The sequence below is a fragment of the Arthrobacter sp. 7Tela_A1 genome, from assembly GCF_049311065.1.
Lineage (GTDB): Bacteria > Actinomycetota > Actinomycetes > Actinomycetales > Micrococcaceae > Arthrobacter_B.
The window spans coordinates 111,630-157,227 of sequence record NZ_JAXIOO010000003.1; the positions used below are offsets into that span (position 1 = coordinate 111,630).

The window sequence follows — 45,598 nt, forward strand, 5'->3', positions numbered from 1 at the left end:
CAGATGCCTGCCGGATTATCGGAATCTTTGGCATGCTTGGGTCTATGTCTAACCGCGCCGGAACCCCTGCCCAACCATCCGACCTCGTTGACCTGACGGCACTGCTGGACGCCTATTTCGACGTCGCACCAGATCTGGGCGACCCGGGGCAGCGCGTCGCTTTCGGCACGTCCGGCCACCGCGGAAGTTCCCTGAAGGGTTCCTTCAACGAACCGCACATCGCTGCCATCACCCAGGCGATCGTGGAATACCGCACCGGACAGGGCATCACCGGCCCGCTCTTCATGGGCAAGGACACCCACGCCCTGTCCGAGCCGGCACAGAATACCGCCCTGGAAGTGTTGGCCGGCAACGGCGTCGAGGTGCTGATCGACGCGCGCACCGGTTACACGCCGACTCCGGCACTGAGCCACGCGATCCTCACACACAACGCCTCGCGCACGGACCAGGCGGACGGGATCGTGATTACCCCGTCGCACAACCCTCCAGCCGACGGCGGCTTCAAGTACAACCCGCCCTCCGGCGGTCCGGCAGACTCGGACACCACGTCGTGGATCGCCAACCGGGCCAACGAACTGCTCGAGGACGGGCTGCGCGGGGTCAAGCGGATTCCGCTGGGCCAGGCCCGGCTGGCGGACTCTGTGGGCTCCTATGACTTCCTGCAGCACTACGTTGCCGACCTCGGCTCCGTCCTGAACATGGACGTTATCGCCTCCTCCGGCCTGCACATCGGCGCGGATCCCATGGGCGGCGCATCCGTGGATTACTGGGGCGCCATCGGCGAGCAGTACGGCCTGAACCTCACCGTGGTCAACCCGAGTGTTGACCCGCAGTTCGGTTTCATGACCCTGGACTGGGACGAGAAGATCCGCATGGACTGCTCCTCCCCGAACGCGATGGCATCCCTGATCTCGCAGGCGGGCCAGTACGACATCGCGACGGGCAACGACGCCGATGCAGACCGCCATGGAATCGTCACCCCGGACGCCGGACTGATGAACCCCAACCACTACCTGGCCGCGGCCGTCGAGTACCTTTACGCGAACCGTTCCGGCTGGCGCAGCGATGCCATGGTCGGCAAGACCCTGGTCTCCTCCTCGATGATCGACCGGGTCACGGACAGCCTGGGCCGCCGGCTCATGGAGGTACCCGTGGGCTTCAAGTGGTTCGTTCCGGGCCTGCTTTCGGGCGAAGTGGCCTTCGGCGGGGAAGAGTCCGCAGGCGCTTCTTTCCTGCGCCTGGACGGCACCGCCTGGACCACGGACAAAGACGGCATCCTGCTGGCCCTGCTCGCCTCGGAAATCACCGCAGCCACGCAGAAGACGCCGTCCCAGCATTACCGCGAACTCACGAACCGGTTCGGGGACCCCGTGTACGCCCGCGTGGATGCCCCGGCCACCCGCGAGCAGAAGGCAGCGCTGTCCAAGCTGGCGCCGTCGGATGTCACCGCCACGACCCTGGCCGGCGAGGAGATCACCGCACGACTGACCGAGGCACCCGGAAACGGCGCGGCCGTGGGCGGCCTGAAGGTCACCACCGAAAATGCCTGGTTCGCGGCGCGCCCGTCGGGCACCGAGGACGTGTACAAAATCTACGCCGAGTCCTTCAAGGGCGAGGAGCACCTGCGGAAGGTCCAGTCGGAGGCCAAGGCCATAGTCGACGGCGTCATTTCCTAGCCCCATCGCACCGAGATAACAGAAACTGCCCGTATGAGCGTTCATACGGGCAGTTTCTGTTATCTCGTTTAGCTAGAGCAGGCGGCGCAAGATGCGGGACTTGAACCCGTTGTACGGCGGATATGCCACCCGCAGGGTGTCCAGCAGCGTGCCCTTGGAGAAGACCGGGCGCAGCTGGCTGAACGTGTCGAAGGAATGCTTGCCGTGATAGGCACCCATGCCGCTGGCACCCGCACCGCCAAACGGCAGCTCCGGAACGGCCAGCTGCACGATTGCCGCGTTGTGGTTCACGCTGCCGGCACGGACTCCTTCCTCAAACTTCCGCTGGTTGGCGGCCGAAGAAGTGAACAGGTACGACGCCAGCGGCGAGGGCCGGGAGTTGATGATGTCCATGGCAGCGTTCAGGTCCGGAACAGGAATGACCGGCAGGATCGGACCAAAGATTTCCTCCTGCATCACCGGGGATTCAAGCGCGACGCCGGTCAGCACCGTTGGCTCCAGGTACAGGGCTTCCCGGTCGCTTCGACCTCCTGAGGCCACGGTGCCGTCGGAAAGGTAGCCTGTGAGCCGGTCGAAGTGCCGTTCATTGATGATCCGTCCGAAGTCCGGGCTGCGGGACGGGTCCTTGCCCACGAATTCCCGGATGGCCTTGCCCAGGGCTGCCACCAGTTTGGGTGCTATGTCCTCAGTGGCCAGCACGTAGTCCGGCGCGACGCAGGTCTGCCCGGCGTTCATCAGCTTGCCGTAAACCAGGCGGCGGGCGACGGTGGCCAGGTTGCCGTCCAGGACGACGGCGGGCGACTTGCCGCCGAGTTCCAGCGTGACCGGTGTCAGGTGTTCCGCAGCGGCACGCATCACGGCTTTGCCGACCCGTTCCCCACCGGTGAAGAAGATGTGGTCGAAGCGTTCCTTCAGCAGCGCCTCGGATTCTTCCTGGGCGCCTTCAATGACCACTACGGCTTCGGGGTCCAGGTAGTGCGGAAGGATCCTGGCCAGGGCGGCGGATGTGGCCGGGGCCAGTTCGCTGGGTTTGAGCACCGCGGCGTTGCCGGCTGCCAGGGCGCCGATCAGCGGCGCCAGCAGGAGCTGGACGGGATAGTTCCACGGCGAAATGATGAGCACGACGCCGAGCGGCTGAGGTTCGGTACGCGCCGACGCCGGCTGCAGGCCGAGCGGGACGGGTACCTTGCGGCTCCGGGTCCAGTCCGCCAGGTGCTTCAGGGTGTACTCCACCTCGGAGCGCGTGATCGAGACTTCGGTGAGGTAGCTTTCGAGCTTGTTCTTGCCCAGGTCTGTGTGCAGTGCCGCAGCCAGTTCTTCTTCCCGCTCGGAAAGCAGGCGCAGCATGGCCTGCAGCTGCCCCCGGCGCCAGGCCAGCTCCCGGGTCCGGCCGGAATCGTAGGTCTTCCGGACCGCTGCGACCTGCTCAGGGATGGTACCCGGATTTGCCTGGCCGGAAGCCAGATCCGCGCTCACGCTTCGCCTCCCGTTCGGGTTCCCTGACCCGCAGGGGCAGGGTCCGCAGTGGCCGGGGCCGCCGGAGCCGGGTCCGCCGCCGGACGGCCGGTGAAATGGTCCATGGACTGGTAGACCTTGAAAACCCTGCCGGCCACGACGTCCCAGACCGGCTGCGGCAGCAGCCCGCGCAGGGCGCTTCCCAGCGGAACGGTCCAGGGCAGCTGGACGCGGGCCTTGCCGTCCAGCAGCGCCGTCCAGGCCTTGTCCACCACATATTCCGGCTCCATCAGGGGGGTCATCAGCGGGCCGCGGGCTCCTTCGAACATGCCGGTCTTGATGTAGCTCGGGATCAGCGTGGTCACCTGCACGTGCCCGTGACCGGCCTCTTCCAGTTCCAGCCGCAGCGAATCGCTCCACCCGATCACGGCCCACTTTGAGGCCGTGTAAACGCTCATCTTCGGAACGGAAAGCGTTCCGGACGCGGAAGCGACGTTCAGGATCCGTGCCGGGGTGCGGCGGTCGATCATGCCCGGCAGGAAGGCCCGGGTGATGTGCATGGGGGCCAGCGAGTTCACGTCCATCACCGCGTCGATGTCGGCGTCCGAGTGCTCCCAGAAATACTTGCCGCGGACTATTCCGGCGTTGTTGACCAGGATGTCCGGAGCCCCGGCCTCAACAAGGACGGCCTGGGCGGCTTCGGAGACCTCTGCCAGCGAGGAAACGTCAAGGCTCCAGGAACGCACGGTCGACGAGCCGAGGCCGCGCAGCCGTTCAGCGGCCGCCTCGAGCGCTTCCGCGTTGCGGTCCCAGAGCAGGACCTCCCGGGCGCCTTCGCGCACCGCCCGTTCGGCGTACAGGAGCCCCATGCCCATGGCGGCTCCGGTAATGAGTACCGTTCGTCCCGAAACTGTCATTCCCACGTGTATTCCGTCCGTCACAGGCCACCTTCGGCCTCATTGCTTTCCCGGTAAAATTGGTCGTGCGTGCAACATAGCGTGGCACAGAAGCCACGCCGGTAACATTCTCCACGAATCAATCCCCCAATGTCCCTTTGGAAGGCACACGCATGAGCAGGCTCGGCACAGACTGGAAACTCCACGGGAACGGCAGGACAGTTACTCCCGGCTCATTCGTCGCTCCGGATGAAAGGCTGAGCTGGCCGCGGACCATCGGCATCGGCGCCCAGCACGTTGTCGCCATGTTCGGCGCAACGTTCCTGGTGCCCCTGCTGACCGGATTTCCGCCGGCCACCACCCTGTTCTTCTCCGGCGTCGGGACGATCCTGTTCCTGATCATCACCGCGGGCAAGGTGCCCAGCTACCTGGGCTCCTCCTTCGCCTTTATTGCGCCGATCGCCGCTGCGGTAAACCAGCATGGACCCGGCGGCGCCCTGGGCGGCATCATCATGGCCGGCGCCACCCTGTTCCTGATCGGCCTCGCCGCCCAGCTGGCCGGCACCCGCTGGATCCAGGTCCTGATGCCGCCCACCGTCACCGGTGCGATCGTGGCACTGATCGGCCTGAACCTGGCGCCCACCACCCGGACCAACTACGAGGCCGGACCCATTACGGCAACCGTTACCGTCGTCGTAATCCTGCTGACAACAGTGCTGTTCAAGGGCCTGATCGGCCGCCTGTCCATCCTGGTCGGCGTCATGGCCGGGTATGCAGCGGCCGTGATCCAGGGCGAAGTCGACTTCTCCACGATCAACGACGCAGCCTGGTTTGGCCTGCCGGAGTTCATGGCACCGACCTTCCACTTCAACGTCATTGGACTGTTCGTACCTGTTGTCCTGGTGCTGGTTGCCGAAAACATCGGCCACGTGAAGTCGGTCGCCGCAATGACCGGCCGCGACCTGGACCCGTACACCGGCCGCGCCCTGATGGCCGACGGCGTTGCCACGGTTCTCGCCGGAGCCGGCGGCGGTTCGGGCACCACCACCTACGCGGAGAACATCGGCGTCATGGCCGCCTCCCGCGTGTACTCCACCGCGGCCTACTGGGTCGCCGGCATCACCGCCGTCCTGCTCAGCCTGTTCCCGAAGTTCGGGGCGCTCATCGCCACCATTCCCCCGGGCGTGCTCGGCGGTGCCGGCGTTGTGCTCTACGGCATGATCGGCATCCTCGGTGTCCGCATCTGGGTCGACAACCGGGTGAACTTCTCCAACCCGATCAACCTGTCCGTGGCCGGCGTCGCCCTGGTGGTCGGTATCGCCAACTACACGTGGAACGTCGCTGGCCTGACCTTTGAAGGCATCGCCCTGGGCACCGCAGCGACCCTGGTGATCTACCACGGCATGAGGGCGATTGCCCGCTGGCGCGGCACCATGCCGGACGAACCGCAGGAAGATGTCGGTTCCAAGCCGTCCAGCCTCGGCTAGGAACCGCTCGGGATCCTAGGCCCCCTCGAGAGCCGCCTGCGTGGCGCGGGCAACGTAGAATTCTGCCCGCGCCATCGCGTCCTCCGGGCCCTGCGCCAGGTCCAGCAGGCTTACCGCTGCCTCGACGCCGTACTCGGCCAGCACTTTCGGGCTCAGCGTGATCGCACCGGCCACCAGCACCACCGGGATGCCCCGGGCAGCCGCCAGGCGAGCGACCTCCAGCGGCGCCTTTCCGTAGCGGGACTGCTCATCGACGGAGCCTTCCCCGGAGAGCACCAGGTCTGCCTGGGCCAGTGCCGGTGCCAGCCCCACGAGGCCGGCAATGAGTTCAAAGCCGGGTTCAATCTGTGCCTTCGTGAAAGCCAGGAACCCGGAGGGGAAACCGCCGGCCGCACCGGCACCCGGAACGTCGACGTCGACGCCGGTTGCCTCCTTCAGCAGCCGGGCCCAGTTTCCCAGCGCCTCGTCCAGCAGCAGCCGGGCGGAGGAATCAGCGCCTTTTTGTGCCCCGAAGACGTGCGCGGCACCGTTGTGTCCGGTCAGCGGATTAGTGACGTCCGCAGCGATCCGGATCCGGGTGTCCTTCACCCGCGGGTCCAGTCCCGACGCGTCGACGGCGGCGGCCAATGCGAGTCCTGCGCCGCCCGGGGGAACCTGGTCGCCTGTGGCATCAAGGATCCGCAGGCCCAGGGCGGTCAGGGCGCCGGAGCCGCCGTCAGTCATCGCCGACCCGCCGATGCCCAGGATGATCTCCCGGGCGCCGGCGTCGAGCGCCGCCGTGATCAGCTGTCCACTGCCAAAGCTCGACGCCGCCAGGGACGTCTGCACTGACGGTTCCACGAGCATCAGGCCGGAGGAGCGCGCGGTTTCCAAGACCGCCGTCGTGCCGTCCATCGCCCAGACCGCGGTGACCTCGCGGCCAAGCGGACCTCGAACCCGCGCCGTGCGTTCCTCGGCTCCGGCGGCGAGAGCGGCTTCGAGGGTGCCTTCCCCGCCGTCGGCGACCGGAATGCGGGTGACGTCGGCGTCCGGATAGACGGACAGCACCCCCTGAGCCATGGCCGCGGCGGCCTCCTGGGCAGTGAGGCTGCCTTTGAACTTGTCCGGGGCTATCAGCACGCGCATGGATTACATCCTGCCAGCCTGCACGGGAAAACCTATAGACTCCCCTCAGCTCCGGCGGGCGCCGGAACTCATAGACTCTGGGGGAAAAATGACGGCTTTTTCAGGCGTGGGTGCGATCTTTGGAATCCTGTATGTGCTGGTGATCCTTGCGGTCACAGTGCTCGCCATTTGGGCACTGGTCCTGCTGATCATCTTCCTCAGGCTCCGCATCGCCGAACTGCGCTCGGCAGCCAACGCCGCTCCCGGAGACCCCCTGGGCTAGGCGCTGCCGGAACCCTGCGGCCAGGCGCCGCGGGCAGAAAGCACCTGGGAGAGCACATCCGCACGGTCTGAAACGAGGCCGTCCACTCCCAGGTCCATCAGGCCTTCCATCAGCGGGCGGGTGTTGACAGTCCAGACATGCACCTGGATGCCGGCGCGGTGGCAGCGCCGCAGGAAGGCAGGGCGGACCACCGGAATTCCACGGAAGTCCAGCGGGACCTGCACGCAGCCGAACCGGCCCAGCCGCGCCGCCAGTCCGCCCAGTCCCAGCGGCGAGAGCAGCAGCATTGCCGCGGTCCCGGCGGAACCGGCGGAGGAAGCCGCCGGACGGGACAGCCGGCGCAGGCAGTCCAGCCGCCTCCGGTCGGAGAAGGAGGTCACCAGCACGCGGTCATGCGCCTGGTGCTTTTCGATCAGGGCGGCCAGTGCCGCAGCTCCGGCGGCGTCCTTGATGTCCACGTTCAGGCGCACGTCCGGCCACCGGACCAGGACTTCCTCCAGCGTGGGGATCGGCTCGGTGCCGCCCACGCGGACCCCGCTCAGTTCACGCAGGCTGCGGGCACTGATCGGGCCTGATCCGTCCGTGACGCGGTCCAGGGTCTCATCATGGAAGGCCATGAGCACCCCGTCACTGGTGGTCCGGACATCCGTTTCCAGATACCCGAAGCCCAGGTCCACCGCGGCTTGGAAGGCTGCCAGGGTGTTTTCCAGTCCGGCCGGGCTGAACCCCCGGTGGGAAAGGCCCAGCGGGGCTGCGGCGCCTGAGTGCTGTGGCAGGAAAGGCGGGGTGAAGTACGGCAGGGGTGCGCTCACAGCTGTACTTTATCGCCTGCCGCCGGCCGACTTGCACTGCTGCCGGGTCCACGGAAGCACTGCCGGAATTAGACTTGCTGCACCCGGGGGACGGCACCTTCGCCTACCGCGCCGGTGAGCCATGGAGGTGGCGCATGCAGCACGATTCTGCCCGGGGGACGGCGGCACGCTACCTCCGCTGGCCGGCGGACGGTCTGCGGGGTGCCTTGGCGAAGTCGCCGGTGACCCTCGTCTTCCTCACACTGTTCTGGTTCCTGGGAATCCTGACCTCTTCACTCCTGCGGGGCCCGGAAGATCCCCTGCTTCCGTGGGTGAGTGTGTCTGGCCATACGCTGCCCGGCCACTGGCCTGCACTGGTGCTCTCGGCCCTGTGGGCCAACGGACTGGCCGGGTACATCGGCGGAACCGTGCTGGCCCTGCTGGTGGGGCTTCCGGCGGAACGGCTGTTGGGGAGCCTCCGGTTCCTTGCCGCAGCGGTGGGAACGCAGGTTATCGGCGCGTTGGCGGGTATTGGCTTTGCGGCCGCCCTGCGGGGAGTCTTCGAGAACTGGGGGCGTGAGCTCAGCACGGATTCCTTTGTGGGGCCCGTGGCGGTGTTCTGCGGAATCGCCGCCGCCGCCTCTGCCGGGGTGGGAACGCTCTGGCGCCGCAGGGTGCGGCTGCTCCTGTTCACCCTCCTAGTGGTTCTGGCCCTGTACTCCGGGGCGCTGCGGGACGTGATGGCCCTCGGCGCGGCAGTGGCCGGTGGGCTGTGGGGGCCGTATCTGTTGGGGCGGCGGCCGCGCTGGCCCCGCGGGCTGGTCTCCAGTCTCCGTGAGGCACGGGTCCTGGTGGCTCTGGCCGTGGTGGCTACCGCTGCAGGACCGGTCATCGCCGCCCTGAATGTTCGCGCCGTCGGACCGCTGGCTGTCCTCGCCTACCTGTTCACCAACGCCGAGACGCTGGATCCGGTGGCACTGGCCAACATTTGTGCCGATCCGGGAATGCGCGCGGAATGCCGGACTGCCGAGTTGGAGCAAAGTGCCGGGTTGGCGGGATTCTTTCTGGCTGTACTGCCCCAGGTACTGCTGGTCGTTTTTGCCGCCGGACTGCGCCGGGGGCGCCGGTTCGCGTGGATCGGCGCCCTGGTCCTGCAGGGGCTCATGACGCTGACCGCAGCGGTTCATACCGGCCTCTTCCTGGCCGGCCACACCGGCGGCGTGTACGGAGTGGGCGGACGCGTGCAGCCCCTGGCGCTGGTGCTCCCCATGCTGCTGCCGCTGCTCATCTTCGTGCTGCTGGCCGTCACCGGCCGGCGCCTGTTTGCCGTGTCAGCCCCGCCGGGCACCTACCGGCGGCTGTTCCTGGTCTGCGCCGCGGCAGGTGTACTGCTGGCCGCTCTCTGGGTGGCCGGCGGGCTGGTGCTGCGCACCGGCTTTACTCCGCAGGCCAGCCTGCCCACACTGCTGGCGGATCTGCCGCTGCGCTTCCTTCCGGTCTTCGAGATCATCTCCGCCCCGCCGCAGCTGCTGCCGGAGTCTGTTCCCGCCATCATTCTGTATGAAGGGGTGGGCGCGGCGTTCTGGGTATTGACCTGCGTGCTGCTGCTTCGGTCGTTCCTTGAACCGGCGTACAGCAGGTTCGCTGCGGATAAGGAACGGGCCAGGGACCTGCTGGCCTCCAGCGGGGGCAGCACCATGGCGTGGATGACGCTGTGGAGCGGGAATTCCTATTGGTTCTCCCCTACGGGCCACTCCTATGTGGCTTACCGCCTGAATTACGGTGTGGCCCTGACCGTGGGAGACCCCGTTGGACCGGCGGAGGAACTGCACCGCAGCGTGGAGGGCTTTGCCGCCTTCTGCGCCGACGCCGGGGTGACCGCCTGCTTCTACTCAGTGAATGAAGCAACCCGGGACGCGGCAGCCGGGCTGGGCCACACCGACCTGCAGGTCGCGGAGGAGACGCTGCTTCCGCTGGGGTCCCTCGAGTTCCGGGGCAAGCGTTTCCAGGACGTGCGGACAGCGTTCAACCATGCCAGGAAGGCCGGGATCCGGGCCGAGTGGAGCACTTACCGCACCGCACCGCTGTCCATCCTGGACCAGATCCACGCCATCTCCGAAGAGTGGGTGGCGGATAAGAAGATGCCGGAAATGGGTTTCACCCTTGGTGGGATCGAGGAACTTGACGACGACGGCGTGCGGCTTCTGCTGGCAGTCGACCAAGATCGTACGGTGCACGGGGTGACCTCCTGGCTACCCGTCTACCGGGAGGGGGAAATTATCGGCTGGACGCTGGATTTTATGCGCCGGCGCGCACACGGCTTTCCTCTGGCCATGGATTTCCTCGTCGCCTCGGCAGCGCTGTCCCTGCAGGATGAAGGGTGCCGCCTGTTAAGCCTCTCCGGTGCGCCACTGGCCCGGAACGAGGCCTCCTCCACGGCAGCATCCGGGTCCGGAACCGCTGCCGCGGCCGGTACAGACACTGCTGCGCGGCGGACAACCGCAACACCTCCTGCACTTGTGTGGCTGATGGACCGGCTGGGAGCCACCCTGGAACCGGTGTACGGTTTCCGTTCCCTGCTGGCTTACAAGGCCAAGTTCCAGCCGCAGTATGTTCCGCTCTATATGACCTATCTGGATTCGGCGTCGCTGCCGGCGATAGCGAACGCGCTGGCCCGGGCCTACCTGCCGCACGTGTCCGTGGGCCAGACGTTCTCGATGGCCCGCAGGATCATAGGTCCCCAGCGATGAACCTGGCGCTGACCACGGGCGCAGTCCCGCTCGGACTCTTCGCCTTGGGAGTGCTCGGCCTGTGCTGGCTGTGCGCCGGACCCCCGCGGTACCTCACCCGGGTGGTTCCGCTGGCACTGATGGGCGCCCTGGCGGGAACCGTGCTGTTGTTCGTGGCCGCTGAGCTGCTGCTGTCCTGGTGGAATGCTTCGTTTCCCCGGTATCTGTATTTATATTCCGCTGCAGGAATACTGGCCGTACTGCTCGTGGTTCCGCGCTGGCAGCACAGCCGGGGTTTCATTCGGCGGACCGCGACAGTGCTGTCCACCGCCGCCGTGCTGCTCGCTTCGGCCTCAGCCGCGAACGTTGCTTACGGGCAGTACCCCACGATCCAGTCCCTGGTGGAACGCCCCGGAGCATCGAGCGGTGAGGTGCCCCTGCGGAAACTGGTTCCGGGACAGGACACCACGCCAAGCACGGAAGCGAACTGGACGCCGCCGTCGAACATGCCCTCGGAGGGCGGCGTCTATAACGTGCGGATCCCCGAGTCCGGGTCCGGGTATGCTGCCGGATCCAGCCTGGTTTACCTGCCGCCCGCCTATCTGGTTACGCCCCACGCCCGGAACCTCCCGGTGCTGATTGCCCTGCACGGTCAGCCAGGGGGGCCTGCGGACTGGTTTGCCGGCGGCCAGCTCCAGCAGGTGATGGACGACTTCGCGGCGCGGCATCACGGACTGGCGCCCGTCGTCGTCATTCCCGATCTCTCCGGCGGATCCAACTCCAACTGGTCGCTTTGCCTTGATTCGAAACAGGGCCGCGGAGCCACCTACCTCGCCGAGGATGTACCCCGCTGGATCCGGGAGAACCTTTCGGCCGGACTCAGCGATCCGCGGCAGTGGGCCGCCGCAGGCTACTCCTACGGAGGAACCTGTGCCGTGCAGCTGGCTGTGAACTTTCCCGGGTCCTTCCCCACGTTCATCGACATTGCCGGAGAGAACGAACCCACGATTCCCGGCGGAATGCAGTCACTGCTGAATACCTATTTTGGAGGCGATCCCGCTGCCTTCGCGGCACAGAATGCCTTGGACGTGCTCAAACAGCAGTCCTTTCCGGATACCGCAGGAATAGTGGTCGTCGGAAAGGACGACGGCGTGTACAACGGGGAAGGCCGGCAGGTCTATGAGGCAGCCAAGGCCGCGGGCATGGACATCCAGCTGCAGGAACTGCCCGGCGGACACTCCTGGCAGGTGTGGAAGGAAGGGCTCGCCGGAAATCTGGACTGGCTGGGCCACCGGCTTGGCATACTGGGTCCATGACCGACGCCCCTGCTGCCCGGCTCCAGCGCCAGGTCTCCCGTGCTGCCCGGGCGCTGGGGAAGCACGGGGTCCTGCTCCTCACGCTGGCTGCCGGCCTGATACCGGCCCTGCTGCTGGCCCTGCTGGCGGGAGGCGTCTACGACGCCGTCGCGGAGGAGGAGGGTGTGGCGGCCCTGGACCAGCCGGTGCTCGCTGCCGCGCAGTCCATCCGTTCCCCGGCGCTGGACACCGCGGTGACCTGGCTGACCAACCTTGGCGGGACCATAGGGCTGCCGCTTCTGGCCATAGCCGCTGTGGCGGTGCTGTGCCGGTGGCAGCGCAGCTGGACTCCCCTGGTCCTTACCGCCTCCGCTGCTGCGGGATCCCTGCTGATGACCGTTGCCGGCAAGGCGCTGGTGGGACGGTCCCGGCCGGCGCTTTCCGATGCCGTTCCGCCGTATGAATATTCCGCGTCCTTTCCCAGCGGGCATTCACTGAACTCCCTGGTGGTCACCGGAACGGTTGCGTACCTGCTGTTCCTCCATCTGGACTCCCGGCGGGGCAGGATTATCACGGTGGTTCCGGCCGTGGCGTTTATTGCAGCTGTGGGGCTGAGCCGGGTCTATCTGGGCCATCACTGGCTGACAGACGTGCTGGTGGCCTGGTTCTTGGGACTCGCCTGGCTGGCCATCCTCATTACGGTGCATCAGCTGCTGCACGCACGCCGGCTGCGGAAGCTTCCGGCGCAGTAGCGCTACCGGCCGCTCAGCAGATCCTCCAGCACCTGGGCTACGCCGTCCTCCTCGAACGGCGGCGCTGTGCGGGGCGCGGCCGCGCGGACGGCAGGATGCCCGGAGGCCATGGCGTAACCCCGTCCTGCCCATCCCAGCATGCCCAAGTCGTTGGGCATGTCACCGAAAGCGACGACATCGGCTGCCTCAATGTGGAGGGAGGCAGCGTACTCCGCCAGCGTCACGGCTTTGTCCAGGCCGGGAGCGGACATTTCCAGCATCGGAACAGACGGGGCCGAATGGGTGGTGGAAACCAGATGCGCAACCTCGGGCTGGACCGTCCGGAGGAACTCATCCGGATGGACGTCCTGCACCCGGGCGAGGAACTTCACCACGCGGCTTCCCGGTCCCAGCGACTGGACCAGCGGCGCGGGAGCTACCTCCCCCAGCAGGTCAGCACCGCCGTCCTGCAAAAAACCGGGCTCCAGGTGGAAACCTTCCACGGTTTCGGCCGCGAACCGCACAGCGGGATAGAGGCGGCGGATGATCCCTGCGGCTTGGAACATACCGTCCAGCTCCAGGGCCCTGGACCACGTCACCCGCGCGGCCTCGAGGTCATAGAGAATTGCCCCGTTGGAACAGATAACGGTGCCGGTGTGGCCCAGCTGGTCGCGGATCGGGCCCAGCCAGCGTGGCGGCCTGCCGGTGACAAAGACAACCTTGATACCGGCGTCGACGCACTTGCGGAACGCATTGACGGTCCGGTCGCTGATCCGGTTGTCCCGCCCAACTATCGTTCCGTCCAGGTCACTTGCTACCAGCCGCATGCCCCGCCTTTCCGTCGGCTTCCAGATTAGCGGGAATGCGTGCCCCCACGGCCAACCGCAGTCCGCTGGTCCGGGTAACCCGGCGGCCTAGAGCAGTTCCTCCCGCCGGGGCGGGTCCGCACCCGGACGCGAGACGGTCACTGCTGCCGCCCGGGCGGCATAGGCAAGGACGGCTTCGAGGTCCCCCACCCCGATCTTCCGCAGTTCCGGGCGGCGGGCAGCGCCGTCGTAATTGCGGTCCATGAGCCCGGCAATCAGCGCCGCCATGAAGGAGTCTCCGGCTCCAACGGTGTCCGCGACGGCGACGGCGGGCGCCGGTACCTCGCAGCTCCCGGAGGCAGCCACACCCCAGGGTCCGCGGGAACCGCGCGTCACGACCACCACCGCCGGTCCCATGCCGAGCCATGCCCGGGCCGCGTCTTCGGCGGACTGGTCCGGGTAGAGCCAGGCGAGGTCCTCGTCGGAGGCCTTCACGACGTCGGCCAGACGGACAAACTTTTCCGCCTGCTCGCGTGCATATGACACATCGGTGATGATGGTCGGCCGGCAGTTCGGATCAAAAGTGATGGTGGCCTGGGGATGGGCGCGTTCGACGGCGGCAAGGACCTCGTGTGCCCCGGGGGAGAGCATGGTGGCAATAGAGCCCGTGTGAAGGAGCGTGGTTCCCCCGAGCAGCCGCGGCAGCTTCTCCGCCAGGCCGGGCAGCGACCACTCCAGGTCGAAGGTGTACCGGGCACCGCCGGCGGGATCGAGGGTGGCCGTGGCAACGCTGGTGGGCCGGTCATCCGCCGGCAGGGCGGTGAGGACCGAATTGTTCCTCAGGTGCTCAGCGATCAGCACGCCGTTGGCGTCGGCGCCGTACCGGCCAAGGAATTGCACCGGCCGGCCCAGCCTGGCCACTCCTACCGCGACGTTGAGCGGACTGCCGCCCGGATGGGACCGGCGGGGCGCGGTATCGCTGAGGACTTCGTCGATGAGGGCTTCGCCAATGACTGTGATCACGCCCTCAACCTACCGATTGCGGCACCGGCGGCGCTAGCGGGGACTCGCTTCGGCCGCGTCTTCGAGCGCACGCAGCACCTCATCCCAGCCCGCCGTTCCCGGGGTGATCATCTCAAAGTGATCCCCGGGAATGAGGCGCAGTTCCGCGGTTCCGCCTGCCGCGTGGGCGGCCTGGACGTAGGACTCGGCAAGTTCCAGAGGCACCGTTGCGTCCTCCTTGCCGTGCAGGACGAGCACCGGCACCGGCACCGGCACGGTCCGGATCGGGTCGGCAGCCTGCCAGCGCTCTGGGTCTTCTTCGGGTCCCGCACCGAGGAAATTCTCCACTGCGGCGCTGCTCAGTCCCAGCTCATGGGCACGGCGCAGGTCCAGCACCCCGGACTGGCTGACGACGGCGTCCAGCGCCACCCGGGGCGCCTGCCGTCCCGCCGCCCAGACCGCCAGCTGCCCGCCGGCCGAGTGTCCCAGCGCGATCACCGGTCCCGGCAGGCCGGTGCCGCCGGGTTCGGGAAGCGCCGCCAGCGCATCGATGCCGGCGCCGATGTCAGCGAAGGTCTGCGGCCAGCCGCCGCCGTTTCCGGCGCGGCGGTACTCCAGGTTCACGGCAGCCCATCCCCGCCCCGCCAGGTCAGAGGCGAGTGGCCGGCCCAGTTCCAGCGAGTACATCGAACGCCAGTATCCGCCGTGGATGACGACCACGGTTCCGCGCACCGGCTGCCCGCCCGGCGGAAGCGTCAGCTCACCGAACTGTTCAGGATGGCTGCCGTAAGTGAACCGCTGTGGCATGGGTCGTCCTTTGTCACGGAGAGGTGCCTGCAACTGCCTGCACCCGGCAGGCCGCCGTCGTCCTAATCTGGAGATGAGCCTAGCCGCCGGACCGTCCGCTGTCTGCGGCGTGCCCTAGGCTGGCAGAAACTGCGAAAGGACAGAAGTGAGCGCGTGGGACACCCTGGATGACCGGCTGCGCCCGGTGGTTCAGGCCAGCACGGACGAATATGCCCGGGTTCGCCCGGCACTGGAAGCCGTGACGGCGGAAATGGAAGCCAGCCTGCGGGCCGTGTTCGAGGACACCCCGGTGAAACCGCTGTTCATCGCTTCACGGACCAAATCGGTGGAGTCGTTCCGGGACAAGGCGTCGCGCACGCTCCCGTCGGAGAACCCGGACGAAGTGCCGACCTTGCTTTTCCCGGATCCGCTGCGGAACCTTACCGACCTGGTGGGTGTGCGCGTCATCATGACCCTGCCGCACGAAGTTGATGAGGCAGCGAACCTCATCAAGCGCCAGCGGGCTGAGTTCGACTGCCGGGGAGACCGGGAAAAGGACATCGGTTCAATCGAGTCCGGGACCTACGGCTACTCCAGCCGGCACCTGATCCTGCGCACCATCCAGAACGAGACAGTGCGCGAGTTCCACCGGCTGCTCGAACCTTCGCAGAAGCCGAACGGCAGCTACTTGTTTGAGGTGCAGATCCGCACGGTGCTCGCCCACGCCTGGTCCGAGATTGAGCACGACATCCGCTTCAAAGCCGGGGATCCGCGGGCGTGGAGCCCGTACTTCGACCGGCAGTTCATTGCCACGGCCGCCATGCTGGAAACTGTGGAGAACGAGTTCGCCGAACTGCATGAGCGCTACGAGACGGTGACCGGTTTCTGGGATGAGGAAGGTGAAGGGTCAGCGCCGCTGACACCGAACCGGATCCGGCATGTCTGGATGACCCTGCTGCCCCACGTGAACCGCAAGGCCGGAGACGACTGGGGCTGGGCCGCTGAACTGCTCGCTGCTCACGGCCTGAAAACCACGATGGACCTGGCCGGGCTGCTCCAGGCCGAGGCCATCACAGAGGTCCGTGCGGCCCTGGACCACCGCTACTCGCCGGGCCCGGACCGCCTGCTGGATGACCTCCTGCTCTGGCGGTTCGGCAAGAAGCACATCGACCTGACGGCCGAGCCGGAGGACGCTTCGTCCCAGCCGAGGCGTGAATCCCTGGGCCGGCGCTATCGGCAGATGCAGCTCTACCGGGCGCGGGAGAACTAAGTTCTCCCGCCGGCGAGGGCGGGCGGCGTCGCCTGTTTCCTCACGCCGAGGCGCGGAGGACAAGGGTGACCGGCGGCAGGTTCTGCTCCGGTGCCGCCGTGACGGTGCCGAAACTCCCGGGTTCCACCAGTGACTCCGTAGCCAGCTGGGCGAACAGCACGCCGATTCGGCGGGCATGGACACTGACCGTAGTCAGCGGAGGCACTGCGAGGCGGGCCAGCGGAATGTCTTCTGCCCCAATCACGGCAAGGTCCGACGGCGCGGACCGGTTGAGCATGGACAGTCCAGCCAAGAGGGCAAACGCGTATTCATCGTCAAAGGCACAGACTCCGGTCACTGGTGTATCCGCGAAAAGCCACCGGCCAACGGCTCCGGAAGCGTCCGCAGGGTCAAGATTGATCCGCTCTACGGCCGGGCGCTGCAGCCCGTGCCGGTGACAGGCCTCCTCGATGGCGGCCAGGCGCGCCTCGGCCCGCCACTGATACCCGGGCGCGGCAGGCAGGGCAACGCCGATCCGCCGGTGCCCGGAACGGGCGAGGTGCTGCACCTGCAGGGCGCCGATCCCAAGATCAGGACCCAGCGGATCGGCATGGTCCTGCTGCAGGGAGGCCATAGGCACGCCGGTGGCCTGAAGCGCGTCCAGGTCCGGCTCCTGAAGCGGGGTTGCAAGGATCAATGCCGCCGGCACCAGGGAGCGCACCAGCGGTGCGGCCGCACCCCCGTCCGGCAGGCGGTGCGCAATCAGCCTCAGGCCAGCCTGTTCAACCTGGTCCGAGGCTCCGTCCAGCACCATGGCCAGTGCCCGGCCCAGGGGTTCGGGCGGCAGGAGCATCAGGACAAGGTCACTGCGTCCCCGCCGAAGGGTGCGTGCTGCGGTCGACGGCGCGTACCCCAGCTCCTGCGCGGCGGCCAGAACACGCCCCCGGGTAGCGGCCGAGATACTTTGCCCGGCACGACCGTTGAGCACGTAGCTAACGGTGGCCCGGGAGACCCCTGCAGCGCGTGCCACGTCGGCGGACGTCACCCGAGATGCCATTGGGTACCTCGCCTTCCCTTCATCCTGTGCAGACCAGCCTGCCCTTGCGACAGGGGGCCGGTAGTGAGCTAATCTGACCTTACACGCGCTACTTACACGTGTAACCCTGTGCGGCCTGCACCCCGGCCGCACCGACGAAAGGACTACCCTCTATGTCCACCACACCCCTGACAGCCCGCAACACGATCGAGGAATGGCTCAACCACCCCGTGGGCGGCCCGGTCCTGCGCGGCTTCCTGGCCCAGACCGGAAGCGACGAAGCTTCCCTCGGTCCGGCCAAGGCACTCAAGCTCCAGCAGCTCGTAGACATGAGCCAGGGCCAGATGCCCCAGGCAGCCGTCGATGAAATGGTGAAGGCAGCCAACGGCGGCGTGATGCCGGAGCTCGAAGAAGACGTACTGCCCACCGTTGCTGACCGCTTCAAGGGCAAGACCGTGATCGTCACCGGCGCCGGCTCCGGAATCGGCCGCGCCACCGCGTCCCGGATCGCCCGCGAAGGCGGCCGGGTGATTGCCGTAGACATTGCCGAAACGAAGATCAAGGAACTGGCCGAAGAGCTCGGCGAGGCCATCGTCCCGGTAGCTGCCGACCTCACGGACCTCGACGCCGTGGACCGGATCATCGCTGCCGCGGGCGGACAGATCGACGGCCTGGCCAACGTCGCCGGCATCAATGACGACTTCAGCCCGCTGCACGAGGTCTCCGACGCCATGTGGCAGAAGATTTTCGCCGTGAATGTGGACGGCCTGGTCCGCCTGACCCGCGCCGTTCTTCCCGGCATGCTGGAAGCCCATAAGGGCGCAATTGTGAATGTCACTTCCGAAGCGGGCCTGCGCGGATCCGCATCCGGTGTGGCTTACACGGCCTCCAAGCACGCCGTAGTGGGCATCACCAAGAGCTCCGCGTTCATGTATGCCAAGGAAGGCATACGCATTAACGCAGTGGCTCCGGGCGGCGTCGCCACCGGCATTCCCATGGGCGGCAAGACCTCCGAGTACGGCGAGGCCCGCCTGACCCCGGCCCGCGTGCTGATCCCCGGTCTGGCCTCCGCCGAGGACCTGGCAGCCTCCATCACCTTCCTGCTCAGCGATGACTCCGTGAACATCAACGGTGCAATCATGCCGTCCGACGGCGGCTGGTCCGCAGGCTAAGCCCGAGTCACCCGAGCCAAGGAGAAACTATGAAGTCAGTCCACGTCACTGCCCCCGGCAAGAACGAATGGGTGGAAGTTGAGCGGCCGGTTGTTGGTCCGCGAGACGTCCTGCTGAAAATGAAGGCCTGCGGAATCTGCGGTTCCGACGGGTTCTATACGCAGATCGGGGGTATCCCGCCCAGGCAGGGCGCAACCCCGCTTGGGCACGAACCCGCCGCCGAGGTTGTCGAAGCAGGCGCCGAAGTAAACGGGTTCGCCGTCGGTGACCACGTGGTCATCGACACGATGGCCTTCACCGACGGGCTGCTCGGCAGCGGCGGGGCCCAGGGCGGACTCTCCGAGTATGTAGTAGTCCGCGACGCGGAGCCGGGACGCCAGCTGCGGGTCATCCCCGACCACATCCCCTGGGAGGTGGCTGCCCTGAATGAACCGATGGCAGTCGCCTACCACGCGGTAAACCGCACGGATCCCAAGCCAGGCGACAAAATCGTGGTTTTTGGTGCGGGTCCGATCGGTCTGGGCGCGGTCCTCGGCTACCGCCGGCGCGGCGCCTCGCACATTGTGGTGGTGGACCTTGTGCCCTCCCGCTTGGAGAAGGCACTGCAGATCGGCGCTGATGCCGTTATCAACTCCGCCGAAGAGGACGTAGCGGCCCGTCTGGTCGAGCTGCACGGTGACGGAGCAACCATGATGGTCCGCGGCACCCGGTCCGGAACCGACATCTTCCTTGACGCGGCCGGTGCACCAGTGGTCCCCCAGACCGTGGGCAATGTGGCAAAATCCGGTGCCGTCCTGGGGATCGTGGCGGTCCACAAGAAACCCGTGGAGCTGGACTTCGGTTCGATCCTCACCACGGAGCTCACGATCGTCTTTGCGATGGGCTATCCGACGGAGATCTTCGAGGTCACCGACGACATCATCGAGAACTGGCAGAAGTATGCACTGATCATTAGCGATGTGCTTCCCTTCGACCGTTCCCTTGAAGCCCTGGAACTGGCACAGACCCCAGGGGCTGCGGACAAGGTCGTTGTCACCTTCGACTGACGTTTCGGAAACGGGCCCGAAGCACAACGGCGGCCGGTCCCCTTCTTCGCGAAGGGAACCGGCCGCCGTCGTCATTCGAGGGGCCAGTTACGGCTCGTTTCACGCCTTATAAGAGCCGCATCTGGCCTCTCGGTGGGGATTAGGAACCGGAAACCGCGGCCGCCAGCTTGTTCAGCGAGCCTTCGAGCTCTTCCTTGCTGACCATCGGGAAGGAGACCTTCTTCAGGGTTTCCTTGTCCGTGACCTTGCTCCAGTCATAGGTCAGGGTCACTTCGGTGGAATCCGGGCCCATGGACGCCAGCTCCCACATCCATTCCCAGCCGGCGGGCTCGGTGCCGGCGACGGCGGTCTGCCAGGCCAGCAGCTTGTTGTGGTCAAAACCGGTGACGTGGTTGTCCGTCTTGTAGTCACCCATCTTGGCGTTGTTCATGTTCATGGTGAACACATCGCCGACCTTGGCGATGCGGTCGGTCTTCTCGTCAGAAACCACCATGCCGGAACCGTCCAGCTCGTGGTGCCGCTCGGGGTTGGAGAGCAGGTGGAAGATGTCCCCTGCCGGTGCGTCGATGACGCGGGATACGGAAATGGTCGACTGTTCGTTGGACATAGTGCTCCTTCGTGTAGACGGATCATGCCATCCCGGCGGGCGGTAGCCCGCGGGAAACCTAGTCTTGCGTTGAACGCTGGGCCTCTTCGAGCGTCCACCCGCTGATGAACGGCGGGTCCTGCCCCTCATCCCGGGTGTACTGGCGGCACCGCTGGCGCTCGTCCTGCAGCCACTGCCGGAAGCCGGCTTGGGTGGACCCCAGCGACGGTACGCGGTCCAGCACGTCGATGGCCAGCTGGAACCGGTCGATCTGGTTCAGCATCGCCATGTCGAACGGCGTGGTGGTGGTGCCTTCTTCCTTGTAGCCGCGCACATGCAGGTTGGAATGGTTGGTGCGGCGGTACGTCAGCCGGTGGATAAGCCACGGATAGCCGTGGTACGCGAAAATCACCGGCCGGTCCTTGGTGAACAGGGTGTCGAAATCACGGTCGGAAAGCCCGTGCGGATGCTCCGTGGAATCCTGCAGCCGCATCAGGTCCACCACGTTCACCACCCGGATCCGCAGCTGCGGCAGGCGCTCCTTCAGCAGCGCGGCTGCAGCGATGGTCTCCAGCGTGGGCACATCCCCTGCACAGCCCATGACGACGTCGGGATCCGGCTGCGGGCCGGGCCCGTTGCCCTCGCTGCCGGCGAAGTCCCACACCCCGATCCCCCGTTTGACGTGCAGCTTAGCCTGCTCCGGATCCAGCCATACGGGTGCCGGCTGCTTGCCGGAGACCACCACGTTCACCCGGTCCCGGGTCCCGAGGATGTGCTGCGTGACGGCCAGCAGGGTGTTGGCATCCGGCGGCAGGTAGACCCGGATCACGTCAGACTTCTTGTTCACCACGTGGTCGATGAACCCCGGGTCCTGGTGCGAGAACCCGTTGTGGTCCTGCTGCCAGACGTGGCTGGAGAGCAGATAGTTCAGCGATGCGATGGGCTGGCGCCAGGACAGCTCCCGGCTGACCTTCAGCCACTTGGCGTGCTGGTTGAACATGGAGTCGACAATGTGGACAAAGGCTTCATAGCAGTTGAAGACGCCGTGCCGGCCGGTGAGCAGATAGCCTTCCAGCCAGCCCTCGCAGAGGTGCTCGCTGAGCACCTCCACCACCCGGCCGCTGCGGGCCAGGTGTTCGTCCACCTTCTCGATCCGCTGCTGCCAGACCTTGTCCGTCACGCCGTAAACTTCCTGCAGCCGGTTCGACGCCGTCTCATCCGGCCCGAAGATCCGGAAGTTCTCCGGGTTGAGCCGGATGATCTCCGCGAGGTACTTTCCGAGGTTCAGCATGGGGCTCACGCGTTCCCCGCCCGGCTCCTCAAGCGCGACGGCGAAGTCCGCATAGGCGGGCAGCCTCAGGTCCTGGAGCAGGCGGCCGCCGTTGGCATACGGGGTCGCGCTCATGCGCAGGTTGCCGGCCGGGGCCAGGGACGCGATTTCGCCGCGCAGCCGCCCCGCGCCGTCGAACAGTTCCTCCGGGCGGTAGGACTGCAGCCAGTCCTGGAGCTGGGTGAGGTGTTCCGGATTGTCGTGCACCTCGGACAAGGGAACCTGGTGCGCCCGCCAGGTCCCTTCCACCGGTTTGCCGTCCACTTCCCGCGGACCGGTCCAGCCCTTGGGGGAACGGAGAACGATCATGGGCCAGCGCGGGGCGTGGGGATCGACGTCACCGGCAGGCGGAGTGTCAGCCGGAACCGCAGGCTTCCCGCTGGTCCGGTGGGGCGCCTGGATCGCGTGGATCTCTGAGAGGCAGGTGCTGAGCGCCGCGGCGAAGTCCTCATGGGCGGCCATCACGGCGTCCGGGTCCGTCACGGTTACGAAGTGCGGGCGATAGCCGTAGCCTTCGAGCAGCTTCACCAGCTGGGATTCGGGCATCCGGGACAGCACTGTGGGGTTGGCGATCTTGTAGCCGTTCAGGTGCAGGATCGGCAGGACGGCTCCGTCCACGGCCGGGTCCAGGAAGCTGTTGGAGTGCCAGGATGCGGCCAGCGGACCGGTCTCGGCCTCGCCGTCGCCAATCACCGTGGCCGCCACCAGGTCCGGGTTGTCGAAGACGGCACCGTAGGCGTGGGCCAGCGAGTAGCCCAGCTCGCCGCCCTCATGGATGGAGCCGGGGGTTTCCGGTGCTGCGTGGCTGGGCACGCCGCCGGGATAGGAGAACTGCTTGAACAGGGTGCGCAGCCCGGCTTCGTCCTCGTCGATGTGGCTGTAGATCTCCGAGTAGGTCCCCTCCAGCCAGGCGTTCGCGACGTTGGCCGGCCCGCCGTGGCCCGGGCCGGTGATGAACAGGAACTGCTGGCCGGTCTCATTGATCAGCCGGTTCAGGTGCGCGTAGATGAAGTTCAGGCCGGGGGTGGTTCCCCAGTGTCCCAGCAGCCGGGCTTTCACGTCAGCAGGCTCAAGCGGCCGGCGCAGGAGCGGATTGTCCCGCAGGTAGATCTGGCCGGCGGAGAGGTAGTTGGCCGCCCGCCACCACGCATCCACCGCCTGCAGCTGGTCCTGCGGCGGCAGTTCCGTTCCGGGCAGGCGGTCTTCAGGGGTTCGGGTGTCGGTCATTGCTGCGTTCCTCCCGGTTGGGGGTGGTTGGAGGTCTTACGGTCTTAGGACGGGTCGGGGATTTCCGCTACGACCTCGGAGGGACGTTTGTCCGGCCGCAGTCCGCGCCATACCGGGTGCCGCAGCTTGCCTGTGCCGGTCCGCTCCGCGTAGGTCACCTCCCCCACCAGGACCGGGCGGACCCAGTGCGCGTCGGAGGCGTCGGCCCGGGGCACGTCGTCCAGCGGAGCGGTCTTGCGGGAGAGTTTCTTCAGCCGTGAGCCCACCAGTGCCAGGTCCTTCTCGCTGAGGCCGGAGCCGACCCGGCCGATGTACTGCAGCTCGGTTCCGTCCGGCACGGCCACCAGCAGGGACCCGACCTTGTTGGCCCGGCTGCCCTGGCCCGGCCGCCAGCCCACTATGACCACTTCCTGGCTGAACTGGTTCTTCAGCTTGATCCAGCTGCGCGACCGGATGCCGGCGGAGTAGTCCGCGGATCGGCGCTTGGCCACGACGCCCTCAAGCCCCAGCTCCTTGCTCGCCTCCACGGCGTCGTCCATGCCCAGGTCCAGGGCCGGGGGAACCTGGATATGCCCGCCGGCGTCGCTCGATTCCACCGCCTGTTCCAGGATTTCGCGGCGCTGTTCCCAGCTGAGCTCCAGCAGGGAGTTCCCGTCCAGCCAGAGCAAGTCAAAGAGCATGAACTGCACCGGAGTCTTGGCGGCCGCGGCTTCCGCGTCGCGGGCACGGGTCAGGTGCATGCGCGGCTGGAGCAGTCCGAAGTCCGGCCGTCCTGCCTTGTTCAATGCCACGATCTCCCCGTCCAGCACGGCCCGCTCACCGTTCAGGGAGCGGCCGAGTTCCTGCAGTTCGGGGTACGCCACGGTCATGTCATTGCCGTTGCGGCTGATCAGCCGGGTGCCCTCCGGGGTCACTTCGGCGATGGCCCGCACGCCGTCCCATTTCATCTCGAAGGCCCAGTCGGCGTCGTCGTTGATATCCGCTTTGGAACCCAGCGTGGCAAGCATGGGCTTCAGGGACGGCATGCCGGAGTCTTTGATGTCCTGCCTGACCGCCGAGGCGTCCGGAAGCGGCAGCGGGTCCGGCCGGGCCTTGGCCGCGGTCTTCGCTGCCTCGGCAGGGTTCGGTGTGGCCGGGGCGGATTTCTTGGACGGGGTCCGCTTGGCCGCAGGCTCCGGGCCGCCTCCTGCCTCCCGGGTCTCCGCCGGGCGCTGGTCCTTCATCAGGTGCAGGAGCCAGTTGCTTTTTCCGTCCTCGCCGCCGGTGTGGATGAAGGCGAAGCGCCGGTCCGCCGCGCCGTCCCGGGCCAGACCGCCGTCGGGCTGGCCGTGCACGGTGACGATGACTTCCTTGTCCGGACGCCATTTTTCCGTGTCGTAGGTGCCGTGGTCCCAGATCGTCACTTCACCGGCACCGTATTCACCCTTGGGGATGCTGCCCTCGAAGCCGCCGTAATCGAGGGGATGGTCCTCCGTCTGGACCGCCAGGTGGTTTCTGTCCGGCGTTGTGGGCGGGCCTTTGGGAACCGCCCAGGAGACCAGGACGCCGTCGCGTTCCAGCCGAAAGTCCCAGTGCAGCCGCCTGGCGTGGTGCTCCTGGATGACGAAGCTGTTGCCGTCGCCTTCCACGGCCTTGGGCGCTTCTTCCGGAACGGGCTCCGGCGTCTTTGCGGCGTCGCGCATGCTGCGGTACTTGTGGAGCCTGTCCGGTGCCGTCGCCGCGTCGAGGTCACCGGCATCCGCCTGTCCGGAGTGCATTCCGGCCAGCGGATCACCGAGGTTGTCCACCCGCTCCAGGACCTGCTCATAGTCCAGCTGCGCCAGGTCCGGGTCCTCCAGTTCCTCCCAGGTCCGCGGCGCGGCGACCGTGGGATGGAACCGTCCGCGCAGCGAGTACGGGCAAATGGTGGTCTTGTTGGCGTTGTTCTGGCTCCAGTCCACCAGCACCTTGCCCTTGCGCAGCGTCTTCTTCATATCGCTGACCACCAGGTCCGGGTGGTCAGCTTCCAGCGCCCGCGCAAGTTCATGCGCGACGGCGCTGACCTCATCCGAGGTCTGTTTCTTATCCAGGGCAGCGTAAAGGTGGATGCCCTTGGAGCCGCTGGTGACCGGGCGGGCGTCGAGCCCCATGTCGGTGAGGATGCTGCGGGCCAGGCGGGCCACCTCGGCGCACTGCGCCAGCGAGGCTCCTTCCCCGGGATCCAGGTCCAGGACCAGCCGGTCCGGATTCTGCTTTACTCCCCGCGCGCCGAACTGCCACTGCGGGACGTGGATTTCCAGGGCAGCCAGCTGGGCCAGCCAGGTCAGCGTGGCCAGGTCATTGACCAGCGGATAGACGTTCGTGCGCTCCTTGTGCTCAATGGCGTAGTGCTTGACCCAACTGGGTGCGGAGTCATCGATGTTCTTCTGGAAGAAGACCTGCCCGGGCTGCTGCGGAGTTCCGACGCCGTTGACCCAGCGCTTGCGGGTGGCGGGCCGGTTGCGGGCGTAGGGAATCAGGGTGTCCGCAATGGCGGCATAGTAGGAGAGAACATCTGCTTTGGTGGTACCGGTTTCGGGGTAAAGCACCTTGTCCAGCGAGGTCAGGCGCAGGCGGTGTCCGTCCACGTTAACCGTTTCCCGCTGCTTCGGGGCCGTTCCCGTACTTGCCATGCCCCCTAGTCTTACCGGGATTAGCAGTTGATTTCCAGTAGCCATCAGCATGCTTACAAAATGTTGCGGGGCTTTTTGGATGGGTTCGCGCAGGGACCTCCGGAGCGCAGGCATCGTGTGTATGTTGGGGAAATGACTGACACGCAGCGGGTCCTGGTCACCGGCGCCACAGGCTACATCGGCGGACGGCTGGTACCGCTGCTCCTCGCGGACGGGCATGATGTGCGGGTGCTGGTCCGCTCACCAGACAAGCTGAACGATGTCCCGTGGCACGACGACGTCGAAATCGTCCAGGGCGACCTGTCGGATGCGGATTCCGTCGACTCGGCGTTCCAAGACGTCGACACGGTGTATTTCCTGGTCCACTCCATGGCGTCCGGCAAAGGGTTCGCCGCGCAGGAAGAGAACATCGCCACCATCGTGGCGCAATCAGCGGAGAACGCCGGCGTTAAGCGGATCGTGTACCTGGGCGGCCTGCATCCTTCAGAGGGCGAGCTCTCCCCCCACATGGCTTCAAGGACCGCCGTCGGCGAGATCCTGCTCAACGGCACCGTCCCCGCAGTGGTTTTCCAGGCCGGGGTGGTGATTGGTTCCGGCTCGGCGTCGTTCGAAATGATCCGGCACCTGACCGAGACCCTGCCCGTCATGCCCGCGCCGAGCTGGGTTCGCCGGAAAATCGAGCCGATCGCCGTACGGGACGTCCTGCACTACCTGACCCGCGCCGTCGACCTGCCCGGGAACCTGAACCGCACCTTCGACCTCGGCTCGGGCGACGTCCTGGAATACGCCGACATCATGAACGGCTATGCGGAGGTGGCAGGACTGCCCCGGCGGCGGATTTATGCCCTCCCCATCCCGGCGCCCAAACTGGCCGGCCTGTGGGTGGCACTCGTAACGCCCATCCCGCTCTCCATGTCCCGGCCCCTGGTCGAATCGCTGCAGCATGATGCAGTGGCCAAGGAACGGGACATCGCCGGCTACATCCCGGAACCTCAGAACGGACTGACGAACTACCACGACGCCGTCACCCGGGCACTGGGCAAAGAGGCCCGTAACGAGGTGGAGACCACGTGGGCCAGCGCCTCCAGCGCGGCCGATCTCGCGTCGGAGCCGCTTCCGTCAGACCCGGACTGGGCCGGCCAGACAGTCTACGTAGACCAGCGCCGGCGCCGGTCCGATGTTGACTCCAGCCACGTCTGGAAGGTGATCGAAGGCATCGGCGGCAACAACGGCTGGTACTCCCTTCCCATGGCCTGGGCCATCCGCGGCGTCTTGGACAAGACGGTGGGGGGTGCCGGCCTCAGCCGCGGACGACGGAACCCGGCCACGCTCTTTACCGGCGATGTCGTGGACTGGTGGCGGGTGGAGTTCCTCGAACGCGGGACGCTGCTGCGGCTTCGGGCGGAGATGCGGGTTCCCGGCAAGGCCTGGCTGGAGCTTCGGGTGGATCCCGACGGCGGCGGAAGCGTCTACAGCCAGCGCGCCATCTACTTTCCGCGCGGGCTTTTGGGGCGGCTGTACTGGTGGCTGATCTACCCCTTCCACGGATTGATCTTCCCGTCCATGGCGAAGAACATTACCCGCCAGGCGGCCCGGCTGGCGGAACTGGGGTAAAGCTTTACCCGGGCAGTTTGTCAAGGTTTGATTCCAGTTTTCCCTGCCCCGCGCGGGGATTGGCTGCGCAGCAGGTCAGCGGGCTAGATTCGTTCCAATCCCGCTCACCTGCCGAAAGCGTCGAACGTGTCCCTGCCACCGTCCAGCCGTGCCCAGGCGCGGCAGCAACGGCCGGCCCCTGCCTTCCGCTATGACATCGAGGGCCTGCGCGCCGTCGCGGTCGCTGCCGTGCTCGGCCATCACCTGTATGCGTGGCCGGCAGGCGGCTATGCCGGCGTCGACGTCTTCTTTGTCATTTCGGGTTTCCTGATCACCACCATCCTGGTGCGCGACATTACCTCTCCGGAGAGGCTTTCCCTCGGCGATTTCTACCGCCGCCGTATCCGCAGGCTGGTTCCCGCCGCGGTCGCAGTCCTCGCCACCACTGCCACGGCCGCTTTCGTGGTGTTTGGTCCCGGACGCGCGGCGGCGATCCTCGAAGACGCCGTCTGGTCCTTCTTCTTCCTGGGCAACTGGCGGTTTGCGGCGTCCGGGACGGACTATCTGAACGCAGGAGCAGCAGTTTCCCCGCTGCAGCATTTCTGGTCCCTCGGCGTCGAGGAACAGTTCTACCTTGCCTGGCCCTGGCTGCTGATGTCAGGCATCGCCCTGGCCGCGGTACTGCGCTGCACCGACCGCGGAATGCGTGTGCTGCTGCTCGCCCTGATCGGCGGTTTCTGTGCGCTCACTTTCGTCTTTGCCCTGTGGGAAACTGCGCACCGGCCCACGACGGCGTACTTCTCCACCCTCAGCAGGGCGTGGGAACTCGGTGCCGGAGCCATGCTGGCGGTCGCGGCACCGTGGCTGGCCCACCTGCCGGGTCTCTTTCGGGCAGTTGCCGGGTGGGTTGGACTGGGCGGCCTCGCACTGTCCTTCGCTGTCCTGTCGCCGCAGAGCACTTTTCCCGGCCCCTGGGCACTGCTTCCCGTGGCCGCCACCGTCCTGCTCATTGCCGCGGGAACGGGTGTCCCTGGACGCGGGTACAACCGGGTGATGTGGCCCCTGACGAATCCTGCCAGCCGTTACCTTGGACGTATTTCCTACTCCCTCTACCTCTGGCACTTTCCCGTCATCGTCTTTTTCGCCGCCCTCATTCCGGAGTCGCCTGCCCTGCCCGCGCTCCTGGTGTCGCTGCTGCTGGCCAGTCTCTCCTTCCACTTCCTTGAGGATCCCGTCCGGCACTCGCGCTGGCTGATGCCCCGGTACACCGCGCGTGAACGGGGCCGGCGCTACTTCCAGCCGGCGACGGCACCGCGTCCGGCCCGGCTGGCCGCCATGGCCGCGGCCACGGGACTGCTGGCCTCGGCCCTGGTGACAGTTGCCATCGATACAGCCCTGCAGAACAGCCTCCCGCCGGCAGCCGCAGAAACGCCGCAGCGGCCTGTACCGATTCCGGTGCCGTCCAGCGTTGAGTCCCTTCCTGCGGAGGCCCCCGGCGAAAGCGGCCCCGCACAGCAGGATCCCCTGACGGCCCACACCGCGGCACTGCGCGAAGCCCTGGACAGCCCGGAATGGCCGGTCCTCTCACCGGATCCGGCATCCTTCACCGAGGGCGGGCGCAACGCGAAACCGGCTGAGTGGATTCAGGACGGCTGCCTTGGCAGCAATGAGGCCAGGAACCCGGACCCCGTCGCCAACACGGCGCACTGCGTCTACGGGGACCCCGACGCTTCCCGGGACCTTGTCCTGTACGGAGACTCAGTGGCGATGGCCTATCTACCGGCGCTGCGGGCTGTCCTGGACCCTGGACAATGGCGGATCCACGTCTACACCGCGGCGGGCTGCACTCCCGCCGACGTTGCCCAGACGCGGATCGGCGGCGCCCCCTATCCCGAGTGCCCGGTCTTCCGGGACTGGGCCGTCCAGAAAATCGGCGAAGTGAGCCCGGAGGTGCTGCTCATGGCATCGTTCCGCTACGATGCGGCGCTCTCCAGCGGCGCCACCGGGGGAGCGGCCGACGCCGAGTGGGCAGGCGGAACGCAGCGAATCCATGAGCGGCTGGCGTCCAAGGCGGAACGCATCCTGGTCCTTGGGGCGCCGCCTGAAGCAAAGGATCCGGCTCAGTGCGCCACCAGGTTCAGCAGCCCCAAGGACTGCGAGCAGGCCCTTCCGGAAGGACACAGTGACCGGGCGGCACTCGAAGCCCGGGCAGCCCTGGCCGGAAACCCCGGCGTTCAGTGGATCGATACCACCGCGTGGTTCTGCGTTGACGGACGCTGTCCCTCCTTCGTGGGCAGCACACCGCTTTACGCCGATGCCTACCATCTCTCCGCTGCCGGCGCTGCGTCTCTGGGACCGCTGGTGGCCCACGCACTGTCCGGCGACCCGGCCGGCGAGGTCCGGCAATGACGCAGCCATCCCACCGAACAGCCTTGCTCACGTAGTATGACTTCAGCCAAAGAGAACCAAGGGGATTGAACATTGCAGGAAAAGAGCAGCCGTAAGCGGTGGATCCTGGCCGCCGCGGCGGGGGTCCTGGTCATCGGCGGCGCAGCAGGCGTTGCCGCTGCCACTGGCGCGTTCGACGGCGGATCCACCGCGCAGACGCCCGGGTCCACGCCGTCGCCCAGCAAGCCGGCCGAACCTGCCGTCCCGGTTGAATTCACCGCCGAACCCGCGCATGACGCCGTCGAGGTCAATCCGGTAACGGTCCCCACTCTGAAGGTCCAGCACGGCACCATCGAATCCGTGAGCCTTGCCCCGGAAGCAGGCGGTGAGGACGTTGCCGGCGAATTCGCCGGCAATCGGACAGAATGGTCAGCGTCAGAGCCCCTGGCTTTCAACACCCAATACACCTTCACGTTCACGCTGGCCGATTCCAACGGCGAGACGAAGACTTCATCGCAGGCCTTCCACACCGTCACACCGCCGAACGAGGCCAACGCCTTTATGGGTCCGCTGGACCAGTCCGTCGTCGGCGTCGGGCATCCGATCGAGATCAATTTCAGTGAACCTGTGCTGAACAAGGAAGCCGTCGAAGCTGCCATCACGGTCAGCAGCACCAGCGGGCAGGTTGGCGCCTTCTACTGGATTTCGGATAACAAGGCACGCTACCGGCCGGAAACATTCTGGGAACCGAACTCCACCGTCACCGTGGATATGAAGCTTTTTGGTGTGGATTTCGGAAATTCGATGATCGGCAACTTCAACGAAAAGCGGACCTTCCAGGTCCACAACAGCCGTGTTGCGGTCGTGGATAACCTGACCAAGACCATGCAGGTCTTTATTGACGGGCAGCTCACCCGTTCGTTCCCCGTCACCCTGGGTGACTCGGAATGGCCCTCTCCCAGCGGCTACCAGGTGGTCATGTCCCAGCACTCGACGCTGCCGTTCCGGGCCGAGAGCATTGGCCTGAAGCCGGGAGACCCCGCCTACTACGAACCCTTCGACGCATCCTGGGCGAGCCGCCTGACCAACAGCGGCGTCTTCGTCCATCAGGCACTGCCCGGGGCCATGGGCGCACTCGGCGTCATCAACGTTTCCCACGGCTGCATCGGCATGTCACCTGAGGGGGCGAAGTACTTTTACGACACCTTCGAACCGGGGGACCTGGTGCAGGTACTGAACACCGGAGTGGGCCCCACAGCCATGTGGGACGGCTACGGGGACTGGAATGTTCCGTGGACGGAATATTCCACGCAGGCGAAGAGCTAGTTCCGGCGGCGACCGAACACAAAGTAGGCGATCGGGCCGACAAAGTTCACGGCGCAGGCTGCGCTCCAGGCAGCTTTGGGACCGTTGATTTCACTGCCCGGACGGCGCCAGATGTCCACGAGCGCGGCACCGGCCAGCAGGAACTGGATGCTCGAAAGGATCCCGAGACCCTTTTTCTGGTCGGCCGTCAGGTCCTGGAAAGACTTTTTCCCGCTCATTGGTTCTCCTTGCTTGGCGTGCCATGCCCGGCGTGGACCGTCAGCGGCCCATCCGCATCCGGAAGGCCTGCATCTGTTCGATGACGACCTGGATGATGGCGGTTATTACCCCCAGCATAATCAGGTTCGGTGCCGCATAGCGGAGTCTCATGGTCCATGGTTCGTTCATGTAACCGCTGTAGTTCACCTGCGGCTCCGCGGGTTCCGGCGGGATGATGATGTCTGCGAACAGCCCGAAGAGGCCCAGCACCACCAGCCCTCCCGCGAGGCCCCAGGCCGCGAGACGGTATTTGCGCTGGCGCCGCTCAAGTTCCACCCAGACCTGCGGAGGAGCACTGGTGGGGTGCGATACTGCCGGGACATCGCTGATCTCCACCATCTGGGGCGTCTCCGCGGTAAACCGCTGGATACCTGTCCCGCCGTCCCCTCCACCACGCTGGAAGGCGGCGTCGTAACGCGGGTCGAAGTCGCTCTGCTTGCTGGTCACGGACTGTGTCCCCTTCGCTTGTCCGGGGCGGGAACCGAAACCGGCTGCGTGCCCGCCGCCTTCGCTGGTGTTTCCCCGGCCCTCCCCCATTGATGGAGCACACTGTAACCCATCCCTGCGGCGGGCGGGCCGGGGACTTGGGACTACTGCGTCAGGAACTTCAACAGTGCATCGTTGACTTCGTCGGCGTGGGTCCACAGGAGCCCGTGCGGCGCTCCCTCAATCTCGATGTACTCGGCCGAAGGCAGAGCACGGGCGAAACGCCGTCCCGTTGCATCAATGGGCAGGATGTTGTCTGCCGTGCCGTGGACGATCAGGGCGGGAACGTCGATCTTCGGGATGTCCTGCCGGAAGTCGGTCAGCCAGGTGGGCTGTGCCGCAATTGACGCGACAGGACTGGCACTGGAAGCCAGGTTCCATCCGGCGTCCATGACCTCCTGGCTAAGCCGCGGCGTGCCCAGCAGTTCATCGGCGTTGTAGAAGTTCTTGAAGAACTCGGTAAAGAAGGCATACCGGTCCGCTGTGACAGCCTCCAGCAGTCCGTCGAAGACCTCTTGCGGGACACCTTCCGGATTGTCATCTGCCTTCAGCAGATACGGCTCCAGCGAACCCAGGAACACAGCCTTGGCGACGCGGCCGGAACCGTAGGTACCGAGGTAGCGGCCCACTTCCCCGGTACCCATGGAGAAGCCGACCAAAACGGCGTCCTGGAGGTCCAGCGTGTTGAGCACGGAGTTGAGGTCCGCTGCGAAGGTGTCGTAGTCGTAACCCGTGGCAGGCTTACCGGATCGGCCGAAACCGCGGCGGTCATACGTGATCACCCGGTAACCCGCCGCCAGCAGTGCAGCGGTCTGCTTCTCCCAGGAGGACCCGTCCAGCGGGTAGCCGTGGATGAGGACAACCGGCTGCCCCGAGCCGTGGTCCTCGTAGTAGAGGTCTATCGAGGTGCTGTTTTCCGTACCTACGCTGATGCGTCCCATTGTGGTTCCTCCTCGTGAAGCGTTGAGAATGATCATTCTCCATCGTGTGCCAACTCTAGGGAACGATCGTTCTCAGAGCAAGTACAATGGAGCGTATGGACTTAGCGGACGAACGTGGACACATCATCGACGTCGCGGACCGCCTTTTTTATCAGCGCGGCGTCCAAGCTGTCGGCATGGCTGAACTTCGGCGCGAGGCTGGCCTCCCGCTGAAGAAGCTCTATGCCCTGTTCCCGTCTAAGCAGGCCATACTATTCGCCGTGCTGGACCGGCGCCACACCACCTGGACTACCGGGTTGCAGGCCAGGATCGATGAAGCCCCGGAACCGCGGCAGAAGCTGCTGGCCGTCTACGACTACCTTGCCGACTGGTTCGCGGAGGAATCCTTCCGCGGCTGCGCCTTCATTAACACCTTTGGGGAACTGGGGAGCCAGTCCCCCGATGTTGCGCAGCGTACGCGGGCCCATAAGGAGTCTTTCCAGCGCGTAGTGGACGAACTGGTTGCGGCAGCCGGCGGGGAACCGGTCCTCGGCCCCCAGCTGGTCCTGCTGGCCGAGGGAGCACAGACGACGGCGGCGATCCGCGGGTCCGCCGAACCGGCCCACCAGGCACGCCGGGCCGCCGAAATCCTGATTGACGCCCAGATGCAGGTGGCCTCCGCTTAGGCCCTGTCCGCACAGCGGACCTTTGGATGCAGGCTGCCTTCTGCGCCTACACCGGGCTCCGGAGAAGGCTGAAGGCCAGTACCGCCATGAAGACGGCGATCCCCAGGTCGAGCACCCGCCATGCCGTGGGCCGGGCGAACACCGGGGCCAGCAGCCGGGCACCAAAACCCAGGACGGTGAACCACACGGCGCTGGCGGCCACGGCGCCGGCCGCGAAGATCCAGCGGCCGTCAGCTCCGTGAGTGGCTGAAAGCGAACCGAGCAGGACCACCGTGTCCAGGTACACGTGCGGATTGAGCCAGGTGAGGCTCAGGCACGTGAGGACAGCTGCCGCCGTCGACCCGCTTCCCGTCCCAGCTGCATGCAGTGCTGAAGGTCGGATAGCGCGCCGAAGGGACAGCCCTGCGTAAACCAGGAGAAACGCTGCCCCCGCCCAGCGCAGCACGTCTACCAGGAAGGGGGCGGATTCGGTCAGCCTGCCGATACCTGCTGTTCCGGCAAGGATCAGGACGGCGTCGCTGAGGATGCAGACAGCGAGCACTGCAGGCAGATGTTCGCGCCGGATTCCCTGCCGAAGGACAAAGGCGTTCTGCGCGCCAATGGCGACTATCAGTGCCAGCCCACTGCCGAAGCCGGTGAGCAGGGAAACGAGATGGGAGGTCATGTTCCCTACGTTAGGACTCTGGGAACATTACTTCCTAGCTAATTATTTTCACCGAACATTAGTATTTCTTAATATGGACTTCAACGCGGACCAGCTGCGCGCCCTGAGCGCTGTCATTGACCACGGGGGCTTCGACGCCGCCGCGGCCGCACTGCACCTGACCCCGTCCGCCGTCAGCCAGCGGGTCAAGGCACTCGAGGTGCGGGCCGGCTGCATCCTGGTCCGCCGCACCCGTCCGGCGGCGGCAACGGAGCCCGGTGCCGTCCTGCTGCGTTTGGCGCGGCAAATCGCCGCCCTGGAGAGCGACGCCGTCGAACGGCTGGGGCTGACGGAGCAGGGACGGCCCCCCAGTGTGCAGCTGGTGGTCAACGCAGACTCGCTGGCGACCTGGGTGCTTCCGGCCTTGGCGGGGCTGCAGGACGTGAGCCTGGAGTTCATGCTGGAGGACCAGGACTATTCGGCGGAGAGCCTGCGGAACGGAACTGCCATGGGAGCGGTGACCTCCAGTCCGGCAGCAGTACAGGGCTGCTCGGTCACACCGCTGGGAGTCATGCGCTACCGGCCGGTGGCCAGCGCTGCGTTCTGCCGCCGGTGGTTTCCCGAAGGATGGACGGCGCAGGCTGCCGGCCTGGCACCCATGATCGTCTTCAACCGCAAGGATGCGCTCCAGGAGAGATTTCTGGAGGAAAGATTCGGGTCCGGAGTAATGCCACCGCGCCACTACGTTCCTGCGTCCTCAGACTTCCTGCAGGCGGTGCGGCTGGGGTTTGGCTGGGGCATGCTTCCGGACCTCCAGACCAACCCGTTCCTGGAAAACGGTTCCCTGGTGCTTCTCGAGCCGGGACAGATCCTGGATGTTCCCCTCTTCTGGCAGCAGTGGCGGGTTGAGATTCCGGCACTTGCGCGCGTGGCCGAAGCCCTGGCGCGGGCCGCAGGGCGGGATCTCCGCCAAAATCGCAGCTAGAGGGCCGAGTGGTCACCCAAATGGTGGAAAGTGCGGTCGTGGTAAACCAGGGGTGCCGCGGGCGGGCCGGTCACGATCTCCTCCACGCCGGCGGCCAGCAGGATTGAACTTCCGGCCTGCATCCGTGACATCACGCGGCACACCAAAGCACGGGGGACGCCGTGCAGCAGTGGTTCTCCCCCGGGAAGACGGGTCCAGTCCCGGTCCGGACCGAACCTCTCGGAACCGGCAGACGCGAAAACGGCTGCCAGCTCTGCGTTGTCTGCACCGAGCAGATGCACCACCACGGTTTCCGCCGCGCCGATGACGCCGGCTGACCCCTGCGCCGACGCCAGGGAGAAGGCCACGACCGGCGGAACGGCGGATACCGAACTCACGGAGGATGCCGTCAGTCCGACGGGACCTTCCGACCCCTCGGCGGTAATAATGGCGACTCCGGCGGGATGGCCGCGGAAGGCGTCTTTGAAGTCATCAACGAGGGGATGGGTTACTGCCGTTGAAGTCATGGCTCAACGTTAGAACCTCAACAATAGTTGAGGTCAAATCAGGAGCCCGGTTCCAGCATCCGCGCGCCTGGAGCCTCCAGCCCCGAAGCATCCTCCGGATTCACAAAACCGCATTCCGCCAGGGACAGGCAGCCGCAGCCAATACATCCTCCGAGCCGGTCGCGCAGTGCTTCCAGCTGCCGGATCCGGTCATCGAGTTCGGCCCGCCAGACGCCACTTAGGCGCCGCCAGTCATCCTGGTCCGGCACACCGTCGCCGGGAAGCTCGGCGAAAACCGCGGCGATATGGGAGAGCGGGATCCCCGCTCGCTGGGCGGCCCGGATGACCGCGACCCGGCGCAGCACCGAGCGGTCGAAACGACGCTGGTTTCCGGCGGTGCGGCGGCTCCGGATCAGGCCCTGGCGTTCATAGAAGTGCAGGGCGGAGACAGCGACGCCGCTTCGCTCAGCAACCTGCCCTACTGTGAGTTCGTCACGTACCCGGGATTGAGAGTCCATACCGCTGATTCCTGCCCCTCCCCGCCGGACCGGCCGGGAATTAGCCGGGTGCCGTCTCCATTAAACCAACCGGCGGAACGGCGTGGCCGTAACGGAAGAGGTTCTGCGGGTCCCAAGCGGCTTTGGCATCCCGCAGCCGGGTGTACATCTCCGGTTCCCAGGCCCGGGCGCGGTTGGCCTCATCCCCCGCCGGGCCGTGGAAGTTGATCAGGCTGCCGGCAGCCCAGGGCTCCAGCGCGAGAGCCAGCCTGGTCAGAGCGGCTTGCACGGGATCGCCGTCGGACGGGCCCGCGACGCCGAGGATGAAGAGATGGAAGGCGGCAGAGCGTCCCGATACGGCATCCGGGAATGCGGGAGCCTCGCCCAGCGCCCCGCCAAGAAGGCGCAGCTCGGCCATGACCAGGGGCGTTCCGGAACCCGGGCCAATTTGCTGCAGCAGTTCACTGGCCGTTTCGTCGCTGAGTTCCGTCAGCAGCATTCCCCGTTCCATGCCGGGAGCGGGATCCGTGGGGTCGCCGTGTACTGCATCGATGTCCCGGTAATTCATGGGTCCCGTGGTGTCCCGCAGTGCCTGTACTTCCCGCATAGGTGCCAGGAGTTCAGCTGCCTCCCCTGCTTCTCCAAAGAACCCGAAGCGCAGGATGACCGGGGCCGTACCCCGCATCTCTTCCGGAAGGAACGGAAGGTCGGGCAGGTGCATAAATGCCAGCGACGCTGAAGCCTCCCGCGGCAGCGTCGGTGCCCACTGCCGGAAAAGTTCCAGCACCCGGGCGGAGGAATCTTCCGCATAAACGAGTTGCCCGCCGTAGAACTCCCCCAGCGGAACCACGCCCAGGGTCATGGATGTGACGATTCCGAAGTTACCCTTGCCCCCTCGCAGCACGGTAAAGAGCTCCGGCTCCGTCTCCGGATCGATTCGGCGATGCCGCCCGTCGGGGGTGACCAAATCGAAACTCCGGACATGGTCCGATGCGAAGCCGAGCGTCCGTCCCATCAAAGGCAGCCCGCCTCCGAGGGTGTAGCCCACCACGCCCACGCTGGAACTGGAACCGTGCGCCGCCGTCAGGCCCAGTGGCAGCAGCTTTTCCAGCACCGATGACCACCGCGCTCCCGCCCCGACGGTGACGGCACCGGATGCCGGGTCCACGGCAACTTCCTGGAGCCGCGAAGCGTTGACCAGCAGTCCTTCATCCATGGGCGCAGAGGCGTTGTGCCCTGTCGCCTGGACGGCTACCGGAATGCTGCGTTCGGCCGCCCACCCGACTGCCCGGGTGACGTCGCCGGCGTCGAGCGCTCCCAGCGTGGCATCCGGCCGGTGCACCTGCGCGAGGTTAAACGCCGCGGTGTCCTCGGCGTAGACGGCTTCGCCCGGAAGGCCGATAATCCCGCTGACCAATCCGCGCAGGGTCTCTAGGTCTTGTTCCTGAATCATTCGGTTCTCCCGGATTGGCTGTCCCTATGAGTCAGCTACCGCCCCGAGCGCCGGATAACTGCTCACAGGTTAAAGGCGGATTGACGCGGCGCCAAGGGCCCTCGGAAAAACGGCCGCGGTGCGCGAGTCTGGAAACTCTCAGCCTGCTTGGTGTTCACTTGGTACATGAGAGCGATCTGGAAGGGTGCCATAGCGTTCGGTCTGGTCAACGTGCCGGTTAAGGTGTATTCCGCCACCGAGGACCACGATGTCAGCCTGCATCAGGTGCACGAAAAGGACGGCGGGCGGATCCGCTACCAGCGGCGCTGCGAGATTTGCGGCGAAGTCGTTGAGTATAAAAACATCGCCAAGGCGTATGACGACGGCGAGCAGACAGTGGTGCTCACGGACGAGGACCTGGCATCGCTGCCCGTGGAGAAAAGCCGCGAAATCGACGTCGTGGAGTTCGTCCCGAGCGATCAGGTGGACCCCATCCTCTTCGACCGGACCTACTATCTCGAGCCGGATTCCAAGTCCACAAAGTCCTACGTCCTCCTGCGCCGGACTCTCGAAGAGACGGACCGGACGGCCATCGTGCAGTTCTCCCTCCGGCAAAAGAGCCGGTTGGGTGCACTGCGGGTCCGCGGTGACGTCCTGACACTGCAGACCCTGCTCTGGGAGGACGAGGTCCGCGAGGCAGCCTTCCCTTCCCTGGAGGAAAGCGTCCGAATTTCGGCCAAGGAGCTGGAGATGTCCTCCGCGCTGGTCGATTCGTTCAGCTCCGACTTTGACCCGTCCGGCTTCACCGACGAATACCAGGAACAGCTGCGGACCCTCATCGAGGCCAAGCTGGAAAAGGGCGAAGCGCTGGACACGCAGGAAACCTTCGGTGAGGAGTCCGAGGATGAGGGCGGAAAGGTCCTGGATCTGATGGAGGCACTTCGCCGCAGCGTCGAGAAGAACCGCGGCAAAAAGAGCGGGACCACTGAGAAGGAACCAGCCGAGAAAAAGCCCGCGGCTAAATCATCCAGCCGGAAAACCAAGAAAGGTGCGTAAAGGATGAGCTCTACGAGTTATTTCCGTGACCGCCGCGGCAAGCAGACCGTTTTCCTGCGCCCCAACCTTCCGCTCCTCGCCTGGGCCGGTTTCGGGGCAGCCTCAGGGATGGCGCTCACGCCCCGCTACAGGACGCTGCTGCACCGGGCCAGCCAGGGATCCATGATGTGGTGGGCCGCCGGCGAAACCTTCCGCGGCCGCAGCCCCTTCCGCCGGACGATTGGCGCAGCCACGCTGATGCGGTCGCTGAGGCGGTGAAGGGAAGGCGCTACTGCCGGTAGCCTTCGACTTCACTGACAGGCCGGACTGATGCTTCGTCCGGGTTCGCTCCGGCGTCCATGCGTGCCCGGCGCTGCCTGAGCAGGTCCCAGCACTGGTCGAGCTGCTCTGCTACCCGTCGAAGCTGTTCAGCGTGCTGATCCGGGTCCTGGTCGGGGCCCGCATCACGCAGGGCCTGTTCCTGGTCTACCAATTCCTGGATGCGTGACTGAATCTGCTCGGTATCCATGCGCTCCACGGTAGTCAGCGAGGCGCACGTGCGCCATACCTACGCCCGGCTTCTCAGCCGGGCAGCTGGCGGAGGAAACCTGAGAAACCACCGGGGGCCCGGCCCTGGGACCGCCCGGACGTGACCGACCGGTTCCAGTCCGTTGCAACCCAGGCAACGCCGGCGGCTTTCATCCGGTTGGCCAGGTCCAGGTCTTCGTGCTCCGCCATCGGCAAAAAACCTCCTGCCGCGGCGTAGGCCAGGTCAGAGAAACCAAGATTCGCCCCGTGAACATGAGGATGCCCCTCGGCCAGTTCATGGCGGGCATGCCACAGGGCCAGGTGCCGCGGAGTGAGATCCGAGGCGTCGGGAACAACTGTCCCCAGCACCAGGCCATAGCCGGAAGCCGCGAACTGCAGCTGGGTGTGCAGCCAGTTGCGCGGGACTACCGTGTCCGCATCTGTGTTGCCGATCCACTGGGCTCCGGCCTCCAGAAGTGCCTCCACCCCGGCGGCCCGTGCTTCTCCGACGATGCCGGCGCCGGTTTCCAGCAGGTGAAGCTCAAGTCCCAGTTCATACGCGGCCCGGTCGGCGGCATCGGCTGTGCCGTCGGTGGAGGAATCGACCACGACGGCGACACTCACGGGACCGGTCACCCCGGCTTCCGGCGTACAGGCCGCCGCTACCGAGGCCAGCGTCCGCGGCAGCAGTTCTTCCTCATTGCGTGCAGGAATGACGACGCCGGCCCGGCGCAGGGTCAAAGCAAGCCCTCACGGCGGGCGGGCGATACTGCCTGCGGATGCACCAGGACGTCGATCCGAAAGTCTTCCTCGATATGCTCGGCCTGGATCTCGAGACCGCTTCCGTCCCGAAACGCCTGGTGGACATCGTCACCGCAGAGCGGCCAGTCCGCCATGGGGTGCCGCCAGTGACAGAGCAACAGCACGCCGTCTTCCGCGAGCGTTCCGGCAGCCTGCGACACAACGTCGCGAAGCTGGGACGGGGACATGAAATAGCCAACTTCGGAGATGACCACAAGATCGAAGGTTCCTGCGGGCCAGTCGCCGGGAATGCTGCCCTGGACCAGGCGGACCCCCGGCTCGGCTTCCAGCCGCTCCCCGGCCAGGCCCAGCGCCCGCTGTGAGACGTCCATGGCGGTTACCGAATCGGCTCGCCGGGCCAGCTCCGCTGTCAGCACCCCGATGGAGCACCCGGGTTCGAAGACCCGCCCAAAACGTTCCTGCGGAAGCATGGCGAGCGTCAGGGCGCGTTTACGGTGTTCGTAGAAGCTTCCTTCGAAGTTCCATGGATCGGAGGATCGTGCATACAGGTCTTCGAAGACGCGGGTTTGGGATTTCGGAACCGTGACGGCGAAGCTCTCGAACGGGCGCTCAAAGTGAGCCAGGACTTCCGGTGCGAGCAGGACCTCGTCTCCGGGCAGGTCGGAGAGTGGGTTCACCTGGCTGTGGTGGGCTGCCATGGCCTCGCGTTTTGCCGCGGCTGCGTCCTGCCCCAGCGCAAAGACACACAGTTCAGGCGGCACATCGGCGGGCGTCCCCCAGTGCCAAAGCCAGATGGGGTACTCCAGGAGCGGCAGGCGTGCCTTTGCGGCGAATTCAGCTGCTGCCTTGCCGGCAGTGTCGTGGTCCGTGTGCCCGTCGCCCCGCCACGGTGCGGCAACCCACAGATCATCACTGTCTTCACCGACGACCTCCACCAGGGCCCGGTCCACCTCGGCCCGGTGTGCGGACAGTCCGCCGTCCGGCAGCGAGAGCAGATGGACCCGTGCTGCGGGCGCCAGCCGGGAGACGGCGTCGTGCAGTTCCTTGTTCCGGAGAGTGGCCAGCGCCTGAGGCGAGTACGTCTTGGAGTCTGGATGCGATCCTTCTCCGGCGGTTGCCACGATGACATCGATTGCCGTCCCGGCTGCTGCCAGGGAGGCAACCAGCCCGCCCGCTCCCAGGGTTTCGTCGTCCGGGTGGGCGGCAAGCACCACCAGCCGGGACGGGACGCCGGGAAGCTCATCGGAGAGCGGCCGGACGTTCCGCAGCACCTCCAGCCAGGCCGGTTCGCTGCGGGTTTGGTCCAAGTGCGTAAAACTCACCAAGGATCTGCTCCTCCAGCCAGCACGGCACTGCCCAGCGAAGCGTCGTCGCGCTCGGCGTGGTGCTGGCGTATGTACACGTGCAGGTCGGCTACCCGCCGGGCATGTTCCTCTTCCGTTGCCAGCGGCCCCGGCCCCATGCCATGGGCAGCCGCCACCAGCACCCGTTCCGCTGCCCCGGCGACGACGCTCCTGACGCGGGCAGCCAAGACGGCGCCGGAGGTGCTGTTCGCCCGGCCGGCATCAACCTCACGAGCGGCCGAGGCCAATGCCGTACGGGCCGCGAACAGGGCGGTGTCCACTTGTCCCATCAGCATCGACGCGATCTGGTCCGGCTTCCGCTCACGGCTCGCCTGCAGCAGACGTCGCGCAACGCCTACGGCTCCGCCGTACCAGACGGCAGCCACCCCCATGCCTCCCCAGGCGAAGCCGCTGCGCTGCAAGTACCAGTTGTCTGTTCCGACGGGAACGCCGGGGACATTCGAGAAATCGACCGGCGCGCTGTCCACGGCGGCCAGTCCCCGGCTAATCCAAGGCCCCCGGCCGGCTACTACACCGGGCTCCCGGAGGTCTACGGCGAATGCCCGGCGGGATTCGGGGCCGGTACGGGCGGTCACTACCGCATAATCCAACTGGTCGGCCAGGGAACACCACGGCTTGCGGCCGGTGATTCTCCACTCCCCGTCCTGCTGCTCTGCTTCGAGGCCCATCCCGCCGGCTTCGGCTGCGAAGACTCCCCAGGACCCGCCGTCGAAAGATATACCCTTTGCGGAATATTCCGTATGCTCGGGATCCGATGTGGACTCAGACAGGATCGCGCGGGCATCGAGATGAGGCTCAACCACCCGTGCTGCCGTCAGATCGGCGGCACCCAGGGTAGCGAGCAGCTCCCACAGATACCGCGTTGAGCCCCGGCCAGGCAACGGAGCTTCGGCAGCCGCGGGCTTAAGGATCGAGAGTGCTGCGACAGCCGAACCGTTTATTTCCCCTGCCATTCTTGCCAGGTCGGCGAGGGCGGCATCCGAAGACTCCGGGGATGCGGCTGCCAGACGGACCACGCCGGTCATTGGCTGATGCCGACGGACATAGTCCTGGCGGAGGATCGGGCATTATCGGTGCTATGCAGGTGCACGGCAGCACTCCCTTCGTAAGGATGCTGTCTAAATTACAGCCTGCGCGGCGAGTACGGGAATCTGCCGTCATACTCGTTTTCTCGAGTGACACGTCGGACATGCGAAAGGCACGGCCAGCATGCCGTGCCTTCCTTCGAACCCTAGTTCGGAATACTTCCTTCACCGGGGGATCCCCGGCTGCCGCTGCTTCCGCTCGCCCGCTCAGCGCCAAGGACAAAACCGAGAATGATCATGACGACTGCCAGCCCCAGGTGCAGCCAGTTGTCCGCCCAGTTGAACGGGACGAAATTGCCTGCACCATTCAAGGGCACAATCAGCCCGTAAATGAAGAGGAGCAGGTACAAGACACCGGCGCCAATCAGGTACGTCCGTGCTGATGAGTGGCTTCTGGCCATCCACAGGCCGACGAATCCGAGCAGCATATGAACAACGTTATGGAGTACTGACACCTGGAAGAGACCCAGAAGTGCGGCCTCGGACGTATACCCGGCAAAGTAAAGCGCGCCGTAGTTCGTGGTGATTCCGGGGATAAAGCCCAGTACGCCTATAGCCAGGAAAATCACGCCAAAGACGATCGCTGCTATCTGGGTGCTGGTTCTGCGGGAAGACAGTCCCCGGCTGCTGCTTGCGTAAGACATGGCCAACTCCTTAGCTCCGGCGAAGAGTCGTGGACTCCGGCCATACGGAGGCCCGTAAACCTACGCTTTTAACTGTTGCACAGCGGCTTACCCTTGGGAAGCATGCTTACTACCCAGTGTCAACGTGTACGCAAAAGGGCTCAACAGACCTTGACGGACGGCCTTCAGGGCTGTGGGCTGGAGCCCGGTCCACAGGAAGGAACGCCATGCAATCGCTCTGGCTGGATACCGCTCCCGCAATCCCCTCTGACACCTTCGTCCCGGGAAGCAGCTATGACACCGTTGTCGTAGGTGCGGGACTCACGGGGCTCACCACGGCCCTTCTCCTTGCCCGGCGGGGACAGCGGGTTGCCGTACTGGAAGCACGAAAGACCGGCGCTGTCACTACCGGAAACACCACGGCGAAAATCAGCCTCCTGCAGGGCACTGTCATCTCAGGAGTGGCAAGGCATCACAACACCGGTACAGCCACCGGGTACGTCGACGCCAACCGCCGCGGGCAGGAGTGGCTGCTGCGGTTCTGCACGGAGGCAGGTGTGGGCTACGAAGTCCGGGACGCCTGGACCTATGCCGTCACTGAAGCGGGTGCGTCCTCGCTGTCCGACGAGCGGGATGCGTGCCTCGCGGCTGGACTTCCGGTCCAGAGCACCACCGATACTGAGCTGCCGTTCGCCGTCAGGACCGCCCTGAAGCTCCCCGGCCAGGCACAGTTCCATCCCCTGGAGGCACTGGCAGCCCTGGCACGTGAACTCCGAAAGCACTCCGGGGCCCTCATTGAGGGCATCCGGGTCACTGAAGTCCATCACACGCCTGAGGGGAAGGTGCGTGTGGACACCGCGGGCGGATCCGTCGAGGCCGGCTCCGTCGTCCTTGCCACCGGAATACCGATCCTGGACCGCGGAGGTTACTTCGCCGTCGTCAAGCCGCTTCGTTCCTACGCAGCTGCTTTTCCGGTGAGAGGTGAGGTCCCCGCCGGCATGTACCTGTCCGTAGACCAGCCGGCGCGTTCGCTCCGGACGGCGAGTGTGAACGGCACACAGTATCTGGTGTCCGGCGGCAATGGCCATCCTGTGGGCCGCGCGTCCCATACGCGCGACCGCGTCACCGATCTTAACCGCTGGACGCAGGAGCACTTCGATGTCTCAGAAGCCCGTTACGGCTGGTCTGCCCAGGACTACGGACCGGCGTCGGCAGTACCATACGTGGGGGAACTGCCCCTGCTCGGCAAGAACATCTATGCAGCCACCGGATTCAACAAATGGGGCATGACCAACGCTGTAGCAGCTGCGTTGTCACTGGCTGCAAAAATCCTTGGCGAACCCGATCCGTCCCAAGACCTGTACAAGGCGAAGATTAGCGTGCCCGACGCCATGTCCACTGTGAAGGACAACGCCGAGGTCGGCCTCCAGATGATCAGCGGCTGGGCCGGCGGACTCGCCCGCACGGCTGATTCTGTCCCTCCCGAAGGTCTCGGCGCCGTGGTCAGGGAGGGCGGCACGCCGGTGGCCGTCTGCACCGTCAACGGTGTGACCACCCGGCGCTCTGCCATCTGCCCTCACCTTCACGGCATCCTGAACTGGAACGACGCGGAGGCCTCTTGGGACTGTCCCCTGCACGGCTCGCGCTTCGCAGCCACAGGCGAGGTCTTGGAAGGACCTGCGGTCCGGGGACTGGATCCGGCGTAAGCGGGCGCGAACGGCCCTGTTCCGGACAACAAAAAGCCCGGTGTCCCTCCTCGAACGGGAGGGACACCGGGCTTTGTGTCCGGATCGGACAGGAAAGCGGCTAAACGCCGCTCGCCCTCGGGCCGCCCGACTCCGGATCATCGAGTGAGGGGTCGGCCGTTGGGGCGGCCTTCAGGCCCCCGGCACCCGTGGCAGCCGTTGGGGCAGCGTCCACATTTCCGCGCCAGGAGCCTGTCTCAGATCCCCGTGACTCGATGAATTCTTTAAACCGTGCGAGGTCTCCCTTGACCCGGTGGTCGTCGGCACCAACAGCGGCACCGAGTTTTTCCGCGAATGTCTCCGGATCCCAGTCCAGCTGAACCGTGACACGGGTCTCGGCGTCGCCAAGGCGGTGGAACGTCACGACGCCGGCGTGCGACTTTCCGTCGGTGCTCTTCCAGGCAACACGCTCATCCGGGTGTTGTTCCGTGACCGTCGTGTCGAACGTCCGCTCGACACCGCCGATCTTGGTGGTCCAGCGGGATTCCATGTCCGTGATTTGGGTGACGGACTCCACGCCCTTCATAAAGTGCGGGAAAGACTCAAACTGCGTCCACTGGTTGTAGGCCGTGGTGACAGGTACAGCAACGTCAACGGATTCTTCTACGGTGTGCATAGTGTCCCTTCAGTCGCGGGTGGCACTGTTCGTTGTGAAACAGTCCCCAATACTAAGGGGCCTTATTCATCCCCGGTTCCCCACCGTAACCAAGTGGACAACAGATCACAAGCTGACGGTAAGCTTACTTATATCCCGGCCCGGCCCCGAACCGGAGATCCCGCACGACGCCGCGGCCGAACCGGCTCTTCTCGTCAACATGTGGAGGAAATATGAAGGCATCACAGCAGCTGACCACCAACCTGCAGGCCGTCCTGGTGGACCTGATTGAACTTCACCTGCAAGGGAAGCAGGCGCACTGGAACGTGGTGGGCAAGAACTTCCGCGACCTCCACCTGCAGCTGGATGAGATTATCGACGACGCCCGGCTCTTCGCGGACGAACTCGCCGAACGAATGCGTGCCCTTGAGGCCGTCCCCGATGGCCGCAGCCAGGCCGTCGCCGAAGGCACGTCCCTGCCGCCGTTCCCCGCGGGCCTGGTCGACACCAAACACACCGTCACGCTGGTGGTGGCACTGCTCCGCGGAACGGTCCAGACCATGCGGGACGTCCATGACCAGGTGGACGAAGAGGACCCGACGACCGCGGACATCCTGCACGGTTTCATCGGCAAGCTCGAGCAGTACGCATGGATGGTAGACGCTGAGAACCTGCAGCCGACCGCGAACGTCGTTCAGCCCGAGGGTGCAGAAAAGAGCGCCACGGTCTAGACCCGGCAACCACGAAACTGACGGCCGCGGGCCCCCGCCCAACCCGGGCCGCGGCCCGCCGGGGGTTGCCGCCCCAGCCCCGAGCCCCCCCCC

Annotated in this window: 41 protein-coding genes and 1 pseudogene; 18 read left to right on the forward strand and 24 right to left on the reverse strand. The window is 66.0% G+C overall.

Features of this window, described 5'->3' with window-relative positions:
* Positions 1 to 44: 44 nt before the first annotated feature.
* On the forward strand, positions 45 to 1,676 hold the full coding sequence (pgm, locus tag TVB01_RS02240) for a phosphoglucomutase (alpha-D-glucose-1,6-bisphosphate-dependent) (RefSeq protein WP_422453763.1): 1,632 nt from the start codon (positions 45 to 47) through the stop codon (positions 1,674 to 1,676).
* 72 nt (positions 1,677 to 1,748) lie between these two features.
* Here the strand turns inward: pgm and TVB01_RS02245 are convergent, their stop codons facing one another.
* Together TVB01_RS02245 and TVB01_RS02250 are read right to left on the reverse strand one after the other, a co-directional pair.
* Complete coding sequence (locus TVB01_RS02245; protein ID WP_422453764.1) at positions 1,749 to 3,152, reverse strand: aldehyde dehydrogenase family protein; 1,404 nt, start codon at positions 3,150 to 3,152, stop codon at positions 1,749 to 1,751.
* The gene (locus tag TVB01_RS02250; RefSeq protein ID WP_422453765.1) at positions 3,149 to 4,048 is read right to left on the reverse strand and encodes an SDR family NAD(P)-dependent oxidoreductase; all 900 of its coding nucleotides are present in this window, start codon (positions 4,046 to 4,048) and stop codon (positions 3,149 to 3,151) included. The genes TVB01_RS02245 and TVB01_RS02250 overlap by 4 nt, the downstream gene beginning before the upstream one ends.
* A 152-nt stretch (positions 4,049 to 4,200) precedes the next feature.
* On the opposite strand from TVB01_RS02250, the gene TVB01_RS02255 reads away from it, so the two are divergent.
* The gene (locus tag TVB01_RS02255) at positions 4,201 to 5,514 is read left to right on the forward strand and encodes a uracil-xanthine permease family protein (RefSeq protein WP_422453766.1); all 1,314 of its coding nucleotides are present in this window, start codon (positions 4,201 to 4,203) and stop codon (positions 5,512 to 5,514) included.
* A gap of 15 nt (positions 5,515 to 5,529) precedes the next feature.
* On the opposite strand, the gene TVB01_RS02260 is transcribed toward TVB01_RS02255, so the two are convergent.
* Positions 5,530 to 6,639: a glycerate kinase gene (locus TVB01_RS02260; RefSeq protein ID WP_422453768.1), complete on the reverse strand. Its 1,110-nt coding sequence runs from the start codon at positions 6,637 to 6,639 to the stop codon at positions 5,530 to 5,532.
* An 88-nt stretch (positions 6,640 to 6,727) separates the two neighbouring features.
* Here TVB01_RS02260 and TVB01_RS02265 point away from each other — a divergent pair, with 88 nt between their 5' ends.
* Positions 6,728 to 6,901: a hypothetical protein gene (locus tag TVB01_RS02265; protein WP_422453770.1), complete on the forward strand. Its 174-nt coding sequence runs from the start codon at positions 6,728 to 6,730 to the stop codon at positions 6,899 to 6,901.
* Here TVB01_RS02265 and TVB01_RS02270 read toward each other — a convergent pair.
* On the reverse strand, positions 6,898 to 7,713 hold the full coding sequence (locus tag TVB01_RS02270) for a glycerophosphodiester phosphodiesterase family protein (protein WP_422453772.1): 816 nt from the start codon (positions 7,711 to 7,713) through the stop codon (positions 6,898 to 6,900). The two genes, TVB01_RS02265 and TVB01_RS02270, sit on opposite strands and share 4 nt — an antisense overlap.
* A 134-nt stretch (positions 7,714 to 7,847) precedes the next feature.
* Between TVB01_RS02270 and TVB01_RS02275 the strand changes: the two genes are divergently transcribed.
* From TVB01_RS02275 to TVB01_RS02285, 3 genes are read left to right on the forward strand one after another with little or no spacing between them, the layout of a single operon-like run.
* A complete protein-coding gene (locus TVB01_RS02275) occupies positions 7,848 to 10,442 on the forward strand; it encodes a bifunctional lysylphosphatidylglycerol flippase/synthetase MprF (protein WP_422453773.1) in 2,595 nt (864 codons plus the stop codon).
* Positions 10,439 to 11,737 (forward strand): alpha/beta hydrolase, encoded by a 1,299-nt coding sequence (locus tag TVB01_RS02280; protein ID WP_422453774.1) that lies wholly within the window; start codon positions 10,439 to 10,441, stop codon positions 11,735 to 11,737. Before TVB01_RS02275 ends, TVB01_RS02280 begins: the two co-directional genes overlap by 4 nt.
* A complete protein-coding gene (locus TVB01_RS02285; RefSeq protein WP_422453775.1) occupies positions 11,734 to 12,468 on the forward strand; it encodes a phosphatase PAP2 family protein in 735 nt (244 codons plus the stop codon). The genes TVB01_RS02280 and TVB01_RS02285 overlap by 4 nt, the downstream gene beginning before the upstream one ends.
* 2 nt (positions 12,469 to 12,470) lie before the next feature.
* Here the strand turns inward: TVB01_RS02285 and TVB01_RS02290 are convergent, their stop codons facing one another.
* The 3 genes from TVB01_RS02290 to TVB01_RS02300 form a co-directional block, all read right to left on the reverse strand.
* Complete coding sequence (locus TVB01_RS02290; protein ID WP_422453777.1) at positions 12,471 to 13,274, reverse strand: HAD family hydrolase; 804 nt, start codon at positions 13,272 to 13,274, stop codon at positions 12,471 to 12,473.
* Between the two features lie 87 nt (positions 13,275 to 13,361).
* Complete coding sequence (locus TVB01_RS02295) at positions 13,362 to 14,276, reverse strand: carbohydrate kinase family protein (RefSeq protein ID WP_422453779.1); 915 nt, start codon at positions 14,274 to 14,276, stop codon at positions 13,362 to 13,364.
* 33 nt (positions 14,277 to 14,309) lie between these two features.
* Entirely contained in the window at positions 14,310 to 15,062 is a 753-nt protein-coding gene (locus TVB01_RS02300) for an alpha/beta hydrolase family protein (RefSeq protein ID WP_422453781.1), read from the reverse strand.
* A gap of 145 nt (positions 15,063 to 15,207) precedes the next feature.
* Between TVB01_RS02300 and TVB01_RS02305 the strand changes: the two genes are divergently transcribed.
* On the forward strand, positions 15,208 to 16,311 hold the full coding sequence (locus TVB01_RS02305) for a GTP pyrophosphokinase (protein ID WP_422453783.1): 1,104 nt from the start codon (positions 15,208 to 15,210) through the stop codon (positions 16,309 to 16,311).
* Between the two features lie 40 nt (positions 16,312 to 16,351).
* Here TVB01_RS02305 and TVB01_RS02310 read toward each other — a convergent pair whose 3' ends face one another.
* Positions 16,352 to 17,347 carry a LacI family DNA-binding transcriptional regulator gene (locus TVB01_RS02310; protein WP_422453785.1) on the reverse strand — a complete coding sequence of 332 codons (996 nt, stop codon included), beginning with the start codon at positions 17,345 to 17,347 and terminating at the stop codon, positions 16,352 to 16,354.
* A gap of 152 nt (positions 17,348 to 17,499) precedes the next feature.
* Between TVB01_RS02310 and TVB01_RS02315 the strand changes: the two genes are divergently transcribed.
* Entirely contained in the window at positions 17,500 to 18,498 is a 999-nt protein-coding gene (locus TVB01_RS02315; protein ID WP_422453787.1) for an SDR family NAD(P)-dependent oxidoreductase, read from the forward strand.
* A gap of 29 nt (positions 18,499 to 18,527) precedes the next feature.
* Positions 18,528 to 19,544 carry a zinc-dependent alcohol dehydrogenase gene (locus tag TVB01_RS02320; RefSeq protein WP_422453789.1) on the forward strand — a complete coding sequence of 339 codons (1,017 nt, stop codon included), beginning with the start codon at positions 18,528 to 18,530 and terminating at the stop codon, positions 19,542 to 19,544.
* Positions 19,545 to 19,683: 139 nt separating this feature from the next.
* Here the strand turns inward: TVB01_RS02320 and TVB01_RS02325 are convergent, their stop codons facing one another.
* Genes TVB01_RS02325 through TVB01_RS02335 form a run of 3 tightly spaced genes read right to left on the reverse strand, consistent with a single transcriptional unit; the run spans position 19,684 to position 25,338 of the window.
* Entirely contained in the window at positions 19,684 to 20,151 is a 468-nt protein-coding gene (locus TVB01_RS02325; protein ID WP_422453791.1) for an SRPBCC family protein, read from the reverse strand.
* A gap of 58 nt (positions 20,152 to 20,209) precedes the next feature.
* Complete coding sequence (locus TVB01_RS02330) at positions 20,210 to 22,687, reverse strand: phosphoketolase family protein (RefSeq protein ID WP_422453793.1); 2,478 nt, start codon at positions 22,685 to 22,687, stop codon at positions 20,210 to 20,212.
* 44 nt (positions 22,688 to 22,731) lie between these two features.
* A complete protein-coding gene (locus TVB01_RS02335) occupies positions 22,732 to 25,338 on the reverse strand; it encodes an ATP-dependent DNA ligase (RefSeq protein ID WP_422453795.1) in 2,607 nt (868 codons plus the stop codon).
* Between the two features lie 132 nt (positions 25,339 to 25,470).
* Here TVB01_RS02335 and TVB01_RS02340 point away from each other — a divergent pair, with 132 nt between their 5' ends.
* The 3 genes from TVB01_RS02340 to TVB01_RS02350 all read left to right on the forward strand — a co-directional run bounded on the left by TVB01_RS02340 (position 25,471) and on the right by TVB01_RS02350 (position 30,645).
* Positions 25,471 to 26,952, forward strand: a complete 1,482-nt coding sequence (locus TVB01_RS02340; protein ID WP_422453797.1) for an SDR family oxidoreductase — start codon at positions 25,471 to 25,473, stop codon at positions 26,950 to 26,952.
* 126 nt (positions 26,953 to 27,078) lie between these two features.
* Entirely contained in the window at positions 27,079 to 29,340 is a 2,262-nt protein-coding gene (locus TVB01_RS02345; RefSeq protein ID WP_422453799.1) for an SGNH hydrolase domain-containing protein, read from the forward strand.
* Between the two features lie 72 nt (positions 29,341 to 29,412).
* Positions 29,413 to 30,645 carry an Ig-like domain-containing protein gene (locus tag TVB01_RS02350; RefSeq protein WP_422453800.1) on the forward strand — a complete coding sequence of 411 codons (1,233 nt, stop codon included), beginning with the start codon at positions 29,413 to 29,415 and terminating at the stop codon, positions 30,643 to 30,645.
* On the opposite strand, the gene TVB01_RS02355 is transcribed toward TVB01_RS02350, so the two are convergent.
* The 3 genes from TVB01_RS02355 to TVB01_RS02365 form a co-directional block, all read right to left on the reverse strand.
* Positions 30,642 to 30,863: a PLD nuclease N-terminal domain-containing protein gene (locus tag TVB01_RS02355; RefSeq protein ID WP_422453801.1), complete on the reverse strand. Its 222-nt coding sequence runs from the start codon at positions 30,861 to 30,863 to the stop codon at positions 30,642 to 30,644. The genes TVB01_RS02350 and TVB01_RS02355 overlap by 4 nt on opposite strands.
* Before the next feature lie 40 nt (positions 30,864 to 30,903).
* Complete coding sequence (locus TVB01_RS02360; RefSeq protein ID WP_422453803.1) at positions 30,904 to 31,350, reverse strand: hypothetical protein; 447 nt, start codon at positions 31,348 to 31,350, stop codon at positions 30,904 to 30,906.
* Positions 31,351 to 31,493: 143 nt separating this feature from the next.
* The gene (locus TVB01_RS02365) at positions 31,494 to 32,330 is read right to left on the reverse strand and encodes an alpha/beta fold hydrolase (protein WP_422453805.1); all 837 of its coding nucleotides are present in this window, start codon (positions 32,328 to 32,330) and stop codon (positions 31,494 to 31,496) included.
* A 95-nt stretch (positions 32,331 to 32,425) separates the two neighbouring features.
* Here TVB01_RS02365 and TVB01_RS02370 point away from each other — a divergent pair, with 95 nt between their 5' ends.
* A complete protein-coding gene (locus TVB01_RS02370; RefSeq protein ID WP_422453806.1) occupies positions 32,426 to 32,995 on the forward strand; it encodes a TetR/AcrR family transcriptional regulator in 570 nt (189 codons plus the stop codon).
* Between the two features lie 46 nt (positions 32,996 to 33,041).
* On the opposite strand, the gene TVB01_RS02375 is transcribed toward TVB01_RS02370, so the two are convergent.
* Positions 33,042 to 33,659 (reverse strand): LysE/ArgO family amino acid transporter, encoded by a 618-nt coding sequence (locus TVB01_RS02375; RefSeq protein WP_422453807.1) that lies wholly within the window; start codon positions 33,657 to 33,659, stop codon positions 33,042 to 33,044.
* Positions 33,660 to 33,732: 73 nt separating this feature from the next.
* Here TVB01_RS02375 and TVB01_RS02380 point away from each other — a divergent pair, with 73 nt between their 5' ends.
* A complete protein-coding gene (locus TVB01_RS02380; protein ID WP_422453809.1) occupies positions 33,733 to 34,623 on the forward strand; it encodes a LysR family transcriptional regulator ArgP in 891 nt (296 codons plus the stop codon).
* Here TVB01_RS02380 and TVB01_RS02385 read toward each other — a convergent pair.
* Genes TVB01_RS02385 through TVB01_RS02395 form a run of 3 tightly spaced genes read right to left on the reverse strand, consistent with a single transcriptional unit; the run spans position 34,620 to position 37,058 of the window.
* Entirely contained in the window at positions 34,620 to 35,129 is a 510-nt protein-coding gene (locus TVB01_RS02385; protein WP_422453811.1) for a flavin reductase family protein, read from the reverse strand. The two genes, TVB01_RS02380 and TVB01_RS02385, sit on opposite strands and share 4 nt — an antisense overlap.
* Before the next feature lie 38 nt (positions 35,130 to 35,167).
* The gene (gene soxR, locus TVB01_RS02390) at positions 35,168 to 35,626 is read right to left on the reverse strand and encodes a redox-sensitive transcriptional activator SoxR (RefSeq protein WP_422453812.1); all 459 of its coding nucleotides are present in this window, start codon (positions 35,624 to 35,626) and stop codon (positions 35,168 to 35,170) included.
* A 40-nt stretch (positions 35,627 to 35,666) separates the two neighbouring features.
* Positions 35,667 to 37,058, reverse strand: a complete 1,392-nt coding sequence (locus TVB01_RS02395) for an FAD-binding oxidoreductase (RefSeq protein ID WP_422453814.1) — start codon at positions 37,056 to 37,058, stop codon at positions 35,667 to 35,669.
* A gap of 165 nt (positions 37,059 to 37,223) precedes the next feature.
* On the opposite strand from TVB01_RS02395, the gene TVB01_RS02400 reads away from it, so the two are divergent.
* Positions 37,224 to 38,093 (forward strand): Ku protein, encoded by an 870-nt coding sequence (locus TVB01_RS02400; RefSeq protein WP_422453816.1) that lies wholly within the window; start codon positions 37,224 to 37,226, stop codon positions 38,091 to 38,093.
* Between the two features lie 3 nt (positions 38,094 to 38,096).
* Positions 38,097 to 38,351 carry a hypothetical protein gene (locus TVB01_RS02405; RefSeq protein ID WP_422453818.1) on the forward strand — a complete coding sequence of 85 codons (255 nt, stop codon included), beginning with the start codon at positions 38,097 to 38,099 and terminating at the stop codon, positions 38,349 to 38,351.
* 10 nt (positions 38,352 to 38,361) lie between these two features.
* Here TVB01_RS02405 and TVB01_RS02410 read toward each other — a convergent pair whose 3' ends face one another.
* From TVB01_RS02410 to TVB01_RS02430, 5 genes are all read right to left on the reverse strand, one after another.
* Positions 38,362 to 38,601 (reverse strand): DUF2630 family protein, encoded by a 240-nt coding sequence (locus TVB01_RS02410; protein ID WP_422453819.1) that lies wholly within the window; start codon positions 38,599 to 38,601, stop codon positions 38,362 to 38,364.
* Positions 38,602 to 38,654: 53 nt separating this feature from the next.
* Complete coding sequence (locus TVB01_RS02415) at positions 38,655 to 39,341, reverse strand: glycosyltransferase (protein ID WP_422453821.1); 687 nt, start codon at positions 39,339 to 39,341, stop codon at positions 38,655 to 38,657.
* A complete protein-coding gene (locus tag TVB01_RS02420) occupies positions 39,338 to 40,684 on the reverse strand; it encodes a PIG-L family deacetylase (protein ID WP_422453823.1) in 1,347 nt (448 codons plus the stop codon). Before TVB01_RS02420 ends, TVB01_RS02415 begins: the two co-directional genes overlap by 4 nt.
* Complete coding sequence (locus TVB01_RS02425) at positions 40,681 to 41,751, reverse strand: acyl-CoA dehydrogenase family protein (RefSeq protein WP_422453824.1); 1,071 nt, start codon at positions 41,749 to 41,751, stop codon at positions 40,681 to 40,683. The genes TVB01_RS02420 and TVB01_RS02425 overlap by 4 nt, the downstream gene beginning before the upstream one ends.
* 206 nt (positions 41,752 to 41,957) lie before the next feature.
* A complete protein-coding gene (locus TVB01_RS02430) occupies positions 41,958 to 42,455 on the reverse strand; it encodes a DUF4383 domain-containing protein (RefSeq protein WP_422453826.1) in 498 nt (165 codons plus the stop codon).
* Between the two features lie 206 nt (positions 42,456 to 42,661).
* Between TVB01_RS02430 and TVB01_RS02435 the strand changes: the two genes are divergently transcribed.
* Entirely contained in the window at positions 42,662 to 44,140 is a 1,479-nt protein-coding gene (locus TVB01_RS02435; RefSeq protein ID WP_422453828.1) for an FAD-dependent oxidoreductase, read from the forward strand.
* Between the two features lie 205 nt (positions 44,141 to 44,345).
* On the opposite strand, the pseudogene TVB01_RS02440 reads toward TVB01_RS02435, so the two are convergent.
* Positions 44,346 to 44,795: pseudogene (locus TVB01_RS02440) on the reverse strand (SRPBCC family protein); the annotation flags it as partial.
* Between the two features lie 212 nt (positions 44,796 to 45,007).
* Here TVB01_RS02440 and TVB01_RS02445 point away from each other — a divergent pair.
* Positions 45,008 to 45,505, forward strand: a complete 498-nt coding sequence (locus TVB01_RS02445; RefSeq protein WP_422453829.1) for a Dps family protein — start codon at positions 45,008 to 45,010, stop codon at positions 45,503 to 45,505.
* The last annotated feature ends 93 nt before the right edge of the window (positions 45,506 to 45,598 follow it).

Coding starts and splice junctions, on each gene's coding strand:
- pgm (WP_422453763.1), top strand. CDS start 45: ATGTCTAACCGCGCCGGAACCCCTGCCCAACCATCCGACCTCGTTGAC.
- TVB01_RS02250 (WP_422453765.1), bottom strand. CDS start 4,048: ATGACAGTTTCGGGACGAACGGTACTCATTACCGGAGCCGCCATGGGC.
- TVB01_RS02255 (WP_422453766.1), top strand. CDS start 4,201: ATGAGCAGGCTCGGCACAGACTGGAAACTCCACGGGAACGGCAGGACA.
- TVB01_RS02260 (WP_422453768.1), bottom strand. CDS start 6,639: ATGCGCGTGCTGATAGCCCCGGACAAGTTCAAAGGCAGCCTCACTGCC.
- TVB01_RS02265 (WP_422453770.1), top strand. CDS start 6,728: ATGACGGCTTTTTCAGGCGTGGGTGCGATCTTTGGAATCCTGTATGTG.
- TVB01_RS02275 (WP_422453773.1), top strand. CDS start 7,848: ATGCAGCACGATTCTGCCCGGGGGACGGCGGCACGCTACCTCCGCTGG.
- TVB01_RS02280 (WP_422453774.1), top strand. CDS start 10,439: ATGAACCTGGCGCTGACCACGGGCGCAGTCCCGCTCGGACTCTTCGCC.
- TVB01_RS02285 (WP_422453775.1), top strand. CDS start 11,734: ATGACCGACGCCCCTGCTGCCCGGCTCCAGCGCCAGGTCTCCCGTGCT.
- TVB01_RS02290 (WP_422453777.1), bottom strand. CDS start 13,274: ATGCGGCTGGTAGCAAGTGACCTGGACGGAACGATAGTTGGGCGGGAC.
- TVB01_RS02300 (WP_422453781.1), bottom strand. CDS start 15,062: ATGCCACAGCGGTTCACTTACGGCAGCCATCCTGAACAGTTCGGTGAG.
- TVB01_RS02310 (WP_422453785.1), bottom strand. CDS start 17,347: ATGGCATCTCGGGTGACGTCCGCCGACGTGGCACGCGCTGCAGGGGTC.
- TVB01_RS02315 (WP_422453787.1), top strand. CDS start 17,500: ATGTCCACCACACCCCTGACAGCCCGCAACACGATCGAGGAATGGCTC.
- TVB01_RS02320 (WP_422453789.1), top strand. CDS start 18,528: ATGAAGTCAGTCCACGTCACTGCCCCCGGCAAGAACGAATGGGTGGAA.
- TVB01_RS02325 (WP_422453791.1), bottom strand. CDS start 20,151: ATGTCCAACGAACAGTCGACCATTTCCGTATCCCGCGTCATCGACGCA.
- TVB01_RS02330 (WP_422453793.1), bottom strand. CDS start 22,687: ATGACCGACACCCGAACCCCTGAAGACCGCCTGCCCGGAACGGAACTG.
- TVB01_RS02335 (WP_422453795.1), bottom strand. CDS start 25,338: ATGGCAAGTACGGGAACGGCCCCGAAGCAGCGGGAAACGGTTAACGTG.
- TVB01_RS02340 (WP_422453797.1), top strand. CDS start 25,471: ATGACTGACACGCAGCGGGTCCTGGTCACCGGCGCCACAGGCTACATC.
- TVB01_RS02355 (WP_422453801.1), bottom strand. CDS start 30,863: ATGAGCGGGAAAAAGTCTTTCCAGGACCTGACGGCCGACCAGAAAAAG.
- TVB01_RS02365 (WP_422453805.1), bottom strand. CDS start 32,330: ATGGGACGCATCAGCGTAGGTACGGAAAACAGCACCTCGATAGACCTC.
- TVB01_RS02370 (WP_422453806.1), top strand. CDS start 32,426: ATGGACTTAGCGGACGAACGTGGACACATCATCGACGTCGCGGACCGC.
- TVB01_RS02375 (WP_422453807.1), bottom strand. CDS start 33,659: ATGACCTCCCATCTCGTTTCCCTGCTCACCGGCTTCGGCAGTGGGCTG.
- TVB01_RS02380 (WP_422453809.1), top strand. CDS start 33,733: ATGGACTTCAACGCGGACCAGCTGCGCGCCCTGAGCGCTGTCATTGAC.
- TVB01_RS02385 (WP_422453811.1), bottom strand. CDS start 35,129: ATGACTTCAACGGCAGTAACCCATCCCCTCGTTGATGACTTCAAAGAC.
- soxR (WP_422453812.1), bottom strand. CDS start 35,626: ATGGACTCTCAATCCCGGGTACGTGACGAACTCACAGTAGGGCAGGTT.
- TVB01_RS02395 (WP_422453814.1), bottom strand. CDS start 37,058: ATGATTCAGGAACAAGACCTAGAGACCCTGCGCGGATTGGTCAGCGGG.
- TVB01_RS02400 (WP_422453816.1), top strand. CDS start 37,224: ATGAGAGCGATCTGGAAGGGTGCCATAGCGTTCGGTCTGGTCAACGTG.
- TVB01_RS02405 (WP_422453818.1), top strand. CDS start 38,097: ATGAGCTCTACGAGTTATTTCCGTGACCGCCGCGGCAAGCAGACCGTT.
- TVB01_RS02410 (WP_422453819.1), bottom strand. CDS start 38,601: ATGGATACCGAGCAGATTCAGTCACGCATCCAGGAATTGGTAGACCAG.
- TVB01_RS02425 (WP_422453824.1), bottom strand. CDS start 41,751: ATGACCGGCGTGGTCCGTCTGGCAGCCGCATCCCCGGAGTCTTCGGAT.
- TVB01_RS02430 (WP_422453826.1), bottom strand. CDS start 42,455: ATGTCTTACGCAAGCAGCAGCCGGGGACTGTCTTCCCGCAGAACCAGC.
- TVB01_RS02435 (WP_422453828.1), top strand. CDS start 42,662: ATGCAATCGCTCTGGCTGGATACCGCTCCCGCAATCCCCTCTGACACC.
- TVB01_RS02445 (WP_422453829.1), top strand. CDS start 45,008: ATGAAGGCATCACAGCAGCTGACCACCAACCTGCAGGCCGTCCTGGTG.